This is a genomic window from Vibrio sp. 661 (assembly GCF_033339315.1).
Lineage (GTDB): Bacteria > Pseudomonadota > Gammaproteobacteria > Enterobacterales > Vibrionaceae > Vibrio > Vibrio alginolyticus.
The window spans coordinates 101,627-159,297 of record NZ_JAWOUJ010000004.1 but is presented as its reverse complement, the minus strand read 5'-3'; the positions used below and the strand labels follow the sequence as shown (position 1 = coordinate 159,297).

Annotated in this window: 49 protein-coding genes and 1 pseudogene (1 of these 50 cut by a window edge); 38 read left to right on the top strand and 12 right to left on the bottom strand. The window is 40.3% G+C overall.

Annotated elements, in window-relative coordinates:
* The 4 genes in view from rfbA to R7P69_RS10900 are tightly spaced (at most 41 nt apart) and all read left to right on the top strand, a layout consistent with a single transcriptional unit that may run on beyond the window.
* Positions 1–332 carry the 3' end of a glucose-1-phosphate thymidylyltransferase RfbA gene (gene rfbA / locus R7P69_RS10915; protein ID WP_006742522.1) on the top strand. 550 nt of this gene lie to the left of the window's left edge, so the window shows 332 of its 882 coding nt (coding positions 551–882); its start codon lies beyond the left edge, outside the window; its stop codon occupies positions 330–332.
* A gap of 41 nt (positions 333–373) precedes the next feature.
* Entirely contained in the window at positions 374–1,267 is an 894-nt protein-coding gene (locus tag R7P69_RS10910; protein WP_053349738.1) for a formyltransferase family protein, read from the top strand.
* Positions 1,268–1,291: 24 nt separating this feature from the next.
* Positions 1,292–2,434 (top strand): dTDP-4-amino-4,6-dideoxygalactose transaminase, encoded by a 1,143-nt coding sequence (gene rffA / locus R7P69_RS10905; RefSeq protein ID WP_006742520.1) that lies wholly within the window; start codon positions 1,292–1,294, stop codon positions 2,432–2,434.
* 2 nt (positions 2,435–2,436) lie between these two features.
* Positions 2,437–3,555 carry a hypothetical protein gene (locus tag R7P69_RS10900; protein ID WP_085569716.1) on the top strand — a complete coding sequence of 373 codons (1,119 nt, stop codon included), beginning with the start codon at positions 2,437–2,439 and terminating at the stop codon, positions 3,553–3,555.
* A gap of 238 nt (positions 3,556–3,793) precedes the next feature.
* On the opposite strand, the gene R7P69_RS10895 is transcribed toward R7P69_RS10900, so the two are convergent.
* The 9 genes from R7P69_RS10895 to R7P69_RS10855 form a co-directional block, all read right to left on the bottom strand.
* A complete protein-coding gene (locus R7P69_RS10895) occupies positions 3,794–4,729 on the bottom strand; it encodes a glycosyltransferase family 52 (RefSeq protein WP_053349735.1) in 936 nt (311 codons plus the stop codon).
* On the bottom strand, positions 4,729–5,994 hold the full coding sequence (gene waaA, locus R7P69_RS10890) for a lipid IV(A) 3-deoxy-D-manno-octulosonic acid transferase (protein WP_054574197.1): 1,266 nt from the start codon (positions 5,992–5,994) through the stop codon (positions 4,729–4,731). The genes R7P69_RS10895 and waaA overlap by 1 nt, the downstream gene beginning before the upstream one ends.
* A complete protein-coding gene (waaF, locus tag R7P69_RS10885) occupies positions 5,988–7,046 on the bottom strand; it encodes a lipopolysaccharide heptosyltransferase II (protein ID WP_238952175.1) in 1,059 nt (352 codons plus the stop codon). The genes waaA and waaF overlap by 7 nt, the downstream gene beginning before the upstream one ends.
* Positions 7,043–8,032 (bottom strand): lauroyl-Kdo(2)-lipid IV(A) myristoyltransferase, encoded by a 990-nt coding sequence (gene lpxM, locus R7P69_RS10880; RefSeq protein ID WP_238952176.1) that lies wholly within the window; start codon positions 8,030–8,032, stop codon positions 7,043–7,045. The genes waaF and lpxM overlap by 4 nt, the downstream gene beginning before the upstream one ends.
* 127 nt (positions 8,033–8,159) lie before the next feature.
* Complete coding sequence (gene rfaD / locus R7P69_RS10875; protein ID WP_047103804.1) at positions 8,160–9,101, bottom strand: ADP-glyceromanno-heptose 6-epimerase; 942 nt, start codon at positions 9,099–9,101, stop codon at positions 8,160–8,162.
* 148 nt (positions 9,102–9,249) lie between these two features.
* Complete coding sequence (locus R7P69_RS10870; protein ID WP_238952177.1) at positions 9,250–11,445, bottom strand: YjbH domain-containing protein; 2,196 nt, start codon at positions 11,443–11,445, stop codon at positions 9,250–9,252.
* Positions 11,445–12,200 (bottom strand): capsule biosynthesis GfcC family protein, encoded by a 756-nt coding sequence (locus R7P69_RS10865; protein ID WP_054574201.1) that lies wholly within the window; start codon positions 12,198–12,200, stop codon positions 11,445–11,447. The genes R7P69_RS10870 and R7P69_RS10865 overlap by 1 nt, the downstream gene beginning before the upstream one ends.
* On the bottom strand, positions 12,197–12,877 hold the full coding sequence (locus tag R7P69_RS10860) for a YjbF family lipoprotein (protein WP_054574202.1): 681 nt from the start codon (positions 12,875–12,877) through the stop codon (positions 12,197–12,199). The genes R7P69_RS10865 and R7P69_RS10860 overlap by 4 nt, the downstream gene beginning before the upstream one ends.
* A 68-nt stretch (positions 12,878–12,945) precedes the next feature.
* The gene (locus tag R7P69_RS10855; protein WP_054574203.1) at positions 12,946–13,167 is read right to left on the bottom strand and encodes a hypothetical protein; all 222 of its coding nucleotides are present in this window, start codon (positions 13,165–13,167) and stop codon (positions 12,946–12,948) included.
* Positions 13,168–13,570: 403 nt separating this feature from the next.
* Here R7P69_RS10855 and R7P69_RS10850 point away from each other — a divergent pair, with 403 nt between their 5' ends.
* The 19 genes and pseudogenes from R7P69_RS10850 to R7P69_RS10760 all read left to right on the top strand — a co-directional run bounded on the left by R7P69_RS10850 (position 13,571) and on the right by R7P69_RS10760 (position 35,648).
* On the top strand, positions 13,571–14,089 hold the full coding sequence (locus R7P69_RS10850) for an outer membrane beta-barrel protein (RefSeq protein WP_054574204.1): 519 nt from the start codon (positions 13,571–13,573) through the stop codon (positions 14,087–14,089).
* A 353-nt stretch (positions 14,090–14,442) separates the two neighbouring features.
* Positions 14,443–16,923: pseudogene (locus tag R7P69_RS10845) on the top strand (SLBB domain-containing protein); the annotation flags it as partial.
* Positions 16,924–17,024: 101 nt separating this feature from the next.
* On the top strand, positions 17,025–18,014 hold the full coding sequence (locus R7P69_RS10840) for a Wzz/FepE/Etk N-terminal domain-containing protein (RefSeq protein ID WP_213885622.1): 990 nt from the start codon (positions 17,025–17,027) through the stop codon (positions 18,012–18,014).
* 89 nt (positions 18,015–18,103) lie between these two features.
* The gene (wecB, locus tag R7P69_RS10835) at positions 18,104–19,228 is read left to right on the top strand and encodes a non-hydrolyzing UDP-N-acetylglucosamine 2-epimerase (RefSeq protein WP_054574207.1); all 1,125 of its coding nucleotides are present in this window, start codon (positions 18,104–18,106) and stop codon (positions 19,226–19,228) included.
* A gap of 22 nt (positions 19,229–19,250) precedes the next feature.
* A complete protein-coding gene (gene wecC, locus R7P69_RS10830) occupies positions 19,251–20,516 on the top strand; it encodes a UDP-N-acetyl-D-mannosamine dehydrogenase (RefSeq protein ID WP_213885621.1) in 1,266 nt (421 codons plus the stop codon).
* Positions 20,516–21,706, top strand: a complete 1,191-nt coding sequence (locus R7P69_RS10825) for a UDP-N-acetylglucosamine 4,6-dehydratase (RefSeq protein WP_213877163.1) — start codon at positions 20,516–20,518, stop codon at positions 21,704–21,706. The genes wecC (R7P69_RS10830) and R7P69_RS10825 overlap by 1 nt, the downstream gene beginning before the upstream one ends.
* Before the next feature lie 12 nt (positions 21,707–21,718).
* The gene (locus tag R7P69_RS10820; protein ID WP_213885620.1) at positions 21,719–22,870 is read left to right on the top strand and encodes a LegC family aminotransferase; all 1,152 of its coding nucleotides are present in this window, start codon (positions 21,719–21,721) and stop codon (positions 22,868–22,870) included.
* 17 nt (positions 22,871–22,887) lie between these two features.
* Positions 22,888–24,081: a UDP-N-acetylglucosamine 2-epimerase gene (gene neuC, locus R7P69_RS10815; RefSeq protein ID WP_054574211.1), complete on the top strand. Its 1,194-nt coding sequence runs from the start codon at positions 22,888–22,890 to the stop codon at positions 24,079–24,081.
* 7 nt (positions 24,082–24,088) lie between these two features.
* Positions 24,089–25,162 carry an N-acetylneuraminate synthase gene (gene neuB / locus R7P69_RS10810; RefSeq protein ID WP_054574212.1) on the top strand — a complete coding sequence of 358 codons (1,074 nt, stop codon included), beginning with the start codon at positions 24,089–24,091 and terminating at the stop codon, positions 25,160–25,162.
* A complete protein-coding gene (locus tag R7P69_RS10805) occupies positions 25,155–25,808 on the top strand; it encodes an acetyltransferase (protein ID WP_213885619.1) in 654 nt (217 codons plus the stop codon). The genes neuB and R7P69_RS10805 overlap by 8 nt, the downstream gene beginning before the upstream one ends.
* Positions 25,809–25,824: 16 nt before the next feature.
* A complete protein-coding gene (locus R7P69_RS10800) occupies positions 25,825–26,886 on the top strand; it encodes a nucleotidyltransferase family protein (protein WP_054574214.1) in 1,062 nt (353 codons plus the stop codon).
* Entirely contained in the window at positions 26,886–27,587 is a 702-nt protein-coding gene (locus R7P69_RS10795) for a cytidylyltransferase domain-containing protein (RefSeq protein WP_085569709.1), read from the top strand. The genes R7P69_RS10800 and R7P69_RS10795 overlap by 1 nt, the downstream gene beginning before the upstream one ends.
* A 72-nt stretch (positions 27,588–27,659) precedes the next feature.
* Complete coding sequence (locus tag R7P69_RS10790; protein ID WP_238952178.1) at positions 27,660–29,333, top strand: asparagine synthase-related protein; 1,674 nt, start codon at positions 27,660–27,662, stop codon at positions 29,331–29,333.
* Between the two features lie 4 nt (positions 29,334–29,337).
* Positions 29,338–30,696 carry a polysaccharide biosynthesis C-terminal domain-containing protein gene (locus R7P69_RS10785; RefSeq protein ID WP_213885618.1) on the top strand — a complete coding sequence of 453 codons (1,359 nt, stop codon included), beginning with the start codon at positions 29,338–29,340 and terminating at the stop codon, positions 30,694–30,696.
* 21 nt (positions 30,697–30,717) lie between these two features.
* Positions 30,718–31,794, top strand: coding sequence for an alanine racemase (gene alr, locus R7P69_RS10780; RefSeq protein ID WP_085569706.1), 1,077 nt, complete (start codon positions 30,718–30,720; stop codon positions 31,792–31,794).
* Positions 31,795–32,076: 282 nt separating this feature from the next.
* A complete protein-coding gene (locus tag R7P69_RS10775) occupies positions 32,077–33,126 on the top strand; it encodes a hypothetical protein (RefSeq protein ID WP_238842876.1) in 1,050 nt (349 codons plus the stop codon).
* A complete protein-coding gene (locus tag R7P69_RS10770) occupies positions 33,119–34,381 on the top strand; it encodes a hypothetical protein (RefSeq protein ID WP_085569704.1) in 1,263 nt (420 codons plus the stop codon). Before R7P69_RS10775 ends, R7P69_RS10770 begins: the two co-directional genes overlap by 8 nt.
* Positions 34,382–34,396: 15 nt before the next feature.
* Entirely contained in the window at positions 34,397–34,942 is a 546-nt protein-coding gene (locus tag R7P69_RS10765) for an acyltransferase (RefSeq protein WP_054574219.1), read from the top strand.
* Positions 34,935–35,648, top strand: coding sequence for a WecB/TagA/CpsF family glycosyltransferase (locus R7P69_RS10760; RefSeq protein ID WP_054574220.1), 714 nt, complete (start codon positions 34,935–34,937; stop codon positions 35,646–35,648). The genes R7P69_RS10765 and R7P69_RS10760 overlap by 8 nt, the downstream gene beginning before the upstream one ends.
* 78 nt (positions 35,649–35,726) lie before the next feature.
* On the opposite strand, the gene wecA is transcribed toward R7P69_RS10760, so the two are convergent.
* Together wecA and R7P69_RS10750 are read right to left on the bottom strand one after the other, a co-directional pair.
* The gene (wecA, locus tag R7P69_RS10755) at positions 35,727–36,803 is read right to left on the bottom strand and encodes a UDP-N-acetylglucosamine--undecaprenyl-phosphate N-acetylglucosaminephosphotransferase (RefSeq protein WP_054574221.1); all 1,077 of its coding nucleotides are present in this window, start codon (positions 36,801–36,803) and stop codon (positions 35,727–35,729) included.
* 137 nt (positions 36,804–36,940) lie between these two features.
* Complete coding sequence (locus tag R7P69_RS10750; protein ID WP_238952179.1) at positions 36,941–38,266, bottom strand: MBL fold metallo-hydrolase RNA specificity domain-containing protein; 1,326 nt, start codon at positions 38,264–38,266, stop codon at positions 36,941–36,943.
* An 882-nt stretch (positions 38,267–39,148) separates the two neighbouring features.
* Here R7P69_RS10750 and wecB (R7P69_RS10745) point away from each other — a divergent pair.
* The 13 genes from wecB (R7P69_RS10745) (at position 39,149) to R7P69_RS10685 (ending at position 55,232) form a co-directional block, all read left to right on the top strand.
* Entirely contained in the window at positions 39,149–40,273 is a 1,125-nt protein-coding gene (gene wecB, locus R7P69_RS10745; RefSeq protein ID WP_238952180.1) for a non-hydrolyzing UDP-N-acetylglucosamine 2-epimerase, read from the top strand.
* A 20-nt stretch (positions 40,274–40,293) separates the two neighbouring features.
* Entirely contained in the window at positions 40,294–41,559 is a 1,266-nt protein-coding gene (wecC, locus tag R7P69_RS10740; protein WP_238952181.1) for a UDP-N-acetyl-D-mannosamine dehydrogenase, read from the top strand.
* Positions 41,560–42,402, top strand: a complete 843-nt coding sequence (locus R7P69_RS10735; protein ID WP_238952182.1) for a glycosyltransferase family 2 protein — start codon at positions 41,560–41,562, stop codon at positions 42,400–42,402. It abuts the gene before it with no gap.
* Positions 42,383–43,444, top strand: coding sequence for a polysaccharide pyruvyl transferase family protein (locus R7P69_RS10730; RefSeq protein ID WP_238952183.1), 1,062 nt, complete (start codon positions 42,383–42,385; stop codon positions 43,442–43,444). The genes R7P69_RS10735 and R7P69_RS10730 overlap by 20 nt, the downstream gene beginning before the upstream one ends.
* Positions 43,445–43,751: 307 nt before the next feature.
* Complete coding sequence (locus R7P69_RS10725; protein ID WP_238952184.1) at positions 43,752–44,537, top strand: hypothetical protein; 786 nt, start codon at positions 43,752–43,754, stop codon at positions 44,535–44,537.
* Between the two features lie 4 nt (positions 44,538–44,541).
* The gene (locus tag R7P69_RS10720) at positions 44,542–45,696 is read left to right on the top strand and encodes a hypothetical protein (RefSeq protein WP_238952185.1); all 1,155 of its coding nucleotides are present in this window, start codon (positions 44,542–44,544) and stop codon (positions 45,694–45,696) included.
* A complete protein-coding gene (locus R7P69_RS10715; protein WP_275269519.1) occupies positions 45,697–46,956 on the top strand; it encodes a glycosyltransferase family 4 protein in 1,260 nt (419 codons plus the stop codon).
* Entirely contained in the window at positions 46,940–47,551 is a 612-nt protein-coding gene (locus R7P69_RS10710) for a sugar transferase (protein WP_047103859.1), read from the top strand. The genes R7P69_RS10715 and R7P69_RS10710 overlap by 17 nt, the downstream gene beginning before the upstream one ends.
* On the top strand, positions 47,544–48,173 hold the full coding sequence (locus R7P69_RS10705; protein WP_047103861.1) for an acetyltransferase: 630 nt from the start codon (positions 47,544–47,546) through the stop codon (positions 48,171–48,173). The genes R7P69_RS10710 and R7P69_RS10705 overlap by 8 nt, the downstream gene beginning before the upstream one ends.
* A 33-nt stretch (positions 48,174–48,206) precedes the next feature.
* The gene (locus tag R7P69_RS10700; protein WP_238952187.1) at positions 48,207–49,382 is read left to right on the top strand and encodes a DegT/DnrJ/EryC1/StrS family aminotransferase; all 1,176 of its coding nucleotides are present in this window, start codon (positions 48,207–48,209) and stop codon (positions 49,380–49,382) included.
* A gap of 275 nt (positions 49,383–49,657) precedes the next feature.
* Positions 49,658–51,646 (top strand): polysaccharide biosynthesis protein, encoded by a 1,989-nt coding sequence (locus R7P69_RS10695; RefSeq protein WP_158157165.1) that lies wholly within the window; start codon positions 49,658–49,660, stop codon positions 51,644–51,646.
* A 168-nt stretch (positions 51,647–51,814) separates the two neighbouring features.
* Positions 51,815–53,914 carry a YjbH domain-containing protein gene (locus R7P69_RS10690; protein ID WP_213885607.1) on the top strand — a complete coding sequence of 700 codons (2,100 nt, stop codon included), beginning with the start codon at positions 51,815–51,817 and terminating at the stop codon, positions 53,912–53,914.
* A gap of 151 nt (positions 53,915–54,065) precedes the next feature.
* Positions 54,066–55,232, top strand: a complete 1,167-nt coding sequence (locus tag R7P69_RS10685; protein ID WP_047101868.1) for a nucleotide sugar dehydrogenase — start codon at positions 54,066–54,068, stop codon at positions 55,230–55,232.
* A gap of 95 nt (positions 55,233–55,327) precedes the next feature.
* Here R7P69_RS10685 and tpiA read toward each other — a convergent pair whose 3' ends face one another.
* Positions 55,328–56,098: a triose-phosphate isomerase gene (gene tpiA, locus R7P69_RS10680; RefSeq protein WP_005384863.1), complete on the bottom strand. Its 771-nt coding sequence runs from the start codon at positions 56,096–56,098 to the stop codon at positions 55,328–55,330.
* A 269-nt stretch (positions 56,099–56,367) separates the two neighbouring features.
* On the opposite strand from tpiA, the gene R7P69_RS10675 reads away from it, so the two are divergent.
* Positions 56,368–56,715 (top strand): 5-carboxymethyl-2-hydroxymuconate Delta-isomerase, encoded by a 348-nt coding sequence (locus R7P69_RS10675; RefSeq protein WP_017820736.1) that lies wholly within the window; start codon positions 56,368–56,370, stop codon positions 56,713–56,715.
* A gap of 162 nt (positions 56,716–56,877) precedes the next feature.
* A complete protein-coding gene (locus R7P69_RS10670; RefSeq protein ID WP_005384868.1) occupies positions 56,878–57,300 on the top strand; it encodes a DUF805 domain-containing protein in 423 nt (140 codons plus the stop codon).
* The last annotated feature ends 371 nt before the right edge of the window (positions 57,301–57,671 follow it).

Genomic DNA, 57,671 nt, shown 5'->3' with positions numbered 1-57,671 from the left:
CAAAAAAAGTCAAACCTTCATCTCGTGGTGAGTTAGAGATTTCGACGCTAAACCAAATGTACCTTGAGCAAGGTGACCTGAATGTTCAATTACTAGGGCGCGGCTTTGCTTGGTTAGATACTGGAACACATGAAAGCCTGCATGAAGCCTCTTCGTTTGTTCAAACCATTGAAAATGTTCAAGGTCTTAAAGTTGCCTGTTTAGAAGAGATTGCGTGGCGCAATGGGTGGTTATCTACTTCTCAAGTTATCCAATTTGCTCAACCAATGTTAAAAAATGACTATGGACAATACTTAAATAAAATTATTTGTGATGATTGCTCATCAAGCTAAATAGAGATTACCCAAAACGAGTCCAAGCTTCAGGTATTGTTATGTGTAAAAAAATAGTATTACATGCGATGACTAAAAAAGGGTATGAAGTTGCTACCCTTTTATTTGAAAAATATCGAGAAATTGTTGATTTCCTTGTTATAGGAAAAGATAAAAATATTAAAGATGATTATAGTGAAAATTTGAGACAATTAGCTATCAACAACGGTGTTCAGTATTATTATCATAATGACACTTACACAATACCTCAAGAATCCTATGTGTTAGCAGTGTCATGGCGCTGGATGATTAGAAGTATCGAAGATAGCAAGTTAATTGTTTTCCATGACTCTATTTTACCTCGATATAGAGGCTTTGCTCCGCTAGTGAATAGTTTAATTAATGGTGAGCATGAAATTGGTGTTACAGCTCTATTTGGTTCAGATGAGTATGATAAAGGTGATATTATTGCACAAGCTGCTTCATTTATTGACTATCCAATGAAATTATCTGATGCAATTGAAGTGAATAACCTCAATTATATAAAACTGGCAGATTTGATATTTAATAGTTTACATTCCGGAAGAGAAATAAAATCCTCACAACAAGATGAGTCATTAGCGACATATTCAATATGGCGAGACGAATCTGATTATGAGATCGATTGGAATCAAAGTTCTACATACATTAAACGATTTATTGATTCTGTAGGGTACCCATATTCTGGAGCTATTACTAATGTTGATGAGAATAAAGTGGTGGTCTTGGATGCTGAAGTAGTACAGGATGTGGTTTGTGAGCATAGGCATGTTGGTAAAGTGATATTTGTTGAAAATGGCTGCCCCGTTGTAATTTGTGGTAAAGGCTTGTTGAAAATCACCAAAGCAGTAGTGAAGGAAGAAAACCAAGCTCGAGATTTCTTGCCGATCAATAAATTTAGAATGAAATTCTATTGATTGTAACCCCAGAGAGATAGATTAATGATTCCATTTAATAAGCCCCCAGTTGTAGGTAAAGAGCTTAGCTTTATTGAGCAAGCTATCCAAGGAAGTAAACTCTCGGGAGATGGGCCACTTTCTGAACGATGCGAGAGTTGGTTTGAAAACAGAGCGAGCTGTATTAAGACTTTGTTAACGCCTTCATGTACCCATGCGCTTGAACTCGCCGCTTTACTGATCGATATTCAGCCTGGTGATGAAGTGATTATGCCAAGCTACACTTTTGTTAGCACTGCGAATGCATTTGTACTGCGTGGTGCAAAAGTGGTGTTTGTTGATATTCGTCCAGATACGATGAACATTGATGAAACCAAAATTGAGGCTGCAATCACTGAAAAAACGGTTGCTATTGTACCTGTACATTATGCTGGTGTTGCTTGTGAGATGGACACGATCATGAGTATTGCAGAGAAGTATAAACTCATTGTTATTGAAGATGCAGCTCAAGGTGTGATGTCTACTTACAAAGGAAAAGCGTTGGGGGCAATTGGCCATCTAGGTGCATATAGTTTTCATGAGACGAAAAATTATACGTCCGGTGGTGAAGGTGGACTACTTCTTATTAATGACCAATCTTTTGTTGAGCGTGCAGAAATTGTCAGAGAGAAGGGGACGAACCGAAGCTTGTTCTTCCGTGGCATGGTAGACAAATATACTTGGGTTGATCTTGGTAGTAGTTTGCTTCCAAGTGAGATACAAGCAGCATATCTTTGGGGACAGCTTGAAGAAGCTGAAGGGATTAACCAAAGACGGCTACAAATTTGGCGAAAATATCTAGATGAGCTTACGCCTCTTGCCGCAAAACACAATATAGAAGTGCCAACTGTTCCTTTTGAATGTCAGCACAATGCGCATATGTTCTACTTGAAACTGGAAAATCTGGAATTGAGAAGCCAGTTTATTGAAATGCTTCGTGAAGAGGGCATAGTTTCTGCGTTTCACTATATTCCATTGCATAGCTCACCAGCTGGCCAACAGTTTGGTCGGTTTGTCGGTAGTGATATATATACGACACAAGAAAGTGAGCGCTTGGTAAGACTACCACTGTACTTCAATATGAGTGATAGTGAGCAGTCTTATGTTATTAATGCTATAAAAAATGTTTTAGGGCGCATGGAATTGTAAAAATGCAAAGCAACGAGATTAAACATATTTTTTTAGTGTCTAGCACAGACTACTTTTCCCCTCTGTTTATTGATGCCTTAATAGAGAAAGCTAGCATTAATCACGAGACGTTAGGTGTCGTCATTTTCGGATGTAGTGATATTGAATCTCAGTACCCTAAGAAAATTGATGGAGTCACTTACTTTTCTTACGAGAAGGTGAACAACTCTATTTTTTTGAACGCTTCAACGATAACTTATTTCTCTCTGAGTGCACTTAACTCTGCTCAAATTCGAGAGATTCTCGAGCTTAGTCCACAAATGAAGAGCAAGTGTTATATGTTTATCACGGATGATGAGGTTGACAGATGGCTTTGGTGCAAAGATAAACATGGACGCTTAGTTGCAGATGTTAAGCTTAACATTACAGAGAATGATCTTTGGGTTTTAAGTCAACAAGAGCAGTTTATTGCTTTAAATAGTGCGTTTCGTGAGAAGTTGAGCCAAGTATTAGAAAGGTGTGATTTTTGTCTTGTTGATTCTAGTGTTGTCTTCGACACATTACCCACTAAATCTGCTGAGACTCTGGCGATTTCTGTTTATGCAGACGAAAAAAATAAGAAAAAAAGTATCCTTTTAGGTACTAAACCTAATGCATTTAAATATCAAAACATTAAAGCGATGTTACGTGCATTCATAAAAGCTGGAGTGCACACGGAATACAAGTTTGTTGTGATGTGGCCTGTAAAGCAGTGGCGAAAACGTCTTCTTTTAGATCTTTATTTAACCTATTTGCAAAAGATAAAGAAGCAAACAGTCGATGTGTCTGTCATAACTTCACTTCCCCCACTAGCTTACACGGCTGTTGTGATGTCGTGCACCCATCTTGTGCTTCAACCTAGAGGCGGAGCTAGTACCGCCCGTCAACTGATGAAGTGGGGGCAAGGTAAGGTTTATGTGGCGAAAGGAAGCCACAATGAACTGTTTTTTAAAGATGCACAAAATGTTGAACTCTGTAGTTTTTCTACATTTGATGAACTAGCGAGCAGTTTAGGTAAATATATTGATATTAGCGCTAATGCCTCTAAAATAAATGCAGAAGAGCGGCGCTCGCTTAAAGAGCTATCTAAACTGTATATTTAGAGCATCAATACAGCTGAGATATGAGAGATATTGTTTGTCGGTAATTGGTATTATGAGGTCGTTCTACAAAGTAATCTCTAAGTTTTATTTTAGGTGAGACTACTTTGGAGCGCTACATTCTTGATTCTCAAGAACTACGATAACACTCAAGTTTGTTATTTACTTATGCCATATAATGCCTTGTAACAACGCATTATATGACATAATATTTTTAATATTTTTAATATTTTTAATATTTTTAATATTTTTTCTTTTTTTCTTTTTTCCACTGTGTAAGGAAATCGTGTAGATCCAGTGCAAGTAAATCAACCTGTATATTGTCATTGACTTCTTTTAGGTTTAGTACGGAGGTTGAGTTCAAAGTATAAAGGTGAACGTTCTTATCATTCGGGGAAATAATAACTTCAGCTGGTATGAACTTATCTATAACTAAACAAGAAAAGTGCTCAGTATAATCTGTACATTCACGAGGGTGTGGCTTTATTACTGTAATGTTATATTTCTCATAAATTTCTTTGTACAGCTCTATTTTTCCATCTTCCGTTACTAGATCGCTGATAGGTTGAGTAAATAAGATGTTTTTTCCACTAAGAGATTCGAAGTTATGTGTTAGTATCATTTTTAAACCAAAACTTCTTGTGTAGTCCAACATTTCAACTACATCGAATGCTTTTGCTTTGTTTTGTAATTGAGAGTCCACAAGCTCTGGCTTAGATAAGTAAACACTGGTTATTTTATTACTATAGCCTAAAGGAGAAATAACTCTGCCTTTTAAAGCGCGTTTTACTCTTTTTTTGAATGATATTGGGCCATTATAGTTTCCGGCGCCATCTTCTAGTACTGAACCGTGAGATAAATCAAATAGAAATGCATAAGTGAGATGGTCATGACCAAAGAATTTTTTATTTTTAACTAGAGTCGTGATGTCATATTTTAGAACTCCAAATTTGTAAAGCAATGAGTCCCAATTTTTATTAAGTTTAGTGTTTATAATAACTACATTGTCTAATTTACTATTCGCTAACAGGCCTTGGAAATCTACATGACTAATGAACAGTGTATTATGGCTGCCTTTATTAATATATAAGTATAAAAAAAGTGCAAAAATTGAGTTTACGTAACATACGTTCTCATAATTAGATTGAATCCTCTTATATGTAATAATGCTTTTCACTATTTTTTCTCAAAGATTACTGTTACTATTTTATTTACAATGTTTTTATAATTAGTGATAAATCTTTCACTGTCTGATTTTTTAGAATTTACACTAGATGAAAACTGTTTCTCTATCAATGTGTGAATTTCATTTTTTTCTTTAATGACATCACAGAACGAATGTTTTTTAAGAATATTAACGATTTCTGTAAAGTTGTAATAACTAGGTCCCGTGATTACAGGAACTCCCAGTGCTGCGGGTTCTAATACATTGTGCCCTCCAACCTTATCTCCAACTAGGCTACCGCCCATAAAGCAGATATCCGCTGCGCCTATCAAAGTTAGCATCTCACCCATAGTATCACCGAGATATACTTGAGTATTTATCTCGACTGCATGCGTTGAAGTACGACGCACAGTGTTAAAGCCTTGCTGTTGGCAAAGCGTAAACACATCATCAAATCGTTCTGGATGGCGAGGAACTAAAATAAGTAATGCATTTGGATGAGATTTTAAAACTTGCCTATGTGCATCTAATACCTGTTCGTCCTCGCCTTTGTGGGTGCTAGCTGCAATCCAAATCGGACGATCGTTTCCAAGTTGGGCTCGAAGCTGCTGTCCTTGCTGTTTCACTTGCTCTGATATTTGAATATCGAACTTAATCGAGCCAGTAACGGATAGTTTCTTTTTCTCAACGCCTAAGCGTTCGAAGCGCTCTGCATCTGAATCCGTTTGGCAGAGTACTTGAGTTAGGCATGGATGAAGCTGGTTAAAAAGCCGCTGTATTTTGGCGTAGTTCTGACACGATTTTTCAGATAGGCGCGCATTCACGACAGTTATAGGGATACCCGCTTTGTGAACATTGTGAAGCGTGTTTGGCCACAGCTCAGTCTCAATGATCAACATCTGTTTTGGTTGCACTGCTTTAAGAAAGCCTTTGATAGCAAACCCAAAGTCAATTGGCATATAGCGGTGTTCAATTAAATCACCCAACTTAGCAATCTGTTCAGCTCCGGTACTTGTTGTTGTAGTAACTAGAATAGATTGTTCGGGGTTTTGTTCCTTAAGGGCTTTAATTAAAGGTGTTGCTGCTATGCTTTCACCAACAGATACGGCATGTATCCAAATAGGTTTGTCGTTGCTTTTTAGCTTGGGAGTGATACCAAAGTGCTCTTTCCAGCGAGAGCCGAACTTAGGCTTATTTGGTTTGCTCTTGTACAAACCAAATAAAAGCAGCGGTGACGCTAGAGCGAGTAGTAAGGTATAAACAATACGAACTAACATGAGCTTATCGTAATGGCGTCAAGTTTTTGGATACTATCTAGCACTTGCTTAGGCGAAAGTTCTGTCAAGCACTTAAGGTGTTTGTACTGACATTCACGCTGGAAACAAGGGCGACAATCAATATCGGTATGAACAATCTCCACTTTTTCTGCGAGTGGGGGTGTGTACTTCGGTGAAGTTGAGCCATACACTGCAACAACATTACAACCAACCGCAGCTGCCACATGCATTAAGCCTGAGTCATTCGCGACAACAGTCTTACATGCAGCAAGTAAGTCGACCGCTTCAATTAAGCTGGTTTGGCCTGCTAGAACGTGAATGCCCTCATGGAATTGCGTCGGAACAAGTGCGCGGATATTGTTACAAGTCTCTAAGTCTTTTTGAGAACCAAACAACCAGATTTGATGCCCAGATCGAGCCATTTGCGTCGCAACTTCAGCGTAGTGTGTTTCGGGCCATTTTTTTGCGGGACCAAACTCTGCTCCTGGGCATAGTCCGATAATTGGTTGGTCTTGGGCTAAGTTGAACTTTTTGATCGTGGCTTGTTGCTCTGCCGCGTTGATTGCAAGGCGTGGGCGAGGCAAGGTTTCAAGCCCGCCGAGAGAGTTAGAATCCACCATTTCTGCTTTTGGATAAGCTAACGCTACATAGCGCTCTACCATGTACTGAAAAGACTTCATGTTAGGGCGTAAGTCGTTCAATAAACCATAGCGCATTTCTCCCTTCCAGCCAGTACGAAGAGGAATGTTGGCAAACCATGGGATCAGTGCCGATTTCGCTGATTTAGGCAAGATATAGGCGTGGTCATATTGCTTTTCACGTAATGATTTGCCAATTTCCCTGCGGCCTAATAAGTTAAACTCACCATGACCGAGAGGCATTTCAATCGCTTGATGGATTTCTGGCATACGCTCAAGAATCGGTTTACACCATCCTGGAGCGATAACGTCAATTTGGCTATCTGGATGGCGTTGTTTTAATACGATATATAACGATTGCGACATTACCATATCGCCGACCCACGCAGGGCCAATAATTAAAATCTTTTTCATTTATTTACTTGCCAATCAGTATCATATCTAGGCTTGAAGATATTGTAATAGTTATTGCCGTCTTCTTGAGAGTGCAGCAACTGTAGTACCCACATATATTGTTCGGGTTTATCACCGACAAAATATTCAATGGCTTCATTACAGGTACGAGCGTCTTGCTCTTCGCCTTTACCCAACTCAAACGCCGGTAAAATCTCAATATCAAACGTACCATCTTCAGTGTTCATCGACGCAAATAGAGGCAGTACTTTTGAGCGTGATAGTTTCGCAATTTTGCCTAAACCAGGTAGCGTTGCTTTACGTGTTGCAAAAAAATCCACAAACACACTATGCTCTGGGCCGTGATCTTGATCAGGTAGATAATACCCTACATAGCCATCTCGAATGGATTTCAGAAAAGGCTTAATGCCACCTGAGCGTTCATAAACACGGCCACCGTATTGGACTCTTTGCTTGTGCATCAGCCAGTCAGCAACATCATTCTTTTGTTTCTTCGCCATTGCAGAAACTGGCATTCCCATTGAAGCGAGCAAGATAGCAGGCACATCAATTGCCCAAGAGTGGGGAACCATTAAAATCACATTTTCGTTGTTATCAATGTGCTGTCGTAAAATGTCTAGGCCGCGAATTTGGCAACGGTTCTGAAGCCACTTTGGTGAGCGTAAACTTAGTAACACGAAGCGAAAAAAGAACATGGCCGCTGTATAGAGTGTTTTTTCTATCAAAGCTTCACGTTCTTGGAACGATTTTTCCGGAAAACACAGCTCAAAGTTAACCCTCGCTCGGTGAGCTGGACCTTTGTGGGATTTAGACAGTTTTTTGGCTATGGTTTTCGCCAACCACTTTTGTAAACCCAGTGGCATTAATGATAAAGGTAAAAATAAGATAACACCTAACCACGTGCCCCAGTACTTAGGCGACCGAAAGTGGCGCTTAAACTCAGGGTTATATGCTTTAGGGTCGAAGTCATCACGTTTAATGGTCATGGCGTGTCTAGTTACCTATTCGTGTACGGGCGAAGTGGTTTAAATGAGAAAAAAGATAGTTAGGAATGATACAGGCTATTGCACTTGAGTAAAGGTGGCAGGTTATGGTTCTACCACCTTGTGGTGCTTAACTGTTTTGGATAGTCAAGTATTCGGCAACGCCTTCTGCAACTGTCTTGAATTCAACATCACAGCCTGCGGTGCGCAGTTTGGTCAGATCCGCTTGTGTGAATTCTTGGTAAGCGCCTTTTAGGTGCTCAGGGAATGGGATGGTTTCAATTTGGCCTTTGCCATGATGCTTGATAACTGCTTTTGCTACCTCTTCAAAAGATTCAGCACGGCCAGTACCACAGTTAAAAATGCCTGATACGCCGTTTTCTAAGAACCACAGGTTTACTTTACATACATCACCAACGTAAACGAAGTCGCGTTTGAATGATTCGCTGCCCGCGAACAATTTAGGATTTTCACCTGAGTTAAGTTGGTTGTTTAGGTGGAACGCAACTGATGCCATGCTACCTTTGTGGTCTTCACGTGGGCCATATACGTTGAAGTAGCGGAAGCCGGTGATTTGAGAAAGGGTTTCACCATGTTCTTCAGCGTCTTGCCATAGGCGACGAACGTAGTTATCAAACTGCTGTTTCGAGTAACCGTATACATTCAGTGCGCCTTCGTATTCGCGTTCTTCAACGAAAGTCTCTGTATCGCCGTAAGTGGCTGCGGAAGAAGCGTATAGGAATGGAATCTCGCGATCTAAACAGTAATGCAGCAGCTCTTTAGAGTACTCGTAATTGTTTAGCATCATGTACTTACCATCCCACTCAGTCGTTGCAGAACAAGCACCTTCGTGGAAAATTGCCTCAATCGGACCAAAATCATCGCCCGCCATAATTTGGGTCAGAAAGTCGTCACGATCCATGTAATCTGTGATGTCCAGATCAACTAAGTTCTTAAACTTTTTGCCATTTTTTAGGTTGTCGACAACCAGGATATCGTTAATACCAGCTTCGTTTAGTGCTTTAACAATGTTGCTGCCGATCATGCCAGCGCCACCAGTTACGATGATCATAGAACTTCCACCATAGATTAAAATTTTCTCAGGAATTCTAGCAAGAAACGAAAAGTAGCGCTATTGGAAGCAGGAAGATAGGTTTTAGTCTTCTATGACTTAGTATCTAGATATGGAAAAGGGAGCCTCAGCTCCCTTGATTACTTTATTATTCCACATCCGAACGGTTAGGCCTTTGATACCAAGGATTTCGCTCATCGGTCAACTCAATCAAGCTGTATTTACGTCCGAGTTTCTGTCCTCCGTCACGAGTAAGAGGCTGCCAACTAAAGTTCGCACGATTGTTGCTTGGCTTAACGGTCATGATGTCAAATGGAATCGACAAATAGAAACCTTTGGTAAAGCTACCTTCACCAAATTCATCCGCAGACAAGTCTGTAAATGACGCAAAGGCACCAGCAATTACGCCACTCTTGAACTGCTTAGAAACATTGATTTGTGTACCAACATCACCAGCTAGGAACTGACCAACATCGACTTGGATCATCAAATCTTGTAGGAATTCCCATTGAGGGTAGTAGTATCCAGATACAAAACCAGTGAAGCCTTTATCAATAACTTGGAACGGACGTCCATATTCTGGCACGTTTTGCCATTTCTCATCGTAAACACCGAAGTAACTTTGTGGATCACGTTGAGAAATTAAGTTGACGTCAGCGCCAATCGCCCAGTTAGCTCCTTGTGGTCGGTAAAGAAACTCGGTACCTACTCCGGCAAACATGCTCTCCAGATAACCCGCGTAGAATTGCTGGTCCATTGTATTGGAATACTCTTGGAACCAAGTCAATTGTAGGTTTGACATGGTTACAGCATGTTCATTTTGGTAAGCGCGGAACATGGTGCGAACACGAGGAACGGTAGTACCATCAGGTGGAGTGACATAGTTAAACTTATCGTAGTTGTTATACCAATCCCAGTATAACGAGCCGCCAATTTCAAGGTTGTCCGTCAGCCAGTATGAGGCATTACCGCTTAGCCCTACACTAAAGAGATAGAAGTCTTCTGCGTTACCTAGAGTTTGAACAAGTTTAGGTGCAAAGCCCCAATCAAAACGCTCAAAACCATCATAGACAGATTCTCCACTTGGCTTATTGCTAGCTTTTTCGGTTGCGTCTTCTATTTTGGGATTGATGTAATTAACTTGGGCAAAGTCGCGATATTTCTCCTTGGAAATAATCGTTTGTTCGCCGACTAAGCCTCGGCTACGTTCGTTGATAGCATAGGTATCAATATCGTCAGGCATTTCATTATGAAGTACAGCCGCCGCTTTTTCATGTGCCTCTGTACGGTCACGATATTTCTTCTGTTCACCAACGACAGTTACGGTGTTGTCATCAACATAAATGCGTGTGTTTTGGTAACCCGCAATTTTGTCTAAATCTTCCGTTACACGTTCCCAGTCAACATCAGACAGTTCTTCTGGTTGGTTATCTTCGACTTCTGGTGTAGGCTCATCTCGCCAGAATGATGGCATGTCATTGAAGTTAGTGTTGAGCGTTAAACCTGCGACCAAAGTGTCTCCGCGTTCATAACTTAAACGAAAATCGGCCATTCCTAGACGGTAGAGCACACCAAAGTTCCATGGTGTGTGTGGTGTCATGTCGATACCGCCTTGAACAACAGGAAAGTCTTCGCTGTAGTCATTACTGTCATACTCTATTTTAAAGCGTAGCGGTGCATGTAAAGTCTGATATTCAATACCCCCAAAGAGGGCTGCCGGGCCTTTGAAAAAACGGTCAGTGTTTGTTGTGCCACCTGTTAGTTGATAATCACCTGGACGAGAACAAAATCGATCAGAGATTTTACATGCTGGATTGGTAATGTTTCCTCTAGTACCTAAAGAGCCCCAACCTATACCGATCGTAAAATCAAATGTCCCTAAACTTCTGTTGGCGTACTGTTTGGTTGCTGCAAAATACTCAGAGTCAAAAAGGCCAGTACCTGCAAAATCTCTAACACCAAAGGACACTTCAGGTACATATTGACTTTCTTCTAGAAGCCTAAATTTAAAATCAATACCTTTATCTGTGTATTCGTTATCCCCACAAAATCGTGGATCAGTACAGTATGGAAGTCCATCGACAATTGTATATCTAATAGTCGCTTCAGCCCAGGGCATTACCTGTACCGTAGCATTGTAAAAGAGGTACTCATCACTCCCTGTAACAGAAAAGTTGAATTCCCCTTCAGGGGCCATACGTCCGGTTGGCATTTGCATTAAACCAACGCCACCGAAGTCTGTTTGGGATGGTCGTAAAGGAGGAGCCTCAAACGGCATCTCTTGAGCCCAAACCAATGCTGGGCCCATTAAATAAAGGGTTAAGCTTTTTCTAATTGGCATCATTACGGTCTCTTTGTAGCATTTGGTATCAGTTGAGTGAGTAGGAGGATAATATCTTGATCCATTTCAGACCGTTCAAGATCACCAAAAGGTACATATACCAAGGTCAGAGGTGGTAAGTAATATTGTGTTGTTAACCAGGCTCCGTGATGCGGCTTAACTACATGACCATCTGGGTAGATCAACACTGGTGGTGTTGATAACGTACCAATGTTACTTTTCAAATTCTCTATTTGCCTCTGCAAAGGGATGCCTGCCTGCTCCGTAATGGAATACACGCTATTTACGTTTCCCAGGAAGTACACTTTTTCTTCGCGCAGAGGGCTTGCGAGCACGTAATTGCCGCGCAACAGTGGGTTGTCGAATTTATTTAGTCGAACTTTATCAACATCGATCGCAGACAGTAAGCGTGGTGCAAAGCTTTGCTTCTGAATGAATTTGTAGAATGGATGTGCAACCAAGTTGTGTTGAATCATTTGATTGAGTACTGAGTTCTTTAAAGCGGTAGCGTTTTTTTCGGCGCGTTCCGATTTATCAAACAAAGTTGTACCAAGAGAATATTGCAGTGAGACGCTTTGCTCTTTAGCAAGTGTTAAGACGCTTTCTAAACGAGCAGGCCCCTGGAATTGTAGCTGTTTGCCTACTTCCAGTAACTCAACATTTAATTGCTGTATAGTAGAGGTTTCTGTTTGAGCGAAGCTATGTATGCTCAAAAGTGGCATGACCAAACCTAGTAACGTTAGTAGTCGCTTGCTCATGATTTGCTATATCCCTTCAAAATGGTTAACTCAACCGGAATCATATTCGGACCTAAGTATTGTAAGGTTTTGATAACCTGACCTTGCTCATCTATCCAATAATAGTTTTCGACCGATTGAGAAAGGCTACTAAAATCAACGGCTTCTTTATATACGTTGGTCATGGTACTGGAAATAGGAGTTGTTAACGTTTCTTGGCCTGAGTAAGAACGCGTTATATTTGCTGGGAAACCATAACGGTATTGTGTTGCCCAATCGTATGAGAGTGCGTAGTTGACAGAGGTTGAATCTAAAGAAAAATCTGGCACATCACCGTAAACACCGGCTAAGTCCCCATTCTGTAGACCTATCGTTTTGACTATATGGCCATTCTCCGTAACGATCATAGCTTTGTCAGCACTTACCCATTTCAGTTGTATTTTTCCATTGAGAGGATTTCGCTCTGCAAAAGCTAAAACAACAAATACCTGTTTTTGATTCCCAAGTTTTAAATAGGCACTGGCATAAGGAACGGCATTTATTTCTTCTGGGGTCATCTCTACATCGATGTAGTTACCGTACGCTTCTTGGACTGTGGCTGATACATCATTGAACTTTTGTGTACAACCAAAGAGTAAGGCGAATAGCGGAAGAGTGAGAAGTGGGCGTATCCATTTAGACGTTCGGAAGATATTCATTATTCCCTCTTACAAATAAAATCGCCCTGAGTCATTCAGGGCGATTATCTTCTATCTACAAAACGAAATTAGTTTGTAGAAGTAGAAGTAGAAGTAGATGTTGAAGTAGATGTTGAGTCGCTATCTGAAGCTGCAACTGCTACTACAGTTACTGCTGCCGCTGCACCTACTGCTACAGCTGTTGTGCCTGTTGCAGATGCAGAAGCTGCACTTGTCGAACCTGCTTCTTCTGCTGCAAATGCAGTTGATGCGCTTAGAGCCATAAGAATAGCTAGAGCTGTATTCTTCATTATTAATCCTTGTATATCCGGTATAAAAACATCGATGTTTGGTAGCATAAAAAACGCTCCAAACTACATTTTAGATAAAAAAGCCTTAGCATGTAAATAGTTTCTTATCTTGCCTTGGTTTTCTATCTCATTTCTAACACCAGCGTGACATTGCGCCGTTATCTTGTTCGCTTGCTTGCTGATAAACTATCAAAAGTGCATAATTTGTCGGCCTATTTTCTCCAGTATTAGGGGGTTGGAGTGATAGGCCGCTTTTACTCATATCTTATAGAAAGCGATACAGCGGCTTACGCTAAATGCCTCAGGGCGGTAGCGTGGCAATTCTTCAGTGTTTAATCACCTGCATAGCAAACTTAACGTTGCTTTGACAGGCCATATTACTACCAGTACTAGGAACTTTTACGTGATAAGAAAGCAGCATTGTTTAGGAATACTTAGTGTACTGGGCTTAAGCCTGAGTTCTTTTTCAGCGTCAGCCGATTTTTATGCTGGTGCGTTAGTGAGCTACTCAAATGCAGAATTGAAAAGCTCGTCTTCTGAGTCCGTAAAAGAGGGGAGTCCTTTCCTTCTTAGTGCGCAAGCTGGGTACTTTTTTAATGACTACATTGGTCTCGAAGGACGTTATGGGACATCAGTTCAACGTGACAGTGGGCTTGCTGTTGATAGTGCGATAAGTGGATTTTTTAAGCTAAACATGCCTGTTTCAGAGCGAGTTGCACTTTACGGTTTAGCAGGGTACTCGAGCGTTCAACTTGACCTACAAAATGTAGGCTCTTACAAAGAGCAAGGATTCAGTTTTGGGTTAGGTATGCATTACGCTTTGAACAAGCAGAGCGCAGTTGTGTTTGAGTTCGTTGATAACGTTTCAGAAGATCAAGTTCGGCTTAACTCGATTACACTGGGTTTCCAGCACAGATTCTAATTTAAATACCTAAAGCTCAAATTTGAGCTTTAGGGCCTTTTATTCAATTATTATAGTGGCATATCATGTTTAAAGGATATCTCTCCATTGCCGTTTGTGTCTTGGCAAGCATGTTTGCGTCTTACTCGACTGCGCAAACACCTACTCCAGAACAAATAAAAATGTTTCAGAACTTACCGGCAGACCAGCAGCAAGCACTGGCGAGTAAGTATGGCTTTAGTATCCCTTCTGGTTCATCCTCCCAGTCTACGTCATACTCAAATCCGCAAGTCATGCAACCTCGGCCTCAATCAAGTGGGGCGAGTTCTACTGAACTAGAAAAAATGTGGGATGCCAAGAAAGAGGATGATGAATTACAACGCTTTGGTCTTGAACTCTTTGCCGGCTCTCCAAGCACCTTTGCTCCGATCAGTGATGTTCCAGTTCCAGCGAATTACACTGTCGGTGCAGGTGATGAAATCATCGTGCAGTTGTTTGGTAAGGAGAACGAAACACATCGCTTACGTGTAAATCGTGCAGGAACAATCAACTTTCCTTCTCTTGGTCCTTTAAATGTTGCCGGTATGCACTTTTCCGATGTTAGAGACTCTCTAACACAACGTGTAAAAGAGCAAATGATAGGTGTTCGTAGTGATATCTCATTAGGTGAATTACGCACCATGCAAGTATTTATCATGGGTGATGCATATAAGCCAGGCGCGTACACGGTTAGCGCATTAACGACAATATCACAGGCTATCTACTACAGCGGTGGCTTTGGTGAAAGTGGGGCACTACGTGATATTCAACTAAAGCGTGACGGAAAAATTATTCGTAAGTTGGACATGTATGACCTGTTACTAAAAGGTGATGCGAGTGATGATGTGCGCTTACTTCCAGATGATGTTGTTCTAATCGGCTCTGTTAAAGATACTGTGTCTATAGAAGGCGAGATTAACCGCCCTGCAATCTACGAGGTTAAGCCGGGTGAAACTTACCAACAACTTATTCAAATAGCAGGTGGTTTTACTGCCAATGCGTATAAAGAACAGTTAGAAATCAAACGTTATGCAACGCATGGGACTCGTGAAGCGGTCACTCTCGACTTTAGTAAGAGTCAAGATAAGCAAAGCAAAGTAAGAAATGGCGATGCTATTAAAGTCTTGAAAAAAAGCGAAGAGCTTACTCGATATGTTCAAATTGAAGGTGATGTCAGACACCCTGGTTATGTAGAGTGGCATCAAAGTCTACGTATTGCTGATTTGTTTAAATCTGTTGACTCCGCATTCAATGCGACTGCTGATGTTAACTACGCCGTTGTTGTTCGAGAAGTTAATACTCAACGTGATATCGAAGTATTTCAGATAAACCTCGCGAATGCGATTTTATCTCCTAACAGCAAAGACAATATGTCTCTGCGTTCTCGTGACCGAGTTCTAGTCTTCAACCGTTTCAATAACGAAGATTTAGATACACTCGCTAACGATGAAGAGATTACAAAAGCGAAAACACTCGAGCAAGCCCAAAAACAGGCGGAGATGGAGCAGCAGAAAGAACAGCAACAGATGAGCTCGTCTGTTGCAATGGTTAATAACCCAGCAGGTTCGGTAATCGCAGGCAACAATGCGATGACTAGCAATAATCAGCAACAAACTAATTTCAATAACCAACAGAATCATGTTGGCTGGAACCAGCAAGAAAAAGAAGAAAGAAAAATCATTTTCCGCGGTAAAGAGATTACAGAGGAAGACTTTGAAAAGCTGAAGCAGAATACTCGTCGCACTTTACTTGCACCCGTATTGCTGCAGCTCCAACAACAGTCTCGTTTAGGTTTAGCCCCTCAAATTGCTGAAGTCTTTGGTGAAGTGAAGCACCCAGGTCGCTACCCAATTACACCAAGAATGACGGTATCAACGCTGATTGAAGCTGCTGGTGGTTTGACTTACAACGCATTCACAATCAATGCAGAATTAGCACGAACCGCGATTAATAGTGCGGATGAGCGTGCGTATATTGATGTTGAGCGTATTGATTTGCGTAAAGCAATCCAAGGCAGTGTTTCGGACAATGCAATTATCGTAGGCCGAGATCGTTTGAACATCCTCGAAAAGCCAAATGTGAAGCTACAAAGCACAGTCACTTTACAGGGTGAAGTTCGTTTCCCTGGAACCTATACCGTGCGTCAAGGTGAAACTTTAAGTGAGCTATTGGATCGAGCGGGTGGTCTCACAGAGTTCGCTCACCCTCAAGGAGCGATATTTACGCGTGAAGCATTGCGTTTACAAGAGCAGAAGCTTTTAAACCAATACGCCGCAGATATGCGAAAAGAAACAGCGAAGAAGACGTTCCGAGCCGATAGTAATATAGGTTCTGTAATTTCAGATCCAGAAAAAACACTAGCATTTGTTGAGGAAGCAAGTCGCAGCAAAGCTCTTGGTCGTATGGTTGTGCAGTTAAATCGTATCTTGAAGGGGGAGCGCTCAGCAGACTTTATGCTCGAGGACGGTGACTTCCTCTTTGTTCCGACTTTCCGAAACACTGTATCAATAATGGGTGAAGTTCAGGTTCCAATTACCTACTTGTTAGACAACAAACTTGACGTCGATGATTATCTGAACAAAGCCGGAGGCGCTAAAAAGCAAGCGGATGAAGATCGCATTTTTGTAGTACGTGCGGATGGTTCTGTTTACAAGCCTTCATCAGGCTATTGGTTCGGAAACAATAAAGAAGGGTTAAAAGCCGGTGATACAATTGTAGTTCCAATCGATACCGATTACCGTGATGCCTTGAGTACATGGACTGCAGCAACGCAGATCCTATATCAAACTGGTGTGGCAATTAACGCATTGCAATAACAACATACGCGAGTCTAGGGTAACCTTGGCTCGCGTATATAGTTTGTATAAATCTGTATTTAATCAATAAGCAAGAAGCTAATTGACTGGGATAAAGTGAAATGAAATCTGAGCAATACCCAAACCTGTCCCCATATCCTTATACACATGTTCCTGCCGAAGATGAAATAGATCTACGTGAACTACTTTCTGCATTTTGGCGAGGGAAGTGGGTCATTATTCTTACTACGGTCATTTTTGCCTCTGTTGCTGTGGCATTTGCGTTGTCAAAGCCGAACATCTACAGGGCTGATGCTCTTCTATCCCCAGCTCAAAACTCTAATGCTAGTGGATTAGCGGCAGTTTCTGGCCAGCTAGGTGGATTGGCATCACTTGCGGGAGTTAGTTTACCAAGCCAGAGCAACCAAACTGATTTAGCTATTCAAGTCATAAAGTCTCGTCAATTTATTGAATCCTTTGTACAGAAGCATGACATTCTAGTGCCTCTCATGGGTAGTAAAGGTTGGGATATTGGGGGAAACAAATTGATATTAGACGATGAACTTTATGATAAAGATAAGCAAGTTTGGTTGAGAAAGCCTCAAGGCCTAAGAGGTGCAGAGCCTACAGCTCAAGAAGCCTACCGCTTATTCGTCACAGATGTTTTGAGTATTGAGCCTGATAAAGAATCTGGACTATTTAGGCTATCTGTGAGCCACTATTCACCGTATGTAGCTCAGCAGTGGGTGAATTGGCTGATTGAAGATATTAATCAAGTAATGCGTGAGCGTACAATTCAAGATACTAATAAAAACCTAACTTATTTGAGTAAACAGCTTCAGAAAACAGCGGTTGCTGATATGCAGTCAGCCTTTTATAAGCTAATTGAAGAGCAAACGAAGAACTTAATGCTTGCAGAAGCTCAAGAAGAATTCGTATTTAAAGTAATCGATCCTGCGGTGGTTCCAGAAGAAAAAGCTTCGCCTAAGAGAGCTCTTATCTGTATTGCAGGGACGCTGCTTGGCGCTGTTTTTGGTATTATGATTGTACTAATCCGCTTCGTTTTAAAAAAAAGAGACCGATTGGAGTCTAGTGAAACATCGCTGAGTTAAGCGCAGAAAAATACAACTTAAAGGGGACGTGAACAATATTCACGTGCCCATGAAAATTATTATTCAAGTTTTACATTAGGTCAGTAATGATGACAAAGAAAAGAGTACTTACGGTATTTGGTACCCGACCAGAAGCAATAAAGATGGCCCCTTTGGTTCACGCTTTATCTTCTGATGAACGATTTGAAGCAAAATGCTGTGTAACAGCTCAACATCGAGAGATGCTAGACCAGGTGCTTGAACTATTTGAAATTAAGCCAGATTATGACCTAAATTTGATGAAAGCAGGGCAATCTTTAAATGATGTGACCGCACGAATCTTGTTAGAGCTCAAATCAGTATTACAAGAGTTTAAACCTGATGTAGTTTTAGTACATGGCGATACAGCAACAACGTTTGCTGCTAGTCTAGCAGCGTACTACGAGCAAGTTCCTGTTGGTCATGTAGAGGCAGGTTTAAGAACCGGAAATATCTACTCACCATGGCCAGAAGAAGCAAATAGAAAGTTAACGGGGGCGCTTACGCAATATCACTTTGCGCCTACAGAGACCTCACAAAACAACTTGTTGAAAGAAAACTTTAAGAAAGAGAGTATCTCGGTGACGGGTAACACTGTTATTGATGCTCTTTTGTTGATCAAAGAAAAAATCGATCATGATGAGACTCTTCAACATAGCCTGTCTGAACAATTCCCATTTCTCCGTGAAGATAAAAAGTTAGTACTCGTTACAGGACACAGAAGAGAAAGCTTTGGTGGTGGTTTTGAGCGTATTTGTGAGGCGCTAGCCTACACTGCGCAAAAGCACCCAGAAGCTCAAATCGTTTATCCAATGCACTTGAATCCTAATGTACGTGAACCTGTAAACCGAATTCTTGCGGGAATAAGCAATATACATCTGATTGAGCCTCAACAGTACTTACCATTCATTTACTTAATGAATAGATCTCATATTATTCTAACCGACTCGGGCGGTATTCAAGAAGAAGCGCCTTCTTTAGGTAAGCCCGTATTAGTGATGAGAGATACAACAGAGCGCCCAGAAGCTGTAGAGGCAGGCACGGTCAAATTGGTTGGTACCAATGTAGATCGAATCGTTACGGGTTTAACAACTTTGCTTCAAGACGAGCAAGCGTATAAGGAAATGAGCTTCGCACATAACCCTTACGGTGATGGAAAAGCATGTCAACGAATTCTAGATGTTTTAGCAAAATAATTTAATTTAACGAGAAGTATATATGTCTTTTGAAACAGTATCAGTTGTGGGGTTGGGCTACATTGGTCTGCCAACAGCAGCAATGTTCGCATCACGCAAGAAAAAGGTTGTTGGTGTTGATGTTAACCAACATGCTGTAGACACTATCAATCAAGGTAAAATTCATATCGTTGAGCCTGAGCTCGATATGATCGTAAATGCCGCTGTCAAAGAAGGCTACCTAAAAGCAGTAACAACTCCAGAAGCTGCAGATGCATTTCTTATTGCTGTTCCAACTCCCTTCTTACCTTGTAAAGAGGGTGACGTTCCAGCACCTGACCTTTCTTACATTGAAGCAGCGAGTAAAGCAATTGCGCCTGTCCTAAAGAAAGGAGATCTAGTTATATTAGAATCGACTTCACCAGTGGGAGCTACGGAACAGATGGCTGATTGGTTATCTCAAGCACGTTCAGACCTTACTTTTCCTCAAACTCATGGCGAAAACGCTGACATTAACATTGCGCATTGTCCAGAGCGTGTGTTGCCAGGTCATGTCGTTCGAGAATTGGTTGAAAATGACCGTGTAATTGGCGGCCTAACACCCAAATGTTCGCAGCGATCTGTTGAGTTGTACCAAACATTTGTTCAAGGTGAATGTGTTATCACTAATGCGCGCACTGCTGAAATGGCAAAGTTGACCGAAAACAGCTCTCGTGACGTTCAAATTGCATTTGCAAATGAGCTTTCTGTTATCTGTGATAAGTTAGATATCAATGTTTGGGAGCTAATTGCATTAGCAAACCGTCACCCACGCGTGAACATACTTCAACCTGGCCCGGGGGTGGGGGGACATTGTATCGCCGTTGACCCTTGGTTTATCGTTTCAAAAACTCCGGAAGAAGCTCAGATTATTCATACCGCACGTAAAGTTAACGACAGCAAGCCTAGTTGGGTTGTCGGTAAAACTAAAATGGCTCTTGCAGACTTTCTGCAAGAGCATGCTGATAAAACAGCCAAAGAGGTTACAATCGCTTGCTACGGCTTAGCTTTTAAGCCTGACATCGATGACTTACGTGAAAGCCCTGCAATGCAGATTGTAAAAGAAATTGCTTCTTTCCATGCGGGGAATGTAATTGCAGTTGAACCTAATATTCATCAGTTACCAAGTTCATTGGAGCAAGTTGAACTTCAGGGCTTTGACGCTGCAAAGTCGACGGCAGATATTCATGTAATGCTTGTTGACCATAAAGAATTTAAAGTTGAGTCAATAGACTCACCATACTTAGTAGACACCAAGGGGATTTGGTAATGAACGCTATTTTGCCTTTAATCGGTCGTACCGAAGCCTTATTCACAAAAGATATTGAAAACCATGAAGTAGAACTGTCACGCATTGTTTCCGAGTCAAGTTTCCTTGTTTTGGGTGGTGCAGGCTCAATTGGACAAGCTGTAACTAAAGAAATCTTCAAACGTAATCCTAAGAAGCTACATGTTGTTGATATTAGCGAAAACAATATGGTGGAGCTTGTTCGAGATATCCGTAGCTCATTTGGTTATATTGATGGTGACTTCCAAACATTTGCTCTGGACATTGGTTCTTTAGAGTACGATGCATTCATTGAAGCCGATGGTAAGTTTGATTATGTGTTGAACCTATCTGCGCTTAAGCATGTTAGAAGTGAAAAAGATCCTTATACATTGATGCGTATGATTGATGTAAACGTTTTTAATACCGATAAAACGATCCAACAGTCTATTAATGCGGGTGCGAAAAAGTACTTCTGTGTTTCAACTGACAAAGCTGCAAACCCTGTCAATATGATGGGTGCGTCAAAACGTATTATGGAAATGTTCCTAATGCGTAAAAGTGAGCAAATGGCAATCTCAACAGCTCGCTTTGCAAATGTTGCATTCTCTGATGGTTCGCTGCTACACGGATTTAACCAACGTATCCAAAAGCGCCAACCTATCGTGGCACCAAACGACATCAAGCGTTATTTTGTTACTCCTCAAGAGTCGGGTGAACTATGTTTAATGTCTTGTGTCTTTGGTGAAAATCGTGACATTTTCTTCCCGAAACTGAGTGAAGCTCTGCACCTTATTTCGTTTGCAGATATTGCGGTGAAATACCTAGAGCAACTTGGTTTTGAACCCCACCTATGTGAAACAGAAGAAGAAGCTCGCCAACTTGCACATACGCTTCCAGAGCAAGGGAAATGGCCATGCTTGTTCACGACGAGTGATACTACTGGCGAGAAAGATTTTGAAGAGTTTTTCACAGATAAAGAAGAGCTAGATATGTCTCGATTCGAAAATCTGGGCATCATCAAAAATGAACCTCTTTATGAGCAAGAGCTTCTTACTTTGTTTGAAAACAGTATTTCTGAGATGAAAGGTGAGCGAGCTTGGACTAAAGAGCAGATTGTGAAACTGTTCTTTACCATGATCCCTGATTTTGGGCACAAAGAAACGGGTAAATACCTCGATAGCAAGATGTAAGTGGAGTATTCAATGAAAGCGACAACTATTGTTGAATTTGTGAGAGACACTTACAAAACAGACGAATTTATTCCCTTACATGCACCAACGTTTGATGGCAACGAAAAAGCGTACGTAATAGAAACGATTGAAAGTACATTTGTTTCTAGCGTCGGTAAGTTTGTTGATGATTTTGAGAGAAAAATTGAAGCTTACACCGGTACGACTAAAGCTGTAGCGACTGTGAATGGAACAGCAGCATTGCATGCGGCATTGTACATGGCTGATGTTCAAAGAGGCGATCTGGTCATCACGCAAGCACTGACGTTCGTTGCGACCTGTAATGCTCTTTATCATATGGGAGCTGAGCCGGTTTTTGTTGATGTTTCACCGGTGAGTTTGGGGCTCTGTCCTAAGGCTGTGGATGCATTTTTAGAAGAGAATGCTGAAGTCACAGACACGGGGTGTATTCATAAAAAAACAGGTAGAAGAATCAAAGCCGTTGTACCAATGCACACGTTTGGTCACCCTGTAGAGCTTGATGAACTGGTTGCCGTTTGCTTGAAATGGAACATCACGTTGGTTGAAGATGCCGCAGAAAGCCTAGGCTCGTTCTATAAGGGCAAACACACCGGTACTATTGGTGATTTTGGTGCTGTCAGCTTCAATGGCAACAAGATCATCACCACAGGCGGTGGTGGCATGGTGTTATGTAAGACTCAAGGATTAGGTGCGCGTACTAAGCATGTCACGACGACAGCAAAAGTTCCTCATCCGTATGAGTTCTTCCATGATGAACCTGGCTTTAACTACCGCATGCCTAACCTGAATGCTGCTCTGGGATGTGCACAGATGGAAGTTATCGAGCAGTATTTGAAGCAAAAGAGATTGCTTGCAGAACGCTATAAAAACTTCTTCAAAGGTACAGATTTTAACTTTGTCACTGAGCCTGGGTATGCGAAGTCAAACTATTGGTTAAATGCAATCATTTGTCCGGATAAAGAAAGTCGCGAAGAGGTACTTAAAGGCACAAATGGTTCAGGCGTGATGACTCGACCGATTTGGCAGCTCATGCACAGATTACCCATGTTTGAGAATGCAATACGTGGTGATCTAACTTACTCAGAGTTTATTGAGGCGCACCTAATCAATCTTCCAAGTACCCCAGTGGAAATCAAAGGCTAAGTAGGTTTAATACATACATGACGCAGACACATAAAAAGGTTGCGGTCTTTACTGGTACAAGAGCAGAGTATGGTCTGCTCTTTTGGCTTTTAAAGGACATACAAAGCGATCCTGACCTAACACTTCAATTGCTTGTTTCTGGTATGCACCTATCACCGGAATTCGGTGATACTTACAAACAAATTGAAAAAGATGGCTTCAATATCGATGAGAAAATAGAGATTTTGTTGTCTTCTGATTCCGCTGTAGGTACAGCGAAAAGTATGGGGCTGGGTGTCTTAGGGTTTGCCGATGCCTTGTCGCGACTAGCGCCAGATGTTCTTGTCATTCTTGGGGATCGCTTTGAGGCGCTCGCTGCTGCGCAAACGGCTATGATACTTCGTATTCCGATCATTCATCTTCATGGTGGTGAAATAACAGAAGGTGCTTATGACGATGCAATTCGTCATGCGATTACCAAGTTGAGTTACCTACATGGTACATCGACAGACGAATACCGAAACCGAGTGATTCAACTTGGTGAATCACCAGCCCGTGTAAGAAATATTGGTGCAATTGGCTTAGACCACCTAAACCGAGCGTCTTTTATGACGGTTTCTGAGTTGAGTGAATCACTAAGTTTTGAGCTCACAAAACCTTATTTTGTTGTTACTTATCATCCTGTTACTCTGGGTGATGAATCTCCAGAGGAAAGCTTTCAATCGCTTTTAGACGCATTGGATGAATACCCTGATCATCAAGTTATATTAACTTACCCTAACGCAGATGACGGTGGTCGACGCATTATCCCAATGCTAGAAGATTATGCGGCAAGTCAACCAAAACGTGTCTTGGCAATCCCATCACTAGGGCAAGTGCGTTATTTGAGCTCGGTAAAGCATGCGGCTGCAGTTATTGGTAATTCGTCGAGTGGTATTATTGAAGTACCAGCTTTTGATGTCCCTACAGTGAATATAGGGGCTAGACAAAAAGGACGCTTGGCCGCAAAAAGTGTTTTAAACACCACTGCTATGAAAGAATCCATCAGTAACGCGATTGGCCTCGCTGTGAGCCGAAAGTATAAAGCTGAAGATGAAAATATTGCTAACCCCTACGGGCAAGGTGATAGTAGCAAACAAGTCATAGAGATGATTAAAGGACTGGATTTTGATCCTTGTAAGTCTTTTTATGATGTAAACATTGAACCTGACTTAAACAAGAAAGTAGAGTGAGACAATAATGACTTTGATTATTGCCGAAGCGGGTGTAAACCATAACGGTCAAGAAGAACTAGCATTTTCGTTGGTCGATGCTGCTCACAAAGCTGGAGCGGATATAGTAAAGTTCCAAACTTTTAAAGCAAAAAACCTAGTTACCGAAGAGGCTAAGCAAGCTGAATATCAAGTAACAAATACTCAAAAGCAAGAGTCTCAGTTAGCGATGTTAAGCCGTTTAGAACTGTCGTACGAGACCCACCATGATCTCGTCAAATACTGTGGTTCGCTTGGTATTGAGTTTCTATCAACAGCTTTCGATTTAGAAAGTTTAGATTTCTTAGTCAATGATCTTGGTTTAACGCGCTTGAAGTTGCCTTCCGGTGAGTTAACGAACGCTCCTCTTGTATTGGCTCATGCTCGTACTGGTTGTGATCTTATTGTATCAACAGGTATGGCAACACTTTCCGAAATTGAGACAGCTCTTGGAGTGATTGCTTTCGGTTATACAACAGATGAAAAAGCAGAACCTTCGATGCTAGGTTTCCAAGAAGCTTATGCATCAGAAGCTGGTCAAAAAGCGCTAAAAGAGAAAGTAACAATTCTTCATTGTACGACGGAATATCCCGCTCCAATGGAAGAAATCAACCTAAGAGCAATGGATACGCTAGGGCGAGCATTTGACTTGGCGGCAGGCTATTCGGACCATAGTGAAGGAATTACGATTCCAATTGCGGCTGTTGCTCGCGGTGCTGTTCTTATAGAGAAGCATTTTACGTTAGATAAAAACATGGAAGGTCCAGATCACAAAGCCTCTCTAGAGCCACAAGAGCTAGAGGCAATGGTAAAAGCCATCCGTCAGATTGAGATTGCATTAGGCTCTAGAGTAAAAACTCCTACAGTTTCTGAAGTGAAAAACAAATCCGTAGCACGCAAAAGCTTAGTAGCAGCAAAGGATATTGAAAAGGGCGAAGCGTTAACAGAATCTAACCTCACAATTAAGCGTCCAGGCATTGGTTTGTCCCCTTATCGCTATTGGGAACTTCTTGGCACTAAAGCAACCAAAGGATACAAAGCAGGAGAGTTGATCATTGAGTGATGAGGTGAATCTTCCTATTGTAATGATTGGTGGAGGTGGTCACGCCTCCGTTCTTGCTGAAATACTGCTTACGCAGGGAAGAGACATACTTGCCGTGATAAGCCCTGAAGATGTCAGTCAACGTTCTGTATTTAAAGGAATTTCCATCCTTGAAAAGGACAAAGATATTCTGAGGTTTGACAAAGACAAGATTCTTTTGGTCAACGGTATTGGAATGATGCCCAAATCCGGCTTTAAGAAAAAAATTAATGAATACTTTCTCTCATTAGGTTATCAATTTGAGACGGTCATCGCTGACAGTGCATTCGTTTCACCTTTTTCTAAAATTGAAATTGGTGCTCAGATTTTACCTATGGCGATGATTCAGACTGGGGCTACAGTGGGGAGCCATAGTATAATCAACACGGGTGCCTTGGTTGAGCACGATTGTAAAATAGGTGCTTATAACCATATTGCTCCTAAAGCAACGTTGTGTGGTCAAGTCGAGACAAAAGAAAGTGTCTATGTTGGAGCTGGTTCAACGGTTACCCAAGGGATATCTATTGGCAGTGGCGCTATCGTGGGGGCTGGTGCTAGTCTCACTAAGTCTTTAGAAGAAAATACCATTGCATATCCTGCTAGAGCAGTAATTAAAACAAATTCTTAGAAAACAAAGGTAGAATATGAGTCATTGTTGGCAAAAAACGCTGATATCAGAATCAAGCACAATCAAGCAGGCATTAGAAATCATCAACAGCGAAGCATTGCGTGTCGCTGTGGTTGTTGATCAAGATAAAAAGCTTCTAGGCATGATTACTGATGGTGATATTCGACGTGGCTTATTAAATGATCTGGTGTTAACCGACTCGGTTGCCAAGGTAATGAATTCTGAGCCAATTACCGCAGAGCAAGGCGCATCAAAAGAGCATCTTGTAGAGTTAATGGAAAAAAAGCAAATTCTATCGGTTCCGTTACTTGACCAAGACAACAAAGTCGTAGGTTTGGAAACTCTTCACAGTGCGCTGAGTAAAGATAAATATCAGAACCCAGTATTCATTATGGCTGGTGGTTTTGGTACTCGCTTACGACCGCTGACGGACAACTGCCCTAAACCAATGTTAAAAGTTGGTGATAAACCTATTCTAGAAACTGTAATCAAGAGTTTTATCAAAGCTGGTTTTAGCAACTTTTACATCTCAACGCACTACATGCCAGAACAAATTCACCAACACTTTGGTGATGGTACTGATTTGGGGGTTAGCATCTCATATGTACACGAAGAGACTCCTTTGGGTACCGGTGGTGCTCTCGGCTTACTACCTGAAGATATGCCAAGAGATCTACCTTTAATTATGATCAATGGCGATGTGTTGACCAAAGTAGACTTCCAGCGCTTGTTAAATTTCCATATGGAAAATGATGCAGATGCAACAATGTGTGTTCGAGAGTACGACTACCAAATTCCTTATGGTGTTATTAATGGGGACGGTAATCAAATTACCAGCATGGTTGAAAAACCAGTTCAACGCTTTTTTGTTAACGCTGGTATCTATGTTTTATCTCCTCGAGTGATTCAATCAGTAGAAAAGAATCAGAAAATCGACATGCCTACGTTGCTCGAGCAACACATGGAAGAGAGACAAAAAGTATTGATGTTCCCAATTCACGAATATTGGCTTGATATTGGTCGTATGGATGACTTTAACCGTGCGCAGATGGATATACTGTCTCTGGGGCTAGAGTAATGTTAGATGGTAAAAAAGTAATTGCTGTAATCCCTGCTAGGGGGGGCAGCAAGCGACTACCGGGAAAAAATATAAAACAGTTAGGTGGCAAACCATTAATAGCATGGTCAATTGAAGCGGCAAAAAAATCAAGGTACATAGACCGAGTTATTATTAGCACGGATTGTGAAGATATTGCGGAAGTTGCACGAAGATATGATGGAGAAGTGCCTTTTTTAAGACCGCAAGAGCTTGCAGGTGACACTGCTAGTACCAATGGTGTGATCTTACATGTACTTGAGCAAATCGACGAAAGCTTCGGCTATATTGTACTACTACAGCCAACTTCTCCTCTGAGAAGCACAGAGGATATTGATCAATTACTTGCGTCATTTGACGAGAAGACGGAAGGTGTTGTGTCTGTCTGTCCATGTGAACATAGCCCTCTATGGGCAAACACCTTACCTGAGGACAAGACAATGGGGCACTTTTTCCCAGAATCTGTCGTAGGAAAACGTTCGCAAGACTTGCCTGAATATTATCGCCTAAACGGATCCATTTATGCTTTCAAGGTAGATAGTTTTGTTGAAAATAAAGGGATCTTCTACTCTGATAAAGTAAAAGCGCATAGGATGCCCATTGAAAGATCAGTTGATATAGATACTATTGTGGATTTTCATATCGCAGAGGTTATGCTCGAGAATATGGATAAATTAAATTAAATATTTTTGAATTAATACATGGGAATAGAATCAACTATAAAGTTATTCGTAGTTGATTAGTTGGAAATTTAAATGCTAATAAAAATAAACAAAACTTCGCAGACTGGTCTGAACAAAGACATTCAGTTTGATAATAAATTATTTTATTATCACGTATTTGGTAGCTTATACTTAGAAAATGAAAATGAAGTCATTAAGGCTATACTTGATAACAATAGAAGTTATTTGGCGAAATTAATTGGCAACTTTACTATTGTTGTTCTAGACCCTACCACCGGACAAATAAGAATTGTCTCTGATCGTCCGGGTAAACAAAATATATTTTACCATATAAGTAAAGGTTTACTTACAATTTCAGATGATTTCTGGGAGATAAAAGAAGCCTTATCGTTTGGCGTAGATGATCTTGATGTCACAGCAATTAAACAACAAGTCGTGTTTTTTACTGGTTTGAATGAGCGGACTATTATCAAGGGTGTAAAGACCGTACCTGCAGCTACTATCCTAAAAATAGAATTGGAAAAGGAATCTGTATTATCGGAACGATACTGGCGGTTTAGTTATCTTGACAACCAACTGTCATATGATGACAAGCTTGATTTAATTGATGAAACTTTTACCAACGCACTTGGTACAGTTAAAGCACTTAATCCTAATGAAGCGAGTTTTGCTGTAGGTATTAGTGGTGGACTTGATTCTCGTATAATTCCTTATTACGCCCAAAAAAATGAAATGCAGATAGAAGGCTTTACTATCGGTTTGGAAAGACCAAGAAAGTTGTTTCTATCTAATGATTTTAACAGCGCAAATAAAATTGCAGAACATTTTGGATTGGAGCGACGTACATTAGAATATAACTCGATACCTCTTAAAACACAGCTAGATATGGAATCAAACCTTGCTCCTGAAATTGGTTCTCAAATTTTTAAGATTGTTGATGTTCGCGAGTTAAAATCAAATGTTTTAATTACTGGTGCTAGCGGCTTTGTCATTGGTGCATCTCCACTTTACAGTTCAATTAAACACAGCACGCTTCTTGACCACACATTATTGTACCAATCTTTGCTAAGTACAAAGCCAAAAGCAGCCAAAGTAAAGAAAGCAATTAACTCGTTTACAGGTTTGTCTTTAAACTTTAAACCAAAACTGAATATGTCTGGGTTTGGTGATTTCTTTACAAAGAGTGAGTTAGACGAGTGTGTTGCTGATATAGAAGCATTTTATGCTAAACTTGATACTCTCTCTAACTCAGAGAAGTTGATGAACTATGCGATTTTTGGCCTTGGAAGAAATAATGCCAAAGGTGCTTTTGAAAGCTTTTTAGGCCAAAAAGACTCTTACAGTATTTATACTCCATTCTTCTTAGATACTGTCCAGCAATTTAATGAAGACGAATTGCTCAATAGACAACTATTCCAAGAGTTTATTGCTAAAAGATTACCAGAGTTGTCTGCAATTCAAGGTCAAGACTTCAAGCCTACTCTATCTGGTAAACCGAACCCAATAACGACGGTTTCAAGAAAACTATTAGCGATGGGTAACTTCGTTATTAGGGGAAGCGGTGTAATGAATTATGAAAATTGGGTTAAATCTAATGAGTTTAAACAATTGAAGACTCGGTTGGATAGTGATACTAAATCGATTCAAACTGAATTAGGTTTGAGTTTCGATTATGGAGATCATAGGGTTCATCCTGCACTTCAACAAAATATCTTAAAAATGCAAAATATTTTGTCAAAGATATAATGTTATGAATTTTAATAGTATTAAATTACTATTGTTGAAGCCAGTAGTAATCTATCTATTGGCTGATATTTTAGTAAAAGGCATGCAGTTTTTGTTAATGCCCTCTGCATCTCATTTGTTGAGTATTCAAGAGTATGGTAAATTAACACTTTTCTTAGCTTTACTTACCGCTTTAGTACCTATGGTAAGCCTATCAAGCGAATCTGCTTATTCTATTTTCTACAATCAAGAATTAGGAAAAAATAAAAAAAGATTGTTTATAAATAGTATTCATGTTGCGGGTACGGGATTTGTTTTATTTACTTTAGTTACTATATTATTATCATTCATTGATGATTATCTCTTATTCAATATAGTTTCTTTAAAGTATCAAATGACAAAAATGTTCTGGATAGTATTCTTAGAATATTTTGTTAACTTGTATTTATTATCTTGTCGCTTAAGTTTTGATAAGACCAAATATTTCTTCTGGTTTATCTTTTACTTTGCAATGAAGTTTATTGTTGGTCTTACATCGATATATGTTTTTAAAAGTTCTGATTCATATTTAAACTCTATACTAGTTCTAAATATAGTGTTTGTATTTATTATTGTTTCTAGGTTTTTTAAGTTAACTGAATTCTTTAAAGAAGTACTTTCCTTTGATAAAAAGTCTTATTTTAGAATAGTAAAGTACTCTGCAATAATTTTACCTGTGAGTGTTTTTTCTGTTGTTAACTCCATGGTGGATAAAGCATATATTACTTCCTTATTAGCAGTAAAAGAGTTGGCAAATTATACGTCTATATTTTTACTAGCGGGTGCAATTCAAATTGTGATACTTGCGATGAACAAAGCATATATGCCTAAGTTATTAAAATTATACTCACAATATGGATACCTTTCTTTAGAAAAAATGAGTAAAAATACAAAGAGTCTCTTGATAACTAACTATTTGGTTTTTTTGTCTTGTATTTTTTTATTGCCGTTTATTTTTAAAATTATATATAGTGATAAAATAGAATTTAGTTATGATGTATTTGTAGTTCTTAGCTTAAGCTTTTTGTTTAATACATTGTATATACTTTATACTAATGTTCTTTCTCTGGAAGAAAAAACTGCAAAATACAAAATGTTTGGTTTTCTATTTGCTACGTTAGTAAATATTCCATTAAGTTATTTTTTAACACTAAGATATGGTATTTTAGGTTCCGCATCGTCGACAATGTTAAGCTGTATTTTTGCCGCGTTTATACTTTATGCTCTGGTTAATACTAAAGTAAAACAGCACTACCTTTTAAAAGAAAGCATTGCTTTTCTTCTTAGTGCATGCATGACGGCTGCGATTGTGGTGTACCTAAACACGCATCTAGCAATATTTTAGTAAGGAAGAAGGTAAATAATAGTGGCTGAGCCCTACCTATTAATTGATTTAGAATCGATTAAACATAACGCGAAAGTTCTAAGTGCAAAAACAGATGCTAAATGTGAGCTTATTGGTGTAATAAAAGCAGATGCTTATGGACATGGTGCATTAGAAGTTTGTCAAGCTATTGACTCTATTAGCACTTTTGCTGTCGCTCGCCTATCTGAGGGGCTAGCTTTAAAGAGCTCAGGTGTAAAAAAAAATATTTTAGTTTTCTCTGGTGTTAATACATACGATGATCTAATGCAGGCTATTGAGCATGAGCTTATAGTTGTAGTCCACTCCGAGAGTCAACTTGATATTTTGAGAACGCTTTCTACAGAAACCGAGTTGCAATGTTGGATTAAGTTTGACAGCGGTATGCATCGTTTGGGGCTACATGCTGATGAGCTTGATCGTACTCTTGAAGCTCTAAAATCTATGCCAAATATCACGGTAAAAGGGATCTTGAGTCATTACTCTTCTGCTGACAATGATTCTGAGCGAAGTCTTTTCCAGTTAGACAGTTTTGAAAGTACTACGTCTAACCTAAATGTGAGAACCTCAATTACAAACTCTGCAGGGCTTTTACAAGGTTACTTCAATGGTCAAAGCTATGCTAGAGTCGGTCTTTCACTATATGGCCTATCCCCTTTGTGCGATAAAATAGGTCCAGACTTAGGGCTGCGCACATCTCAATCTTTAAAGGCCTATGTTACCTCGGTGCGTCGCCATTCTAAAGGTGAACCTGTAGGTTATGATGGTGTTTGGGTTTCTGAGCGAGACACCAATTTAGCGGTGATTGGGGTTGGGTATGCGGATGGTTACCCTAGAAGTGCAAAAAATGGAACGCCAGTGCTGATCAATGGGGTTGAATACCCCCTTGTTGGGCGGGTTTCTATGGACTTAATCAGTGTCGATATTGGGAATAATTCTGCCGTCAAAGTGGGAGATGAAGTGACCCTATGGGGTGACTCTCTACCAATAGAACACATTGCGAAATGTGCTGGAGTTATTCCTTATGAGCTTCTAACGGGTGTTTCTAAGCGTGTAAGTCGTCGTTATTCTAGTAACTAAATGGTCAAGCTTTGGTAGTAATATTACGTCCAGAGATAGTCAGGTTTTATATTTGGTATCAATATGATATTTACATCTAAAGGTTATCTATACCTATTATTGGCGACGATAATTTTGTTTTTTATATCTCGACAAAATATATTAAACTTAGGAGCTTTAGCATACTTTAATCATATATACATACTGATTTGTATTGTCGCATTCTTTATCTGTATTATATATAAACCAGTTAAGAAGAGCTTTCTTTTTCTCTCATTTATACTTTTTACGTATTCGGCTTTCATGGTTTTTAGAAGTGGCATTCCTGTAATAAATATTTTACAAACGTTCTTGACTTTGAAGTTTGTATTTGTTTTCTTTGTTATGGCTTATGCTTTAAATACAGATAGACCAATGTTATTGGCTAAGTTTACGAAAGCACTTACGTATATTTTATTGTTCTCTTCTTTGTTTGTTGTTTCTGATTATTTAGTTCCTAATATATTATATACATTGGCAAAAGATGGTCGTGGGATTATGGGGATTACACCGGGATCTTTTTTCGGATCTCGTGTTTTATACTCTGGGTTTCTTCTCTTATACAGTATTTTGTTATTGTCATTTAAATACAATGATGATTCAAAAAGATATTTTATTTATAAACCTAAGCTTTACTGGTCTCTACTCTTTTTTTCCTTTTTTTTATTATTTCTAACATTTTCTAGGAAAGAGCTTTTAATCCTCTTAGTTGCATATGGCATTACCGTAATGTACAAAAATAAGGGGATAATAAGATTGATAGGTTCGATATTTCTCGTTCTTTCTACTCCAATAATCTTAGGAGGACTTTGGGTATTAATTGGTGACTCTGTTCTTGAGAACTTCAACGAAAACTATGTCCGTTATAAGATCTTTTATTATGCGATGGAGATATTCGAGTATAACTTCCCATTTGGTGCTGGCCCGGGGACATATGGAACCGTCATGTCCAAGATGTACACAGATGTGTATACCTTTTTTAACGTAGATAGGGCAATTATTGGTTATGGAAGTCAGATCGAAGGGCCGATTTTTGATCTGTTCTTTGTTTCACTGATTGCTGAGTATGGCCTTGGAATAATATTTGTTATGTGGTTTATCTTTCAGCCTTTTTTTGCTGAAAAAGATGGCTATGTTGACCAGGTTGTCCATGTTAGGTTGATTCGTATTAATGGATTTTTGATGCTTGTTGGGATTGGCTCGATGGTACCCATTATGGGGAATATGATAGGATTATTGCTTTTCTTTTTACTAGGGATATTGACGTCGAACAACGCTATCTTTGTTCATAGTCGGAAGCGAACAAATGCATAAAGTCGTAGAAACACATATTCTTGAAAACAACCTTAGCAACGAAGCTGAGGTTTGGCCTCTACTCAAATACCAAATGACTCGCCATATCACTCTGTCTAAAGGGGTGGAGGATATGGAGTTTAAATCAAAGTCATATATCTCATTGCTGCTTTCTCTGATTTTTAGCTTCTGCAACTTATTTAGGGCGAGATTCAATAAAAAGGCCACGGCTTACTTTGGTGCATTCTCCCGAGTTTCAATAAATGAGGGCGTGATTTATGATGAATTTGTTTCACCTGAAAAGCAGAAAAAACTTTGTACTTTGTATCATTGCTCAAATTTTGAAGGTGTAAAACTCCTGACGTGCTTCAAGCGTGGTGTCATCTTTGAAAACCTGATCATAAAACTGCTAGTCGTGTTCATTAAACGTTTTGGTGGGCGTGCACGAACTCCTGAGCTCTCAGAGGAATTCTTCGCCTTATTGAATCAAGAATATGGCGTTTCCAAACAGACAGTAGAAGCCTTTTTACTAGATTACGAAAGTAAGAAAGCTGCGTATACGAAGCTCTTAAAATGGTTAGGCGTTCAAAACGTAGAAATCGTCTCTGCATATACAAAACCAGCCATTGTGAGTGCAGCAAACGGACTCGGCATTAAGACCCTAGAATACCAACACGGCTTACTAGCGCCTTACCACCCTTCGTATCACTATGTTGGTGAAGAACTTTGGCGCAGTAGCATGTTGCCAACCCGTCTGAAGCTTTATTCAAGTTATTGGCAAATGAAAATGCGCCAAGCTAACTTCGTTCCTGAACATGGAATAGAAGTCGAGGGGGCGTTACCCCAAGCTTGTGACGAAGTGAAGAAAGAGGTGTTCAACCAAGTAGGGAATGACAAGTTCTTCATTTTTACAGGACAAGGCATTTGCTATACGGAAGTTGCTGACTTTGTTGCAAGTTTAATCGAACAATTCCCAAACTATACCGTAGTTTATCGACCTCATCCGCGTGAGCATCAAAACCATACTCAACTCTCTGCGCTAGTACAAAACGAAAAATTCAAAGTAATCGACCGAGATGCCTACCAAGATACGCTTACTTTAATTGGTGCATCTAAAGCTCACTTCTCAATATTCTCCTCTTGTCACTTTGAAGCTTTAGAGCTTCTTGGGAGAACTTACGTACTTGATGTCGTGGAAAACAACTTAATGAAAGAAGGTGGTGAGGACGAAAATATAATCTTCATTACTAAAGCATCCCAAATTATGGACATATAGTGCCAAAGTACTTCTATGAAAAAGTTAAAGCTCGTAATTTATTATTTATTTTTCTACAACTTACCTAACTCAAGATACTTGCCACTGTTTAGTAAACTTCGTTGCTGGTACTTGACTCGAGTATTAAAAGTTGTAACGGCACATCCAAAAAACCGATTAGAGAATAGAATTTACATCTCCAACGCTTCTGAGTTAAAAATCGGTCATAACGTCCGCATCAACGAGAATGTCTTCATTCAAAGTGCCACAATAGGCAACAATGTAATGATTGCGCCAAACGTAGCAATTCTTTCCAGCACGCATAGTTATGAAAGATTAGATATTCCGATGGTTGATCAAGAAGATGTGTTTGGCCTTCCGCCAGTTATTGAGGATGATGTTTGGATCGGTAGAAATGTTGTTATAAAGCATGGCATTACTATTGGGAAGGGTGCAATTGTTGGTGCGTGCTCGCTGGTGACAAAAGACGTCCCAAGTTATGCAATTGTTGGTGGTGTACCAGCAAAAGTAATTAAATATAGAAGTGCCCAAGAAACAGAAAAGAAGTGCGAAAATGAATAAAACATGCAAAATTGGTGGGCTAGATATCTCTGCATTCGACAGTATGGATCACGCTGTTGACTCTATCTTACATCAGGGAAATGTTGTTAGTGGCTTTGCTGTTGCCGTGAATGCTGAAAAAATCGTATCAAGCTATGAACAGGCTGATGTAAAGAGAATCCTAGAGTCTGCGAGCATTCGTTATCCAGATGGGGCTGGGGTTTCTTTGGTCATGTCCAGGCGCGGCTGCCCAAGTGCGAGAATTCCTGGTTGTGACTTATGGTTGGAGCTAATGAAAGGGTCTGCACCGCTGAGTGTGCCAGTATTTATCGTTGGCGCTAAACCAGAGGTTAACCAACAGACCGTTGATAAGTTAAAACAAGAACTTAATGTTAATGTCGTTGATGCTTGCGATGGCTATTTTAAAGATGAAGCGGAGCTTATAAACAGAATTAAGGAAAGCAAAGCGAAAGTCATAACGGTGGCACTTGGCTCTCCTAGACAAGAGAATTTTATTAACAAATGTCGTGAAGTTTATCCAGATGCCTTCTACATGGGGGTAGGCGGTACTTACGATGTGTTCACGGATCGAGTGAAACGTGCTCCTCAATGGGCTCAGAAGTACAACCTTGAGTGGTTTTACCGTTTAATATGCCAACCGACAAGAATTACACGTCAAATTAAGCTTGTTAAATACTTGTCTCTAGTGGTGACAAAGAAAGCTTAATTTTACTTTCTTGTATAAATAGAAAAATGCCCACGGTGTTGCGGGCATTTTTTTGATTTCAAATTATATTACAAAGAGTTAGCTATTTGAAATCGTAACTGTTTCAGGCTTTCCCAGCTTGCTACGCACATAACTGGTGATGCGCCAAACGTAAGACAGAATAAAGCAATAAGCCACAAAACAGGCGATGAAGGTATAGAACATGATAGCTTCAGATAGACCGGTCAATTCACCATAGATACCAAATGCCGCATATGCAGATGCAATCAGGCAAATCACAACAAGAGTTTGTTTCGAGCTTAAACCCATACGTTGGAAAATATGATGCAAGTGTTCTCTGTCAGGTTTGAATGGCGAATCCCCGCGGCGAACGCGGCGAATCATGATGGCCGCCATGTCCATCAACGGAACCGCAATTAACCACAATGCTGTTACTGGACGCATCAAAGGTTTGCTTTCTGCTTGGCTGACACCGAGCAACAGCCAAATAACTGTAAAGCCAATCATCATGCTGCCTGCGTCACCCATAAATACTTTTCGAGCGCGCCCTAAAATACCCAAGTTCATGAAAATATACGGCAGCATGGCAACAATAATTACCACACAGAGGTAAGCTAAGCCGTGTTGGGCGTCTACCCTCAATAAATAGGCAAGAGCGCCAAAGGTTACAATAGAAAGCCCACCCAGAAGACCATCAATGCCGTCTACCATATTAAAAGCATTGATTGCACCTATCACCGCTAACACTGTAATCACAATGCCAGTCCAACCTAAGTTGATTTCACCAAAACCGAACATGTTTCCTAAACTGTGCAGTTCAATACCGGCAATATGAATCATCACTAAAGACAAGCCAGCCTGAACCCCCATGCGTATCTTGAAACTCAAGTCGACCTTATCGTCGATGGCTCCGATAAGCGTTAAGAGTGCGATAGAACATACATACAGCCAACTGTATTCGATAACTTGTGGTTTAAAGGTGAGAAACTGGATAAGAACAATGCAGATAGAGATCCCACCGATAAGTGGAACAGCACCTTCATGTAACTTCCTTTCGTTTGGTTTATCGACTAAGCCAACCGACTTAGCAACCTTACGCATGAGAAACAAAGTGGCAAACGAAGAAAAGAAGATAAATAGAAGTTCCAGAAACATAATAGTGCCAACTGCCATTGTAATTATTCGACGGCTATTTTAACCGACAAGGTAACTATCTCAAGGAGAAAATAAGCAACGAAATGGTAGCAAAACGTTACTTTTACACTATTTCTCCTGATTTACTTATCAGTAAATTAAAGCACAATGTTCGTTTTTTTCCTGGCAAAATGTTGATACAGCTCCGCTTTTGCCATTCTTTCACCATGAATCAAATGCACTTCTTTTGGCGGCGGATTAATTCCTTCTACAAATCGAATTAGATCAGATTGATCTGCATGAGCAGAATAGCCAGACATCGTATGTATTTGAGCTTTCACTTTAATTTTCTTTCCTTCGATATCAACCTCACTCGCCCCTTCTTGAATTTCTCTCCCTAGCGTTCCTTCCGCTTGATAGCCAGCAAACAGCAAATCATTACGACTATCTGGTAACAACGCATTAAGATAATTTACCACTCGACCACCTTCGCACATCCCAGAAGCCGCAACCACAATAGCTGGCTCAGACGTGCTCGCCAGACGATTCACCAATCTCATATGTTCAGCATGAGTCTCGATCGTAATACATTGTTCAAACGCTAAAGGGTGACGTTGCTGCTCCAAACGCTGCTTCGCTTCTTTACCCCAAAGCTTTTTAAAGCGCCGATAAGTTTTTGTCACCTTCCGTGCTAAAGGCGAATCAAGAATAATCGGTAGGGCTCCATGTAAAGACTCCTGGTACAAAAGCTGTTCAATATCGAATAACAGTTCTTGTGTTCTACCTACACTAAAAGCAGGAATAACAATCACACCACCATCTTCCAGTGCATGTTCGACAATAGAAAGCAGCCGAGCACTTCTACTTTTCACACTTTCATGATGCTTATCACCATAGGTCGATTCGATAAACAAATAGTCCGCTTTTTCTGGTGGCTTAGGATCAGGAAGTAAAGGCGTATCACTTGGGCCGAGATCGCCGGAGAATACAATTACGTCATTATTTGAGAGTTTAAATTCCAAATAAGCAGAGCCTAAAATATGGCCCGCAGGTTGAAAGCGTAAATAAGCCAACCCCTTAAGAGGAAGCCATGTGTTGTACCGGCACGGCACCAATCGCTGCTTAATTAGATTTAAGATGTGCTGTCTTTGATGCTTGCCTAAACCCAGCTGCAGCTTTAATCCATCCTCTAGCATAAGAGGGACCAACTCAGCAGTAGCTTGTGTGCAGTAAATTTTTCCTTTAAAACCCGCAGCGAGTAACCACGGTAATCGGCCTATGTGGTCAATATGAGCATGAGTCAGCACCAGTGCTTTTACCTTGGCTAAGGAAAATTCTATCGCCATCGAACGGTCATGACGGCCTACCAATGCATCCTTACCCTGAAATAATCCGCAGTCGATCAAAATGCTCCCGTGCTCGAGTTGCAGTTCGTGACAAGAGCCTGTCACCGTATTCTTCCCACCATGATGAAGTACTTTCATAACGATCTCCTTTTCATGAGCATCAATGTAATGAATTCAAGAAAGAAGAGGGAGAGGCAACCAGCCAGATAAACACAAAAGTAGGAGTCAAAATGCTAGGAGAGTGTCAAATGGTATTTTTAGTTGCACTAAATTGTGATGCATATTCCACATGGTCAACTTTTTGCATTTTGTAATAAATAAAAATGAATAAATGCGTATTATAAAACGCGTTTTAGGTAGGCAGAATTTACGATCTTCTTGTCAAACTGACAGTTTGCATTTTGGCCAGTTGTCATAAGAAAGCCATTTTTTTGTCAGTGTTGTGCTTTTCGTTGCAACCTGTTTGCTATACAATCCTTTGCCTTGAGCACAAATGATAAAAAAACAAATGCATTGCCTTTAGGAGCCAGACCTAAGGGCGGTAGCGTGCCAAAAAGCAAAAAAAGTTCTCCGAGTGACATAAAAATGTCGCCAGACAATAAATACAATTAAGCACACTGTTGCATTTCTGGCAAGGCTCTATAAGTAAAATAGAGACTTCAAACAAACACTTAAAGCACCTCCTGTTACGTCAGAGGAGGACAAAACAGTAATGAACACTGTTTTAAAAAGATAATGGCTAGGCATCAGGTTTATCAACCAATACCTATCAACCACAGTCTTCACAAGAGCTTCTTCTTTGCGAAAATGACTGACCCGCCTAAATTATCTACCTAGATTTATGTTTCCCAAAGGTATCGCTTGCGCACTTGTGGCGCATTCGTTCGTGTCTTTTCCTCTGGGGTTATTGTGCTGTCCGGCAACAATGCTTTTTTGCTTTTTAATATAAGAAGAAGTGTTGTGTCCATCACTCGCGATTATTCACATCAACGTCCTATTCTTTGGCCTAGGTTATTTACAATGTCTAAAAAGAAAATTCTCACCGTATTCGGTACACGTCCAGAAGCCATAAAAATGGCTCCTCTAGTTCATGCGCTTGCAAATGATGAGCGATTTGACGCTAAGTGCTGCGTTACCGCTCAACATCGAGAAATGCTGGATCAGGTTTTAGAGTTATTTGAAATTAAGCCTGATTACGATCTTAACCTGATGAAGGCTGGTCAATCACTGAACGATGTAACGGCCCGTATCTTACTGGAACTTAAACCAGTACTTCAGGAGTTTAAGCCAGATGTAGTGCTTGTACACGGTGATACTGCAACTACCTTTGCTGCAAGCCTTGCAGCTTACTATGAGCAAATTGCCGTGGGCCATGTAGAGGCAGGTCTGCGCACTGGCAATATTTACTCGCCATGGCCAGAAGAGGCAAACCGAAAACTAACTGGTGCGTTAACTACCTATCACTTTGCTCCTACAGAAACCTCGCAACACAATCTGCTACAAGAAAGCATCAATTCAGACAATATCAGCATCACAGGTAATACCGTTATCGATGCTCTATTGATGGTTAAAGACAAAATTGATAACGACAGCGCGCTTAACCAACAATTGGCAAGCCAGTTTCCAATGCTTGATGAAAACAAAAAACTGATTTTGGTTACTGGTCACCGCCGCGAAAGTTTTGGTGGCGGTTTTGAACGCATTTGTGAAGCTTTAGCTAAAACCGCGCAAGACCACCCTGAAGCACAGATCTTATACCCAGTACATCTAAACCCGAATGTAAGAGAGCCAGTAAATCGCATTCTGTCAAACGTAGATAATGTGCATCTTATCGAGCCTCAACAATATCTGCCATTTATCTACCTAATGAGTCGAGCACATATCATTCTTACCGACTCTGGCGGCATCCAAGAAGAAGCGCCTTCCCTAGGCAAACCTGTATTAGTTATGCGTGACACAACAGAAAGACCAGAAGCCGTTGCCGCGGGCACAGTAAAGCTAGTGGGTACAGATGTAGATAAGATTGTCACTGGTTTAGATGTATTACTGAATGACAAAGAGGCTTACCAAGCGATGAGCTTTGCACACAACCCTTATGGTGATGGTCTAGCATGTCAGCGTATTCTAGAAGAATTAGCAAAATAATCATTTAGTTAGGAAAAATTATGTCTTTTGAAACAATCTCAGTTATTGGCTTAGGTTACATCGGCTTGCCAACCGCAGCCATGTTTGCATCACGTAAGAAAAAGGTAATAGGTGTTGATGTAAACCAGCATGCAGTTGATACCATCAACCAAGGCAAAATCCATATTGTTGAACCGGATCTCGATATGATCGTAAGTGCAGCAGTGTCTGAAGGTTACTTGAAAGCAACCACAATGCCAGAGCCAGCAGATGCATTTCTGATTGCGGTCCCAACGCCATTTTTGCCATGTAAAGAAGGCGAAGTACCAGCGCCTGATTTGTCTTACATTGAAGCGGCAAGTAAAGCCATTGCCCCCGTTCTTAAAAAAGGTGACCTCGTTATTCTTGAATCTACGTCACCAGTGGGGGCCACAGAGCAAATGGCCGCTTGGCTAGCTGAAGCTCGTGGTGATCTGACTTTCCCACAAACGCATGGTGCACAAGCGGATGTTAATATCGCTCACTGTCCGGAGCGTGTATTGCCTGGCCACGTTGTTCGTGAATTGGTAGAAAATGATCGCGTTATTGGTGGTATGTCTACTCGCTGCTCTGAGCGCTCAGTGGAGTTGTACCGTACTTTTGTGCAAGGTGATTGTGTCGTGACAAATGCGCGCACAGCGGAAATGGCAAAACTGACAGAAAACAGCTCGCGTGATGTTCAAATCGCTTTTGCTAACGAACTTTCAATCATTTGCGACAAGCTAGACATCAATGTATGGGAATTGATCGCATTGGCGAACCGCCACCCTCGCGTAAACATCCTTCAGCCAGGACCTGGTGTAGGTGGCCACTGTATTGCAGTTGATCCTTGGTTCATTGTGTCAAAAACACCAGAAGAAGCACAAATTATCCACACGGCACGTAAAGTGAATGACGGCAAACCGGAGTGGGTAATTAATAAAGTAAAACTGGCCATTGCCGAGTTTTTACAAGCAAACCCAGATAAAACAGCCCGCGAGGTGACGGTTGCTTGTTACGGTTTGGCCTTTAAACCTGATATTGATGATTTGCGTGAAAGCCCTGCAATGGCAATTACACAAAAAATTGCCGAAATGCATGCAGGTCGTGTTATTGCAGTAGAACCAAACATTGATGCAGTTCCAGATAAACTTAAACATGTTGAGCTAATGGACTTTGAAGTCGCACCGAAAGAAGCGGATATTCAAGTACTACTAGTTGATCATAAAGAGTTTAAGGGAAATCCTGTTCAAACTGGAATTACTATCGATACTAAAGGTATTTGGTAAATGAAAATATCAATTATTATCCCCGCTTATAATGCGGAAAAAACTATAAAAAGGGCTGTTGAAAGTTGTAAGTCATTTAAAAAAAATCTAAGTGAAATAATAGTTATTGATGACTGCTCTACAGACAATACCTTTAATGTTCTAAAAAAATTAGAATTAGAGTTAGATAATATGAAAATATTCAAAAACAACACTAATAAAGGAGTTAGCTACAGCAGAAATTTTGGTGTAAATATGTCTTCTGGTGAGTATTGTATATTTCTAGATTCTGATGATTATTACTTGGGCAATGCTGGAGTTGTGGTGCACAATGAAATATCTAGAAGTGAATATGATGTTTATTGTTTTGGTTATATCATAAATGGAAAATTAAGCCCTAAGCCTAATGTTGAAAGAAAATTGTACTTGGAATTCTTTGATAAGAAGTTCTCAAATACTAACACAATCGTTTCGAGTAAAGCTGTATTGGAGGCTAACAAATTTAGAGAAGATTTTAAAATAGGTGAAGATACAGACTTATGGTTTAGGTTGTTATGTAAGTATAAATCAAAGTATGTCGATAAAAATATCGCATACTATGATTATTGTCCTAAAATTAATGATGTTGATGAACATCCTGTCTTAAAACTATCTCTATATGAAGTTAATATTCCAGAATTAGAAAAAACATATATAAGAAATAAAGTAACAAACAGCCTTCTTCTAAGGGGAGTCTTTTCCCGCCGCTTAAGTATCAATAAATCTTTCCAGCACCTCGGTATGAAAGGTGTTATTTTTTGGCTTGGTGGTGAATGTTTATTTAGTATTGCTTGGAAATTTAAACATGGAATTAAAAATGCGTAATTGGGGTGTGGTTGGATATTATGGTCAAGGAAATTATGGTGATGATTTGTTTTGTCTTATAATGTCCCACTTGTTAAGTGACGACTGCAAAATAATAAATGGAAATGTTAGAAGTGAAAGGAATATAAATTATTTTCGCCCTTCAATTATCTATAAACACATTAACAAAAAAAACAAAATAGGGTTAATGTCTAGAGTGGTTTCAAATTTAATAACACCCGTTTTATTTAAAAATGTTGTATTTGGAGGTGGCTCTGTTTTTGGTAAATATGCATCTTACAAACAAAGAAAAATATTGGTCGATTCCGCTAATGTGTTCAATTCAAAGTTATATGCCTTTGGTGTTTCAGTTGGACCTTTTTCGTCTAAGGATGAAGAGAATAAATACCTTAAATTATTATCTAAATTTGATAAAGTTTTTGTTAGGGATCATTCATCTATTGAAGTTCTAGAAAGTTCTGAGATAAAAGTGAATTTTATTGCTAGTCAAGATATGGCATTTTGCCTACCAAAAATCATTCCACACAAAGATAGAGTTAACGGAAGGTTACTATTGGCAATTCACAATGTGTTGGATTATGAATTGATTGTAAATAAAATTGTTGATATGCGAGAAAATTTCAATGAGATCATTGTTCTTGCAACGGAAAAAATTGACTTTGAGTTTTCAAAACGAGTTTTCTCTGAACTTAAAAAACACTCTGACTTATTGATTAATGTTAAATTTATATCTTATTGGGAACAAAATATAGAAGATGTAGTATCTATTATATCATCATCAGAATATATCGTAACTACAAAGTTGCATGGGGCTATTACAGGAATTGCATATGGGAGAAAAGTAGCGTTGTTTGAATATCAAGAAAAATGTACAGAGCTACTAGTTAAAGTTGGTTTTCCTAGAGAGCATTTGAACTATGGTGACGTTTTTAAGTTTATTAATAATATTGATAATTTGGATTTAATGAATGTTGATATAGATCTTTCTGATCTTGTTTATAGTCATATCAGAGATTTGCGAAATGACTATGCATTATCTTAGAAATTTAAAATCTATAATTTTTTTTGGTTTTATCTTTTGTTTGATATTTTCTGGTGACTACTACGTATCAGATTTAAACGTCTACTTGTTTTATGTTGTATCTATCTTTTCTATCTATTTTATTCGTTTTGAAAAAAAAGAGAACTACTATGCTATCTTAGTGTATCTATTTTTTTTATTGTTGTGCGTAATTAGTTCTCCGATTAAATTTCTAGAGGATGGGTATTATCATTCTTTTGTTTTTTCTCTTATTGCTTTTTTTTGCTTTTCTATATATATCGATTTATTCAAGGAGCCTAACAAAAATTTGGCAATTGCTTCGTTGCTCTTGATTTTTGTGTTCTTTGTTATAGTTATTGTTAATCCAAGTCAAACTAATAGAACGAGTTTTATCTTTGGTCCTACGATATTATATCGAGTGGTTTTGTTTTTTTATGGAGTCGCTCTAATCTATTTTTTAAAAAATAGTAAATATTTCTCTTTTATTTTTATTACTGGTGTGACTTTTTTTTGTATTTTAAAAATAGGCTCAAGAGGTGGGATTGTTGTTATGTTTGCAATGCTCTTTAGTGGCTTGTTTTTCTTTGCTAGACTTAAAAGTTTAATTAAATTCATCCCTTTAATTATAATTCCTGTATTATTTTTTGTTGATTTTGATTATGTTCTAAGCTCCAGAGCATTTTATTTTTCCTCTGAATCTGAATCCAGCAACGTTAGGCTTGATAAGTTGAGTATGGTTTATTCATTTATGGACTCTAAGTTTAGTGAGATTTTTTTTGGGTTAGAAGTTCCTAGTAAATTAGTTGGGAATTATCCGCATAATATATTTGCAGAAATTTTGTTCTATCATGGTTTTTTTGCCTTTGTATTATTTTCGTTATTCTATTCTTTTACATTTATAGTTCCATTTTTAACAAAGGATAGAGAGATAAAATCGATATTCATTATTTCTCTTCCTATCCTTATCGGTTCGCAGTTTTCTGGAAGGTTATTAGATAACTACTTTATAATGCCAATCGTTTTTACAATTCCAATTTATTATATTTTTGTGTCTAGAAAAAATGAAAAAATATATAGCAATAATATTGTTTAAATCTATGTCTTCATTACTATTGGCATTTCTGCCTTTATTTTTAATGAAAGTTTATGGCAGTGAGTTTTCTGGTGAGTTTACGTACTATTTTAGTCTTGTTGTTGTGTTTTCGGTATTTGTTAAGCTTGGTTTGGATGTTGATTTTATAAAAAGAAACGCTAAGTTTAAATTGAGGCTATCTAGATTTAACTCTGCTTACAATACATCGCTTTTAGTGTTTTTTGTACTTAATACATTATTGGTCTATATGGTGTTAAATTTCATATTTGACTATTTTGTTTCATTGTCTTTAGCGCTGTGTATTTTGGCTTTTTCTGTAATAAGTTTATGTTCGACGTATTTATATAACAATTACAGATTATTTTGGGGTTTGTTTTTTGGAAGTGCTGGGTGGGTTTTTATATTTATTCTTTTGAGAAGTTTTTTTTCGCATAATGTTTACTATATTCTTTGCCTTTCTCTTTTGTTTCCATTTTTTTTGTTTTTATATATTTTTAAAGATAGGTTCTTATTACTACGAGTAAAAAAATTTGTTATCCTGTTTTATTTTATCGCTCCTTCTTATTTTATCATAGCTTTTGTTCCAATATCATTTAACTATCTGTCAAATTTGTTTGTTGGCGAGATGTATGGTTATGACTCTCTAGCTAATTATGTGGCTATAACTAGATATGGATTTGTTATCTCTTTTGTTTTTATTTCTATTAATCAGTTTGTTTCACACAGAATCAGAACTGCATTTATGTCTCATGGATATGTAGATGAATTTCCAAATTATGTTATAAAGGTTAATAAATATTTATTTTGGATATCTAGTCTTGTGTTTTTAATCATGTTTTCTACTTTGGGGTTGTACATTGATTATTTTAGTCTAAGTGATGGGTTGTATTATCCTGCGTTGATTTTTATGACTGGTTCTTATTTTAACTCTGCTACGGGATGTGTTGCTAGTGTTTTAACTATGACAGGTTATCAAACATTTGTTAGTAGGGTTTTATTACTATCATTTGCTTTTTTCTCTTTTTTATGTGTATTACTTATAGGTTTTAATTTACTAGGAGTAACTGTTTCTTATCTTCTAGCTATGATTTTTCAGAATGTAATCCTTTTATTGAAAGTTAAAAAAGAGCATAATTTTAACCCAGTATCGGTATTTTAAATGAATATTCTTTATTTTCACCAACACTTTTCAACACCTAAAGGTTCCACAGGAATACGTTCCTACGAGATGTCAAAGCGCCTAATTCACCATGGGTATAATGTCACTATGGTATGTGGCACATATGGTGGAGGAGAGACAGGGTTAGAGTCAGAGTTTATTGGTGGCAAACGTGAGGGCGTCGTCGATGGTATCCGCATCATTGAGTTTGATTTGGCGTATTCCAACTCAGATGGCTTTCTTAAAAGAAGCATGACATTTGTTAAGTTTGCACTCAAAAGTATCGGCTTAGCTTTTACAGAGAAATACGATGTATTGTTTGCAACAACAACACCATTAACAGCGGGTATTCCAGGTATTTTTGCACGTTGGTTACGTGGAAAGCCGTTTGTATTTGAAGTAAGGGATTTGTGGCCTGAATTACCAAAAGAAATGGGGGTAATTACAAACCCTATCATTTTGGGTTTGATGTCTCTATTAGAATGGGCGTCTTATCGCAGTGCGAATCGATGTATTGGCCTTTCTCCTGGCATTGTCGAGGGAATCAAGAAGCGTGGAGTACCTAAAGACAAAATCGCGATGGTGCCCAATGGCTGTGATCTCTCCATCTTTACTCAACCAAGCGAGCCATGGCGACCAGAAGGTGTCGCGCAAGAAGATTTGATGGCGGTTTTCACTGGCACTCATGGTATGGCGAACGGTTTGGATGCTGTCTTAGATGCAGCGACAGAGTTACAAAGCCGTGGCCGAAACGATATTAAGTTAGTTTTGGTGGGGCAAGGTAAGCTAAAACCACAATTGGAGGCGAAAGCTAAAGAGATGCAGCTGAATAACGTTGTATTTCACCCTCCTGTAAATAAGCAGAAGTTGGCGGGTTTGATGGCAAGCGCTGATGTTGGAATGCAAGTGTTGGCAAATATCCCTGCTTTTTATTACGGAACATCTCCGAATAAATTTTTCGATTATATTTCTGCGGGCCTCCCTGTGATTAATAACTACCCAGGTTGGTTAGCAGGGATGATAGAAGATTCTCAGTGTGGCTTTACTGTGGCTCCGGAAAATCCGCAGGCGTTTGCAAATGCCCTAGAGCAGGCGGTAGATAATCGAGAGGCGCTTGTTAACATGGGGGCATCCGCTCGACAGCTTGCTGAAAGTCAGTTTGACCGTCAGTTGTTAGCTGATAAATGGGTTCAGTGGGTAGTAGGAACGGCTCAAACAGATGTGAAATCTGCAGAGGTAAATAATGAAAAGATCATTTGATTTCACGGCTTCTTTATTTGCCCTTATTTTACTTTCACCGATTATCGCGCTCGTAGCTTGGAAAATACGCAAGAACTTAGGCTCGCCCGTGTTGTTTCGTCAAACACGTCCTGGTTTGCATGGCAAACCATTTGAAATGGTTAAGTTCCGTACCATGAAAGATGCAGTCGATTCACAAGGAAATCCACTTCCTGATTCCGAGCGAATGACTCCGTTCGGAGACAAATTGAGAAATTCAAGTCTCGATGAGCTTCCGGAGTTGTGGAACGTATTGAAAGGTGAGATGAGTTTAGTGGGGCCACGTCCTTTATTAATGCAGTACTTACCGCTTTATAGTAAAGAGCAAGCAAGACGTCACGAAGTCAGGCCTGGCGTAACGGGCTGGGCTCAAATTAATGGGCGTAATGCGATTAGTTGGGAAGATAAGTTTAAGCTCGATGTCTGGTATGTCGATAATCGTAACCTATGGCTAGATATCAAAATTCTGTTCCTAACCGTTAAAAAAGTGTTTGTGAAGGAAGGAATATCGGCAGATGGCCATGTCACGATAGAACCTTTTACTGGTCAATCAAAGCAGAGCGAAGTCCATGAATAGAACTTGCGCAATTTTAGGCGCTAGTGGTCACGGGAAAGTCGTTGCTGAAATTGCGGAGCTAAATGGTTATACAAACATTGAGTTTTTTGATGATCGCTGGCCAGGGTTGCAAAATGTGGAGCATTGGCCAGTCAAAGGGAATTCCGAAACCTTGTTAAAGATAGCGGCGCAGTTTGATCTAACGGTGATAGCCATCGGCAATAATAAAATCAGGTTAGAAAAGCAGAATCAGCTCAGTACAGCTGGCGCTAAATTCTCTGTACTAGAGCACCCTAGGGCCACAATTAGTCGGCATAGTCAGCTTGATAAAGGTACGGTGGTCATGGCTGGTGCTGTCATCAATCCTTTTGTCAAAGTTGGTAAAGCATGCATTATTAACACGGCCTCAACGATAGATCATGACTGCCATTTAGCGGATGGCGTACATGTTAGCCCTGGTTGTAATCTTGCGGGCGGGGTAACTGTCGGGGAAGGTTCTTGGCTCGGTATCGGAAGCCAAGTTAAACAACTTATTTCCATTGGTACGGGCGTAATGGTAGGAGCCGGCGCGACTGTCCTGAACCATGTACCAGACTTGCAAACTGTTGTGGGTACGCCTGCACAGCTCGTAAACTCAAAATAACATTCTCAGAATAATTTTTATTTAGGTGGCATCGTGCTTAATACTCCATTTTCTCCATGGCCTTCTTTTACTCAAGAAGAAGCCGACGCAGTTAGTCGTGTACTACTGTCAAACAAAGTAAACTACTGGACGGGTAGTGAGTGCCGTGAGTTCGAAAAAGAATTCGCAGCTTGGGTTGGATGTGATCATGCTGTTGCACTAAGCAATGGTACCCTTGCACTTGATGTCGCGCTTAAAGCGTTAGCGATTGGTGAAGGGGACGAGGTTATTACGACGCCTAGAACGTTCCTTGCTTCTGCGTCTTCTATTGTTACGGCTGGCGCCAACCCTGTGTTCGCTGATGTGGATCTCAATAGCCAAGCCATTACGGCAGCGTCGATTGAAGCGGTCCTAACTCCTAAGACTAAAGCGGTCATCGTTGTTCATTTGGCTGGTATGCCGGCAGAAATGGATGACATCATGGCGCTTGCAGAAAGACATGGTTTTTATGTTATTGAAGATTGTGCTCAAGCACATGGCGCGAAATATAAAGGCCGCAGTGTCGGCACAATTGGTCACATTGGTGCTTGGTCATTCTGTCAAGATAAGATCATGACGACAGGCGGTGAAGGTGGCATGGTGACCACGAATGATAAAGATTTGTGGTCAAAAATGTGGTCTTACAAAGATCATGGTAAAAACTATGACGCGATTTATAACCGTCAGCATCCACCAGGCTTTCGCTGGTTGCACGACAGCTTTGGAACCAACTGGCGTATGACTGAGCTACAAGCTGTGGTTGGTCGTATTCAATTGACTCGCATGTCAGAGTGGACGGCAAAACGCCAAGCCAATGCGGCACAAATCGATGAGGCTGTTGCAGATCTCAATATCGTTCGACGCGTTCACGTGCCTGAGCATTCGCAGCACGCTGAATACAAACATTACCTTTTTGTTGAGCCTAAACATTTGGCAGAGGGCTGGACGAGAGATCGCATTGTGGAAACCATTGTGGAACGTGGTGTTCCGGCTTATCAAGGTAGCTGCTCTGAGGTGTATTTAGAAAAAGCATTTGATAATACGCCATGGCGACCAGAAAAACGTTTGCCGAATGCAGTGCTGTTAGGTGAAACCAGTTTAATGTTTTTGGTTCATCCAACATTATCGTCAGAAGAAGTCGCTAAAACGTGCGGTGTGATCCGTGAAGTGTTGTTAGAAGCGCAGAAGTAAACCAGTTCAGTCTAAGTGGGACGCATAAATAATAGTGCTTTAATATGTCGTTATTTATGTTTTCCTGTAACAGCGTCCCACCACTTGATGAAAATGTAAAATGTCTGCTACGCAGATTGCTTAAAAGATGCGATGCAGTGAGATAATATGCAATTAATGGTTCTATACATAATCATCAGGTTGTATAATCTTTGCTCAGGCTATCTCATAATATTAACTAGCATTACCACCAAACTCTAAAAATAAACTTGGGGTAATGAGGCTTACATACTGTCATGATTGAAAATAATTCCAAACTTAACGTCATTTGGTCTTTACCGAGATATCAAAAGCGCCTTATTAGTATCGGAGTGGATTTCTTTATTATCTCTGCTGCTTTTATGTTTGCTTATTGGTCTCGCATTGGTGAATTCCGCCCACTTCCAGATATAAGCAGTAACTATGTATTGTTGGCAACCATTGTCTGTACTCTTGCTGTTTTTGTCTCGTTTGGCCTCTACCGAGCGGTGCTACGCTATTTAGGCTTTCATGTTCTGGCAGTCGTCGGGTTGGGTACGATTCTATCTGCGCTTTGTGTGGCCAGTTTTGCTTTCGCATTTGATGCCCAACTACCACGCTCGATTCCTTTTATTTATGCCGCTTTTCTTGCGATCGGAGTAGGGACTAGCCGTCTGCTGGTAAGGAGCTTGGTTGCTCAATCGGTACACAAAGCTGGAGCGCCAGTTCTTATTTATGGTGCTGGTAGTGCCGGTCGTGAGCTTGCGTTTGCGCTGCGACAATCAGAAACCTACCGAGTTATTGGCTTTGTCGACGAAGACAAAACGCTTCAAAACACAATGCTAATGGGTTACCGAGTCTATACAGCGGATAACGCGATGAAGGCGATTAGAAAGTATGAAGTAAAAAAAATCTTACTTGCTATTCCTAGCGCTTCAAACAAACGTCGTAAGGAAGTCTTAGATAGAATTTCTAAACTGCCTGTTGAAATCCAAACCGTTCCAGATATGAAAGATATCCTTACGGGTAAGGCGAAAATTGATGAACTGAAAGAGGTTCCGATTGGTGATTTGTTAGGTCGAGACCCTGTTCAGCCGCAACAAGTATTAATGGAAGCGAACATCAAGAATCAAGTAGTGATGGTGACGGGAGCTGGTGGTTCAATTGGCTCTGAGTTATGTCGTCAGATTTTAAACTACTCGCCAAAATCATTGATCTTATTTGAACTGTCTGAATTTGCGTTGTATCAGGTGCACAGTGAATTGAGTCAAATCATTAAAGCTAACAATCTGAGCATTGTCGTCGTTCCATTGGTTGGCTCTGTGCAGAGACAAAATCGCTTAGAAACTACCATGAAAGCCTTCGAGGTGGACACGGTTTACCATGCTGCGGCGTACAAACATGTTCCGCTGGTGGAGTACAACGTTGTTGAAGGTGTAAGAAACAATGTGTTTGGCACTTACTATACAGCGCAAGCGGCGATTGATGCAGGTGTGAAGAATTTTGTTCTTATTTCTACTGATAAGGCTGTTAGACCAACGAACGTGATGGGTGCGACTAAACGTATGGCTGAGTTGGGTCTACAGGCGTTGGCACAGCAACAAAACCGAATTCGTGAGAGCAACCCTAATCTGGGTACGCGTTTCTGCATGGTGCGCTTTGGTAATGTTTTGGGTTCGTCTGGCTCGGTAATTCCTGTATTCAAAAAACAGATTGAGAAGCGAGAACCTATTACGGTCACCCACAAAGACATTACTCGATACTTTATGACAATTCCAGAAGCGGCCCAGTTGGTTATTCAAGCTGGGGCGATGGGTAAAGGTGGCGATGTATTTGTTCTCGATATGGGGGAGCCCGTTAAGATTGTCGATCTAGCGAAGAACTTGGTTTACCTGTCAGGGCTCGAAGTTAAAGATGAAAACAATCCTCATGGCGATATAGAGATTCTCTTCACAGGTTTGAGACCGGGAGAGAAGTTATATGAAGAGCTGTTGATTGGAGATGACAATGTTTCCGAAACGGCACACGCACGTATTATGACCGCGCAAGAAAGTTACCTACCACTAAAGGAGTATGAAATCTTAATCGACAAGCTCGATGTCGCCTGTCACAACTTCCAACACGAAGTGATTCGTCGCTTGTTACTCGATGCTCCTACAGGCTTTAATCCGGTGGACGGCATTGAAGATCTCGTATGGAAGCAAAATACTCGCACTGCGGAGTTATATACTTTTGAACCAAAGCAAAGTAATGCAAGTGAAACTTGATGCTTTTGTCTGGTTGGTAAATAATAGAAAAATTAATAAGATATGTTGTCTTGGTACTCGCAGTGGTGATTTGTTTACTACGAGCGTAACGTGAACATGTCGTAATCTCAAAAAGGCACTTCTGAGTGCCTTTTTCTGTATTCAATACATTAACAGTGGCTAAAACTGATGGCACAGAAAACGATAAAAACAGGGATAGCAGCATTATCGCTGCCGCTACTGGTAAGTACTTCTCTTACCGCTCAGGAGTTGGCGACGCTGCCTTCGAACCAAAGCTTTACCGGATTGACTTTTACGCCCAATGCACAGTCTTTAAATTACGGCGATTTTTCTTTTACCTACGCTCAAGGCTTACCATTTAGGACGGCAGTTCAAGATTTAGATTCTCTAAAATTCTCGTTCGGTATGTTTGATGGCTTGGAAGCTCACGGAAGAATTGTAACGGATGACTATACTTCAAATTGTTTTTACGATTGTGGTGATACCCGTGATTTATCTATGTCTTTCAAGTATCAGGTCCCTAACTTTTGGGGTTCGGAGAATCTCGACTTTGCTCTAGGTATTCAGGACTTAGGTGGCTCAGCCAATCAGTTCAGTACGAAATATGCGGTTGCAGATTACTCGTTCGGCTTTGCTCCGGTTCGCGTTTCTGCAGGTTATGGGCTTTCTGATATCGGATTGGGTGTGATGGATGGCCCGTTCGGTGGTATTGAATATCAACCATTGAGCTTTTTGCAGGTTAGCGGAGAATACGACGCAGTGGAGTTTAACTCTTCGGTCAAGCTTTTTACCCCACAAGGCACATTGCCTTATGATGTGACAGCCTCGCTCAGTTATCAGCTTTACTCTGGCCACAATACTGATGAACAAAATATTTGGAACGCGGCACTTTCAGTACCTCTAGTTACTGGGTATACACGTTCTCGCGATTACTCGCGCAATAATCTCACGTTAATGGAAAAGCTGTCTTTGGAGCAGAATAAAGCTAAAGAGGCTTCTATCTCTGCTTTAGTGAGCGCGCTTCGTAATGAAGGCTTTGTGAATATTCAAATCGGTTTGCTGAATCAAACAACCGTAGTGGCGCTAGAAAACCGTCGTTATAACCATAACCAAGTAGATGGTTTAGGTGTTGCTATGGGGATCATCTCTAGCCACCTAGGTCAAAACGCGGTATCAGAAGTGGGTGGTGATTCAGAGCGTATTGAGCTATTTATGCTCGCAAACCAAAAGCCCGTTGTGAGCGTGCAAGTGAATTCAACGTGCTATCAGAGTTTTATCAATGGTTCTGCTGCGTGCGAGGATATTAAGTTCACGACACGAGATTTAGCCGAAAAACTTGAGTTGGTTAACTGGAAAACAGAGCGCGTAAATAGCGGCGCACTAGCCTCTCAACTTGTCTTTTCACCAATGGTTCGTCATGCCGTTGCGACCGAGTTTGGTGTTTATGACTACTCTTTTGCGATGTCGAGCAACTTATATACCTACCTTTGGTCTGGCGCGGCTGTCGATGTTCGCCATATTTTGCCGTTAGCGGAAACTGACGATTATGAAAAATGGGGATACTTTGAGGATAGTGCTTACGAAAATGATATCGAACGCGCAATGCTGCACCAATTCTTCCGTTTACCTTATGTCGATATTGCGAACCAAGTATCCATCGGTTTGGCGAAAACAGATTATATTGGCGCGAGAAGTGAGTCTACATGGTTTTCTCAGTCTGGTGCGCACGCTTTGAGTTTGGAAATGAGCTACTTCCAGCACGTCGATGAGAAAGATGAAAATGGCTATGAAACTCTCGATCGTCAAACTTCGCTAGCTCGCTATACTTTTTCAATGCCCGAATGGGATTGGCAGTTTAACGCGACAGCGGGTGAGTTTTGGCGGGGCGATGTTGGTGCTAAGCTAACAACATCGCATTGGTTTGAGGATATTGAGGTTTCTGCTACTTATCAGGTTACTAAGTACAAAGATACTGATGAAGAGCAGTTTGTCGCTGTGTCAGTCAAGCTACCACTAACACCTTGGCGTGATATGTCTCCTGGCTTATTGCAGGTTCGAGGTAACGAAGCTTATGACTTTAATGTGATGACGCGAGTAGGCAATGACGTCAATTTCTTAAGTGATGGACAAGGTGATGAGCTTATCATGGACAACAGCATGCTACGTCGTTACTTCAACCGTGGTCGTTATGGTAGCGATTACTTTGAAGAGAATAAGATTCGCTTACGTAACGCCTACCTGCGTTACTTATCAACTCAGTTAGACTAAACCCATAGAACAGTACGATGTATAAAAGCGGCCAATGTGCCGCTTTTTTATTTTCTAATGTATGAAGCTTAGGTTGCACAATATTGTTTCACTATCCAAAAATTAAAACTATTGATATTCTGATATAAGAACTAAAGATTAGGGTATTGGAATGAAAATAGCGGTTGCCGGTACGGGGTATGTCGGGCTCTCTAATGCGATGTTGTTAGCCCAAAACCACCAAGTTGTTGCACTTGATATTGTAGAAAAAAAAGTTGAGTTGCTTAACAACAAGTGTTCACCCATTGTAGATAAAGAAATTGAAGATTTTCTGTCTAATCGAGAACTAGACTTTACTGCTACCACGGACAAAGAGCTCGCCTACAAAGGTGCTGATTTTGTTGTTATAGCAACGCCAACGGATTATGACCCACAAACCAATTACTTTAATACGGCTTCCGTCGAAGCGGTGATAAAAGATGTAATGGCGATTAATCCAAATGCTGTAATGGTAATTAAGTCTACAGTGCCTGTGGGTTATACTGCACGCATTAAGCAAGAGTTAGGTTGTGAAAATATTATTTTCTCGCCAGAGTTTCTTCGCGAAGGCAAAGCACTTTACGATAACCTCCACCCATCTCGCATCATTGTTGGTGAGCGCAGTGCACGTGCTGAGACATTCGCCAATCTTCTAGTTGAAGGGGCGGTAAAAGAAGACATCCCAGTTTTGTTTACTGATTCTACAGAAGCTGAAGCGGTTAAGTTGTTCTCAAATACTTACCTTGCAATGCGCGTAGCTTATTTCAATGAGTTAGATTCTTATGCTGAGGCGCATAATCTTGATTCTCGCCAAATTATCGAAGGTGTTGGTTTGGACCCCCGTATTGGTAACCACTACAACAATCCTTCATTTGGATATGGTGGTTATTGTTTACCAAAAGATACCAAGCAACTTCGTGCAAACTATCAAGATGTCCCAAACAGTATTATTGGGGCCATAGTGGAAGCCAATCGCACTCGTAAAGACTTTATTGCTGAGTCTATTCTCAAACGAGAACCTAAAGTGGTTGGGATATACCGTTTGATAATGAAAGCTGGCTCAGATAATTTCCGCGCTTCGTCTATTCAAGGTATTATGAAGCGTATCAAGGCAAAGGGTATTGAAGTGGTGGTGTATGAACCAGTACTTCAGGAAGACGAGTTCTTTAACTCACGTGTAATCAACGACCTGAATGAGTTTAAACAAAGCGCCGATGTGATTGTCTCTAACCGTATGGTTGAAGAACTTACTGATGTGGCTGATAAGGTGTACACGCGAGACCTATTTGGTAGTGATTAGACTTTAGTTAAGATGATCGTGTGTAATCTAATACACAAACAAAAAGGGATGCATGATGCATCCCTTTGTTATTTTTACTCTCAGTAAAAACGAGATTAAGCTTTTGCTTTAGCCGCTGCTTTAGCGATTGCTGCGAAGCTTTTCGCGTCTAGAGAAGCACCGCCAACTAGAGCGCCGTCGATGTCTGGTTGTGAGAAGTAAGCTTCAGCGTTTTCTGGCTTAACAGAACCGCCGTATTGGATGATTACTTGTGCTGCAACTGCTTCGTCTTTCGCTGCGATTAGTGCGCGGATAGAAGCGTGGATGCGTTGTGCGTCTTCAGCAGTTGCTGCTTTACCAGTACCGATAGCCCAGATTGGTTCGTAAGCGATGATTGCGCCGTTTAGAGCTTCAACACCGTAAGTGTCGATAACTGCGTTGATTTGACGTGCACATACAGCTTCAGTTTCGCCAGCTTCGTTTTGCGCTTCAGACTCACCGATACAGAAAACAGGTGTTAGGCCGTTTTCTTTTAGGAAGTTGAATTTCTTAGCGATAAACTCGTCAGATTCGTTGTGGTATTCACGACGCTCTGAGTGACCGATGATGATGTGAGTAGCACCGAAATCTTTCAGCATTTCTGGAGACATATCGCCAGTGAACGCACCGCTGTTGTTTAGGTCAGTGTTTTGAGCACCTAGGATGATCTTGTTACCGCCTTCAGCGATTACGCGCTCTGCTAGGTCGATGTAAAGTGCTGGTGGAGCGACTGCTACGTCAACACCTTCAACGCCTTCAAGTTCAGCGTTAAGACCAGTTAGCAGCTCAGTTACCATTGCTTTGCTGCCGTTTAGTTTCCAGTTACCCATCACTACAGGACGACGCATAGGAATATCTCCCTTATCTTTAATGTAAATAGTCAATTAATGTAAAAAATCTACGTAGGAATATAACAGAATAATGTGAACAGATCATGATTGGCGTCATGTCTTGTCCGGCTTTATTTGTTGATTCGACCAAGCATCGATCCTGTTATTTTTGTCAAAAGCAACCGATTGGTGATCGCGTAGACAGAATGATAGTTCATTCCTCGGAAATTGCTGCTGAGATTGGTATTACTACGCGCTGGAATTAATTGTTGTAGAAAGGAATCAAAATGCCAAATCTCGTTTTAGAGTATTCAAACTCGGTGGAAGAACGCGTCAATGTTCAGGGGTTGCTGGAGGATTTACATAAAACGGCGTTAGAAAGTGGCCTTTTTGAACTCGCGTCAGTGAAATCTAGAACGCTCCGGTGCCACAATTGGTTAATAGGAGAGGAGGGTGATAGCCTCGACTTTATCCATATCAACTTTGATTTGTTATCTGGTCGCTCCCAAGAACAAAAGCGAGAACTGTCACGAGCCTTGATGGCGACACTTCAAGAGCAAGCTAGTCACGTGCACAGTTTAACGGTCAATATCCGAGACATGGATATAGATAGCTTCCAAAAGGTAGTGAACTAGGTGGTGCTGGATTGCCCGAGAATAGCGAGGGGTTATTGTTACGAATTCTCAGCCTGGCTCTGCTTATTGTAAGGTCGTTGTGGGCACCCAAGCTATCGGTGTCCTTTCCAAACTATATCGACTCGGCTAATCTATAACCTTTCTACTTTGGGGTAAAATTTGATGTCGACTAAAGAGTTACTGTTTTCTTTTCAAGGACGTATAAACCGTAAAACCTACTGGATTTGGAACGTCATTTACTATGTGTCCATTCTAGGCTTTGGTGCCGGTATCAGCCAACTGCTTCCTACTCTCTCCTATGTGCTTCTTCCTATTTTCTTGGTGGTTCTGTTGATCCCTGATTTGGCGATCACCACCAAGCGTTGGCACGACCGCAACAAATCGATATATTGGCTAGCACTGAATATTCCGTTGATTATCGGACGAATTGCCACGCCAATGACCAGCCCTGCCGCGCAAGAGCCGTCGACCCCACAGATGTTCGTCGCTTCCATTTCTCTGATTTGTGGTTTATGGATTCTAATTGAATGTGGGTTCTTAAAGGGAACATCAGGACCAAACCAATATGGCCCTGAGCCGGAGTAATTGCTTCAAGTATCCTGCGTGCTGAAAGTAGATTCTTAGTCTCGCTAAGGCTCGCTAGAATGACGCTCCTTTTTGGTTTAGAGGCTGATAAAGTCATCGTTATTCTGAACAGAGAGGTGCGAGTGTGGTTCAGAATCTATCATCCGATTGTACGGTGGTTTAGGTGAACGGGAAAGAATAGGAGCTTGCTGTTACGAGATTTTTAGTCTCGCTAAGGCTCGCTAGAATGACGATCCTTTTTGGTTTGGAGGCTGTTAAAGTCATCATCATTCTGAACAGCGAGGAACGAGGTGATTCAGAATCTATCATCCGATTGTACGGTGGTTTAGGTGAACGGGAAAGAATAGGAGCTTGCTGTTACGAGATTTTTA

What these genes read in the sequence shown, in the direction of transcription:
- wecC (WP_213885621.1), top strand. Translation starts at nt 19,251, where the DNA reads ATGTCTTTTGAAACAGTATCAGTTGTGGGGTTGGGCTACATTGGTCTG.
- R7P69_RS10785 (WP_213885618.1), top strand. Translation starts at nt 29,338, where the DNA reads ATGAATTTTAATAGTATTAAATTACTATTGTTGAAGCCAGTAGTAATC.
- R7P69_RS10770 (WP_085569704.1), top strand. Translation starts at nt 33,119, where the DNA reads ATGCATAAAGTCGTAGAAACACATATTCTTGAAAACAACCTTAGCAAC.
- neuC (WP_054574211.1), top strand. Translation starts at nt 22,888, where the DNA reads ATGACGCAGACACATAAAAAGGTTGCGGTCTTTACTGGTACAAGAGCA.
- wecC (WP_238952181.1), top strand. Translation starts at nt 40,294, where the DNA reads ATGTCTTTTGAAACAATCTCAGTTATTGGCTTAGGTTACATCGGCTTG.
- R7P69_RS10795 (WP_085569709.1), top strand. Translation starts at nt 26,886, where the DNA reads ATGTTAGATGGTAAAAAAGTAATTGCTGTAATCCCTGCTAGGGGGGGC.
- R7P69_RS10720 (WP_238952185.1), top strand. Translation starts at nt 44,542, where the DNA reads ATGTCTTCATTACTATTGGCATTTCTGCCTTTATTTTTAATGAAAGTT.
- R7P69_RS10840 (WP_213885622.1), top strand. Translation starts at nt 17,025, where the DNA reads ATGAAATCTGAGCAATACCCAAACCTGTCCCCATATCCTTATACACAT.
- waaA (WP_054574197.1), bottom strand. Translation starts at nt 5,994, where the DNA reads ATGTTAGTTCGTATTGTTTATACCTTACTACTCGCTCTAGCGTCACCG.
- R7P69_RS10775 (WP_238842876.1), top strand. Translation starts at nt 32,077, where the DNA reads ATGGTTTTTAGAAGTGGCATTCCTGTAATAAATATTTTACAAACGTTC.
- R7P69_RS10730 (WP_238952183.1), top strand. Translation starts at nt 42,383, where the DNA reads ATGGAATTAAAAATGCGTAATTGGGGTGTGGTTGGATATTATGGTCAA.
- R7P69_RS10765 (WP_054574219.1), top strand. Translation starts at nt 34,397, where the DNA reads ATGAAAAAGTTAAAGCTCGTAATTTATTATTTATTTTTCTACAACTTA.
- R7P69_RS10870 (WP_238952177.1), bottom strand. Translation starts at nt 11,445, where the DNA reads ATGATGCCAATTAGAAAAAGCTTAACCCTTTATTTAATGGGCCCAGCA.
- R7P69_RS10760 (WP_054574220.1), top strand. Translation starts at nt 34,935, where the DNA reads ATGAATAAAACATGCAAAATTGGTGGGCTAGATATCTCTGCATTCGAC.
- R7P69_RS10820 (WP_213885620.1), top strand. Translation starts at nt 21,719, where the DNA reads ATGAAAGCGACAACTATTGTTGAATTTGTGAGAGACACTTACAAAACA.
- wecB (WP_054574207.1), top strand. Translation starts at nt 18,104, where the DNA reads ATGACAAAGAAAAGAGTACTTACGGTATTTGGTACCCGACCAGAAGCA.
- R7P69_RS10855 (WP_054574203.1), bottom strand. Translation starts at nt 13,167, where the DNA reads ATGAAGAATACAGCTCTAGCTATTCTTATGGCTCTAAGCGCATCAACT.
- R7P69_RS10670 (WP_005384868.1), top strand. Translation starts at nt 56,878, where the DNA reads ATGTCGACTAAAGAGTTACTGTTTTCTTTTCAAGGACGTATAAACCGT.
- R7P69_RS10735 (WP_238952182.1), top strand. Translation starts at nt 41,560, where the DNA reads ATGAAAATATCAATTATTATCCCCGCTTATAATGCGGAAAAAACTATA.
- R7P69_RS10860 (WP_054574202.1), bottom strand. Translation starts at nt 12,877, where the DNA reads ATGAATATCTTCCGAACGTCTAAATGGATACGCCCACTTCTCACTCTT.
- R7P69_RS10800 (WP_054574214.1), top strand. Translation starts at nt 25,825, where the DNA reads ATGAGTCATTGTTGGCAAAAAACGCTGATATCAGAATCAAGCACAATC.
- rfaD (WP_047103804.1), bottom strand. Translation starts at nt 9,101, where the DNA reads ATGATCATCGTAACTGGTGGCGCTGGCATGATCGGCAGCAACATTGTT.
- R7P69_RS10705 (WP_047103861.1), top strand. Translation starts at nt 47,544, where the DNA reads ATGAATAGAACTTGCGCAATTTTAGGCGCTAGTGGTCACGGGAAAGTC.
- R7P69_RS10750 (WP_238952179.1), bottom strand. Translation starts at nt 38,266, where the DNA reads ATGAAAGTACTTCATCATGGTGGGAAGAATACGGTGACAGGCTCTTGT.
- R7P69_RS10710 (WP_047103859.1), top strand. Translation starts at nt 46,940, where the DNA reads ATGAAAAGATCATTTGATTTCACGGCTTCTTTATTTGCCCTTATTTTA.
- R7P69_RS10790 (WP_238952178.1), top strand. Translation starts at nt 27,660, where the DNA reads ATGCTAATAAAAATAAACAAAACTTCGCAGACTGGTCTGAACAAAGAC.
- R7P69_RS10910 (WP_053349738.1), top strand. Translation starts at nt 374, where the DNA reads ATGTGTAAAAAAATAGTATTACATGCGATGACTAAAAAAGGGTATGAA.
- neuB (WP_054574212.1), top strand. Translation starts at nt 24,089, where the DNA reads ATGACTTTGATTATTGCCGAAGCGGGTGTAAACCATAACGGTCAAGAA.
- R7P69_RS10715 (WP_275269519.1), top strand. Translation starts at nt 45,697, where the DNA reads ATGAATATTCTTTATTTTCACCAACACTTTTCAACACCTAAAGGTTCC.
- lpxM (WP_238952176.1), bottom strand. Translation starts at nt 8,032, where the DNA reads ATGACCATTAAACGTGATGACTTCGACCCTAAAGCATATAACCCTGAG.
- R7P69_RS10695 (WP_158157165.1), top strand. Translation starts at nt 49,658, where the DNA reads ATGATTGAAAATAATTCCAAACTTAACGTCATTTGGTCTTTACCGAGA.
- wecA (WP_054574221.1), bottom strand. Translation starts at nt 36,803, where the DNA reads ATGTTTCTGGAACTTCTATTTATCTTCTTTTCTTCGTTTGCCACTTTG.
- rffA (WP_006742520.1), top strand. Translation starts at nt 1,292, where the DNA reads ATGATTCCATTTAATAAGCCCCCAGTTGTAGGTAAAGAGCTTAGCTTT.
- R7P69_RS10685 (WP_047101868.1), top strand. Translation starts at nt 54,066, where the DNA reads ATGAAAATAGCGGTTGCCGGTACGGGGTATGTCGGGCTCTCTAATGCG.
- tpiA (WP_005384863.1), bottom strand. Translation starts at nt 56,098, where the DNA reads ATGCGTCGTCCTGTAGTGATGGGTAACTGGAAACTAAACGGCAGCAAA.
- waaF (WP_238952175.1), bottom strand. Translation starts at nt 7,046, where the DNA reads ATGAAAAAGATTTTAATTATTGGCCCTGCGTGGGTCGGCGATATGGTA.
- wecB (WP_238952180.1), top strand. Translation starts at nt 39,149, where the DNA reads ATGTCTAAAAAGAAAATTCTCACCGTATTCGGTACACGTCCAGAAGCC.
- R7P69_RS10825 (WP_213877163.1), top strand. Translation starts at nt 20,516, where the DNA reads ATGAACGCTATTTTGCCTTTAATCGGTCGTACCGAAGCCTTATTCACA.
- R7P69_RS10865 (WP_054574201.1), bottom strand. Translation starts at nt 12,200, where the DNA reads ATGAGCAAGCGACTACTAACGTTACTAGGTTTGGTCATGCCACTTTTG.
- R7P69_RS10900 (WP_085569716.1), top strand. Translation starts at nt 2,437, where the DNA reads ATGCAAAGCAACGAGATTAAACATATTTTTTTAGTGTCTAGCACAGAC.
- R7P69_RS10675 (WP_017820736.1), top strand. Translation starts at nt 56,368, where the DNA reads ATGCCAAATCTCGTTTTAGAGTATTCAAACTCGGTGGAAGAACGCGTC.
- R7P69_RS10690 (WP_213885607.1), top strand. Translation starts at nt 51,815, where the DNA reads ATGGCACAGAAAACGATAAAAACAGGGATAGCAGCATTATCGCTGCCG.